The sequence below is a fragment of the Chromobacterium sp. LK1 genome (assembly GCF_001043555.1).
Taxonomy (GTDB): domain Bacteria; phylum Pseudomonadota; class Gammaproteobacteria; order Burkholderiales; family Chromobacteriaceae; genus Chromobacterium; species Chromobacterium aquaticum.
Map to the genome: position 1 here is coordinate 1 of NZ_LDUI01000018.1, position 55,882 is coordinate 55,882.

The window sequence follows — 55,882 nt, forward strand, 5'->3', positions numbered from 1 at the left end:
CTATCCATCCCGCCGACGCGCAGTAGATCGTAAACAGGTTCTTAGAAACCCGAGAGCACGATCTTGCCCTTGGCCCGGTTGCTCTCCAGCAAGGCATGGGCGCGTTTCAGATTGGCGGCGTCGATGCGGCCGAAGCGCTCCGCCACCGTGCTGCGCACCAGGCCGGCGTCCACCAGCTCGGCCAGCCGGTTCAGCAGGCGGTGCTGCTCGATCTGATCATCGGTGCCGAACAAGGAACGGGTGTACATGAACTCCCAGTGCAGCGACACGCTCTTGCGCTTCAGCTCGCGCACGTCCAAGGCCGCCGGGTCGTCGATCAGCGCCAGCTTGCCCTGCGGCGCGATGGCGGCGGCGATCTGCTTGAAGTGGGCGTCGGTCTGATTCAGGCTGGCCACGTAATCGACGCCGGGGTAGCCGATGCGCTTGAGCTCCTCGCTAAGCAGGAGGCGGTGGTCGATCACATGATGAGCGCCCAGCTCCTTGACCCAGGCCTGGGTTTCCGGCCGCGAGGCGGTACCGATCACGGTCAGGCCGGTCAACTGGCGCGCCAGCTGCACCAGGATGGAACCGACGCCGCCGGCCGCGCCCACCACCAGCAGGCTCTGGCCGCTGGGCGCATGGTTGTCCAGCACCCGCAGCCGGTCGAACAGCAGCTCCCAGGCGGTGATGGCGGTCAGCGGCAGGGCGGCGGCCTGCTCGAAATCCAGGCTGTGCGGCATGCGGCCGACGATGCGCTCGTCCACCGCGTGCAATTCGCTATTGGCGCCGGGGCGGTGCAGCGCGCCGGCGTACCACACCTTGTCGCCGGGCCGGAACAGGCTGACCTTGCCGCCCACCGCGCGCACCACGCCGGCGGCGTCCCAGCCCAGCACCTTGGCCTGGCCGGCTTCCGGCGCCGCGCCGGCGCGCACCTTGGTGTCCACCGGGTTCACCGAAATGGCTTTGACCTCCACCAGCAGGTCATGCTCGCCGATGGCGGGCTCGGGCAATTGCACATCCAGCAAGGACTCCGGGTGCTCGATCGGCAGGTTCTGGTAATAGGCGATGGCTTTCATCTTGGCAGGCTCCATGGGGTGGCGGGCCGATAGGGCCCGGTTTTGATGGTGCCCATGCTATTCCTGTTCGCCGCAGCGAAAAGCCAGCTAGAATTCGACTCAGTTTCAAAAATATTTTGAGAATCATGGTCAGAATCGAGGATGTGCAAGTCTTCATCCACGCCGCCGACCACGGCAGCTTGTCCGCCGCCGCGCGGCAGCTGGATCTGAGCCCGGCGGTGGCCAGCGCGGCGCTGAAGCGGCTGGAGCAGACGCTGGGCGCGCAATTGCTGGCGCGCTCCACCCGCAGCCTGCGGCTGACCCTGGCCGGGGAGCGCTATCTGGTTCATGCGCGCGCCGCGCTGGAGGCCTTGCAGGCCGGCGGCCAGGCCTTGGCGCAGCAAAGGCAGGCGCTGAGCGGCGAACTGTCGTTGTCGATGCCGTCGGATCTGGGCCGCAGCCGGCTGCGCGGCTGGCTGGACGCTTTCCTGGAGCGACACGCCGGCCTGAGCCTGCAATTGCGGATCAGCGACCGGGTGGCGGACTTGTACCGGCAGCCGGTGGACGTGGCCCTGCGCTACGGCGTGCCGGAAGACTCCAGCCTGGTGGCGCTGCCGCTGGCGCCGGACAACCGGCGGGTGTTGTGCGCGTCGCCGGACTATCTGGCGCGTCACGGCCGGCCGACATCGCCGCAGGAACTGCGCCGCCATCAATGCCTGCGGCTGGTATTGGGCGCGGCCTTGCATGAGCGCTGGGGTTTCAGCCAGGGCCCGCTGCGCGAGCAAGTGACGGTGAACGGCCGCCGCCAGAGCGACGATGGCGAGGTGGTGCGGCGCTGGGCGCTGGACGGGCTGGGCATCGCCTATAAATCGCGTTTGGACGTGTTGGACGATCTGCGCGCCGGCCGTCTGTTGCCGCTATTGGAGGATTGGCAGACCGAGGCGACGCCGCTGTATCTGGTGACGCCGCATCGGCTGATGTTGTCGCCGGCGGTGGTGGCCTTGCGCGAGTATTTGCAGGCGTGCCTGCGGGATTATCTGGCGGCGCCGTGAGGGCAGGCGCTACCCCCACGGCGCGGCGAACCCGGTGTGCTAGCTATTGCGCAAGCGGATGCGGCGGAAACGCGCCTCCAGATTGAAGCGTTGCTCCTGTGCCAGGTAAAGCTGGTGTTGGCTATCCACATGGCGATAGACCCGGACCCGGTCGGCGCCCAGCAGCAGCATCCATTCCAGGTAATTGAAGAAGCCCATCCACTGGCCGCGTCCATCGCGGTCGTCAAAGTCGATGTCGCGCGCGACGCGGCTGAGCAGGCCTTTGCCGACGTAGGCGCGGTTGTCCTTCAGCCATTGCAGTAGGTGGGCCGCGCATTCGCGGCCATAGGCGTGGTCGGTGGGCGCATGCTTGCTGGGGGCGGGCATGTGCCAGTAATGCGCATAGGTGCGGCCGGGGCAGAGGCGAACGAAGGGGAGCAGGGCTTCCTGTTGTTCCAGGGCGTTCAGTCTGTAGCGACGACGACGGGGGAAGGTTTGAGCGTGTTGCATGGTGTTTCTCCTGCTGTGACACAAGATAAACCACCTGCCGGGGAAGGCTGAGGTATTAGGCAGGCGCGTGGCAGGATTGGCGTACCGAGCTATGAAACCGGCGAGTGCATGGCACTCTCCCACCACACGCCTGCCAAGTTGGCATGGCCATGGGTGTACTGCCTGCGTAACAAGTACGCAGAATTTCATAGCAACGGGACGCCAATCCCGTGTGCCGCTTGTTTTGGCGGCAACGTGGGGATTGTTCCTGAGGGGACGCTTGGGGTCAAGGTGGGGTGGTTGCTTTGCTTGAGCGTGGCTTACTTGTTGAGTGATCTGGTTTTGAATCCGCTGCGCGGATGATGGTTTTCATTGCCGGGGCTGCCCGGCGGGCAGGAAGGGGAATTTGCTCGGCCAAATTCCCCTTCACCCCAAAGGCCGCCCTGCAAGCCTGGCCTACGGCTTCCCGCCGGCTCCCGTCAGGCCCGAGGCGCGGCTGAACTCGCAGCGCGCTAACGTCGCGCTGCTCGAACAAGCAGCCGCTTAAAACCTCGGGCCTGCCACCCGGCGGCAGGCTTGAAGGGACCAGGGGCGCGTCGGATACATGCTTTCTTTTAGGGAGCTAGGCTTATCCACAGACAAGAGCAATGGGGTCAAGTTATTCACAGAAACGACTCACTTCGCTAAACCACCTCTCTTATTCAAAAAAGACCACCTTGTGTAGCACCTAGGTGTCCCCTCGGGGCGCGCCGGAGAAAAAGGGGTCTGCAAGGTTTTAAGCGGCTGCTTTGTTTGAGCGATTTGACGTTAGCAAATCGCGAGTTCAGCCGCGCCTTGCAGGCCCCTTTTTCTTCGGGGTTTCGCGTCCTGGGGGACGAGGGGGGCTGGAAGGGGGCGGCGGCCCGCCCCCTCCCCGTTCGCCGGGCGGAACCGGCCCTAAATCAATATCCGCGAAGCGGATTCAACAGATTAATCATTAAAAAACGCTGCACCTGCCATATTCGGCTCAGCTAAGCGTTCACAGTCCTCCACTCAGCCGCCAGCGGTACGCGCCTGCCAGGCCGGATCACTGGCGAAACGCTCCACCAGAAAATCCAGCATCGCCCGCAAGGTGGCCGGCATCTGCCGGCGCGAAGCGTAAATACCGTAAATGCCCAACTCCTGCGGCTGATACTCCGGCAACAAAGCCACCAACTGACCGCTGGCGATCAGCGGTGCCGCGGAATACAAGGGCTGCAAGGCGATGCCCGCGCCGGCCGCGGTGGCGGACAACAACACCATGGATTCATTGGCGCTCAGATTGCCGCTGACCGGCACCGCCAACTGCTCGCCGTGACGCTGGAAACGCCACAAACTCTTGCCGAAATAGGAATAGGTCAGACAGTTGTGCAGCGACAAATCCTCCAGCCGCTTGGGCGCGCCGTGGGCGGCCAGGTAGGCGGGGGCGGCGCAGATCACCGACGCGCAGCTGGCCAGCGGCCGCGCGATCAGATTGGGGTCCAGCGCATTGGTGATGCGGATGGCCAGGTCGATTCTTTCTTCCACCAGATTGACCGCGCGGTTGCTGATCTGCAGATCGATGGCGGTTAGTGGGTAGCGGCGCAGAAACTCGGTCACCGCCGCCGCCAGCGCGTCCTGCGCCAGCGATTGCGCGCAGCTGATGCGCAACAGGCCCTGCGGCTGACCGGGGTCGGCGCTGTTGGCCGCCGGCATCTGCCCGGCGATTTCCAGCATCTGCCGGCAACGCGCCAGCGTTTCCTCGCCGGCCGGGGTCAGGCTCAGCCGCCGCGTGGTGCGATGCAGTAGCCGGGTGCCGGCCCATTCCTCCATTTCCGCCAAGTAACGGGTCACCATCGCCCGCGACATGTCCAGCGTGTCCGCCGCCGCGACCAGGCTGCCGCGTTCGGTGATGGTCACAAACACTTGCGCCGCGGTGATCCTATCCATGATTTGCTCGATTCATGCAACTAACCATTGCTTATTATCCGGTTTTTGATTCGAAAATAGCAATCTATGATTCACATCAGGCTTGCTACCAAGCCGACCGATCCCAATCACTTAAATGGAAACCATCATGATTCAACACCGCATCTCCGGCAGCTTTGTAGCAGGCGCCCTGTTGTTGTCCGCCACCTTCGCCCAAGCCGAGGCTTTGAAAGTCGACGTTTACAACCCCGGCGCCAAGAGCCTGTTCCCGGTGTCCTCGGAACTGGTCACCGGCAAGAGCGAGGCCGTGCTGATCGACGCCCAGTTCCAGCGCAACGACGCCGAAGCCCTGGTGGCCAAGGTCAAGGCCAGCGGCAAGAAGCTGACCACGGTGTTCATTTCCCATCCGGACCCGGACTTCTACTTTGGCCTGGACGTGATCAAGGCCGCTTTCCCGGACGTCAAGGTGCTGGCCACCGCGTCCACCATCGAGGCGATCAAGGCCAGCAAGGACGGCAAGATGGCTTACTGGGGCCCGATCCTGAAGGATAACGCACCCAAGACCGTGATCGTGCCGGAACCCATCCAGGGCGACACCCTGAAAGTGGATGGCCAGAAGTTGCAAGTGATGGGCCTGAAAGGCCCGACCCCGGACCGCACCTATATCTGGGCGCCGTCGATCAAGACCGCGATGGGCGGCGTGCTGACCTACGGCAATATGCATGTCTGGACCGCGGACAGCCAAACCGCCAAGGACCGCGCCGATTGGCAGAAGTCCTTGAAGAACCTGCAAGCGTTGAAGCCCAAGGTCGTGGTGCCTGGCCATTTCCTGAACAATGCGCCGCATACCCTGGCTTCGGTGAAGTTCACCAGCGATTACCTGAAGACGCTGGAAGCGGAACTGCCCAAGGCCAAGAATTCGGCCGAGCTGGTGACGGCGATGAAGCAGCGTTATCCGAAGCTGGACGGCGTGTCCGATCTGGAGCTGAGCGCCAAGGTGCTCAAGGGCGAGATGAAGTGGCCGCAATAAGGCTCTGAGGGCAGCCAGCGAAAGTCCTGATGCCGCGCGGCGCCGACTTGCCGCGCTCCATGTACTGCCGGCGTCGGCGCGCCTTGCCTCAGGATTCGTTTGCCGCCCTTGATGCTTGCTACGTCTGATGATTTGAATGTATGGCCGCCCGCGTCGCGGGCGGCGCAAGAAAGGAAACCGCTATGTCCGCTGCGACTTTGCACTATATTTTTGATCCGCTGTGCGGTTGGTGCTACGGCGCCGCGCCCTTGCTGGAGATTGCGCGCGCCGTGCCGGGCCTGGCGGTGGAATTTCACGGCGGCGGCATGATGGTGGGTGCCAATCGCCGCCAGGTCAGCCCGGAGTGGCGGCAGTTCGTGCTGCCGCACGACCGCCGCATCGCCGAGGTGTCCGGCCAGCCGTTTGGCGCCGCTTATTTCGATGGCCTGCTCAAGGATCACGGCGCGGTGATGGATTCCGCGCCGCCCACCACCGCGATGCTGGCGGCGGAGGAACTGGCCGGCCAGGGCCTGGCGCTGTTGCACCGCATTCAGCGCGCCCATTTCGTCGAAGGCCGCCGCATCGCCGACACCGAGGTGTTGACCGAGCTGGCCGCCGACATCGGTCTGGACGCGGCAGCGTTCGCCGCGGCTTTCCATCGTTTGGAAGGCGCGGCCACCAACGCTCACTTCCAGGACAGCCGCCGGCTGTTGGCGCAAGTGGGCGGCCAGGGCTTCCCCACGCTGGCGCTGGAGGAAAACGGCCAACTGACGGTGTTGGACCTGGGCGCCTACCTGGGCCGGCCGGACGCCTGGCGCGCCCGCTTGAGCCAGGCGTTGCCGACCGCGGCCGCGACGACGACGGAGGCGCTGGTCTGCGGGCCGGACAGCTGTGTGTTGCCGCAATGAAGGAAGGGCATGAGCAAACCGATTTTTGGATGGAACACCATGAACGTTAATCACACCCCCGGCCAGGGCCACCTGAGCAATGTGGACATCGTCCGCGCCACTTATGAAGGCGATTCCGAGGCCAATGGCCGCAATCTGTTGGCCGCGCTGGCGCCGGACGCGGAATGGACCGAAGCCGCCGGCTTCCCCTACGCCGGCACCTATGTCGGCGCGGAATCCATCGTCAAGAACGTGCACGAGCGGCTGGGCCGCGAGTGGGAAGGCTACCGCGCGGCGGTGGACAGCTTCTACGACGCCGGCGATCACGTGATCGCCCAGGGCTTCTACCACGGCGTTTACCGCGCAACCGGCAAGGGTTTCGTCGCTTCTTTCGCCCACATCTACACGTTGCGCGACGGCGAGATCGTCAAGTTCGTGCAGATCGTGGACAGCGCCAAGGTGCTGGAAGCGATGCGGGCCTGAGAGCCTGTTGACGATCTGCTGCGCGTCGGCGATACGGCGTTGCAACCGTTTTCGCCTTGTCTCGCCTTGGCTCGCGAGATCATGAACCGGTTCTGAGAACCGGGTTCGCCAATGAAAAACCGCCAGCCGGCAACGGGTGGCGGTTTTGTTTTGCGCCGGGAAAACTCAGGGGCTGATGGCGAAGAACACAAAGGACGCGAAGATCACCAGGTGGACGATGCCCTGCAGAATGGTGGTGCGGCCCACCGACAAGGACAGCGAGCTGGCCACCAGGGTCAGCACCAGGAAGATGGTTTCCTTGTTTTCCAGGCCCAGGATCAGCGGCTCTCCCATCGCCACGAAGATCATCGCCACGGTGGGAATGGTCAGGCCGATGGAGGCCAAGGCGGAACCCAGCGCCAGGTTGAGGCTGGTCTGCACCCGGTCGGCGCGCGCGGCGTTGGCGGCGGCCAGGCCTTCCGGCAGCAGCACCAGCGCGGCGATGATGATGCCCACCACCGCGGCCGGCGCGCCGGCGGCTTCCACGAAGCCTTCGATGGACGGCGACAGCAGCTTGGCCAGGCTGACCACGCCCACCAGGCAGACCAGCAGCAGCGCCAGGCTGATCAGGGTCACTTTGGCGGACGGCGGCGGCGCGTGTTCGTCCTCGCTATGGCTGCCTTCCACCAGGAAGTAGTCGCGGTGGCGTATGGTCTGCACGAAGACGAAGGCGCCGTACAGCACCAGCGACACCACGCCGGTGAAGGCCAGCTGCGAGGAGGACAGCAGCGGGCCGGGCTCGCTGGTGCCGTAGTTGGGCAGCACCAGCGCCAGCACCGAGATGGCGGCCAGCACGGTCAGCGCCGCCTTGGCGCCGCTGAGCTGGAAGTTTTGTTCGCGATGGCGCAAGCCGCCCAGCAGCAGGCAGATGCCGAGGATGCCGTTGCAGGTGATCATGATGGCGGAAAAGATGGTGTCGCGCGCCAGGGCCAGCTTGCTTTCGCCGCCGGCCAGCATGAAGGAGACGATCAGCGCCACTTCAATCACCGTCACCGCCAGCGCCAGGATCAGCGTTCCATAAGGCTCGCCCACTTTGTGGGCCACCACTTCGGCGTGGTGGACGGCGGCGAAGACGGTGCCGGCCAGCAGCACCGCCAACAGGGCGATGAACCAGGCGGAGGAAGAAAGTGAGGACGAGGCCAGGATTGCGCCCCAGGCGACAAGCGGGGCGGCGACGGTCCAGCGGGGAATGGTGGTCAGGGACATTGTTTTCCTTGTTATTGACGGGGTGGAGTCAAGCCGCGGCGTGGTTGCCAACAGACGGGTGTTATCACTATACGAATCGGCCCGCGATCCCGCGACCTCGAAACAAGACAAGGTGTGGGGGCGGCCGGGAGCCGGCGCGGGATGCGAGAGCAAGGAGGCGCGAGCGAGCGCGCGAAGGGTATAGACAATGGCAATTGGAACCGGTTCGCCAATGCCTAAAAAAAATGGCCGGAAATCCGGCCATTTTGTCGAGAACGGTATGGATCACGCCGCGGCTGGCGCGCCGGCCTCGTGTTTCAGCCGGCGCAGCGCGCCCCACAAGGCCCAGGCGGCGGCGGTGCCCAGCAAGAAATTGACCAGCGGCATCGCCAACCACACGCCGTCCAGCGCCAGCCACAGCGGCAGCAGCCACAAGGCCGGCAGCAGCAGCAGGGTCTTGCCCACGGTCAGCAGCAGCGCCGTCCGCGTCAGCGCCATCGCCTGCAGCGCGAGGATGCCCACGATCACCAATCCGTCGAAGGGCATGGCCAGCAGGTGCAGGCGCAGCGCGTGGCTGCCGGCGGCGATCAGCGCCTGGTCTTCGCTGTTGTACATGCGCACGATCAGGGTGGGGAACAGTTGCACCACCGCCAGCGCGGTCACGCCCAGCAGCAGGGTGACGCGCAGGCCGTAGCGCAGCGCCTCGCGGGTGCGCTCCGGCCGCCCGGCGCCGGTGGAGTGGCTGAGCAGCGGCTGCAGGCCCACCGCCAGCCCGTGCACCACCAGGGTGAACAGCGCTTCGCTGTAGCCGGCGGTGGCGTAGGCGGCCACGCTCAGGTCCGTGCCCCAGCGCAGCAGCTGGAAGTTGTGGGCGAACATCAGCAGCGCCAGGTTGAATTCCATCAGCAGGCTGGACAGGCCCAGCGCCAGGATGGGGCCGCAGTAGCGCCAGTCCAGCCGCAGATGCGCGAGCCGCAGCCGCAGCCGCGCGTGACGGGTGAAGAAATAGCCGAGTCCGGCCAGCATCACCACCGATTCGGACAGCAGCGTGGCCTGGGCCGAGCCGGCCAGGCCCAGCTTGAACACGCCGACGAACAGGTAGTTGAACACCACGTTGAGCAGCGATCCCACCACCATCAGCAGCGTGGCCAGCCGCGGGCGGCCGTCGTTGCGCAGCAGATAGGTGGCCACCATCTGGCCCATGGTGAACAGCGCGCCGCCCAGCATCCATTGCAGGTAGTTGCGCGCCTCGGTCATCACCGCGGGCTGTTGGTCGGCTTGCAGCCATTGCAGCAGGGTGTCCAGATAAGTGAGGCCCAGCAGCGGGATGGCCAGGCTGATCAAGGCCAGCAAGGCCAGCGCGGAAACCAGGGTGCCACGCGCGGCGGCGTAGTCGCCGCCGCCTTGCAGAATGGCGATGCGGGTGGCCGCGCCCATGCTCAGCATGGCGCCCAGGCCCACTTGCAGCATCACCAGCGGGTAGGCCAGCGAGATGGCCGCCAGGCCGTGGCTGCCGACGAAGTGGCCGACGAAGATGCCGTCGATGACCACGTAAAGGCCGGTGGCCAGCATGCCGGCCAGGGAGGGAATGGTGTATTGCCAGAACAGTTTGGACACCGGCAACGTGTCCAGATCGCGGTGGTTTGTCGTTGTGTGTGACATGGGTAGTGCCTAAGAAGAGTTTCAAAAGATCGAGGGACGCCAGGCCGGCGCGCCTTGCCTTGAGCGCGCCGAGTGTCGTCCGTTTAATTAATCAATCACGGTTGATTAATTAATCATTTGAGGTAGCATCTGGGGAAAAGTTCAGAGGCGGATATGGCCAGGAAAACCAAGGAAGAATCGCAAAAGACCCGGGACGCGATCCTGGACGGCGCGGAACGGGTGTTTCTGCGCCAGGGGGTGGCCAACGCCACCATGGCGCAGATCGCCGACGAGGCCGGGGTGTCGCGCGGCGCGGTTTACGGCCATTACGACAACAAAATGGAGGTGTGCCGGGCCATGGTGGACCGCGTGTTCGAACTGGACGCGCTGCGTTTCCCGGCGGAGCAGGCGTCGGCGGGCGACACCCTGGTGGCGGTGGGCATGTATTACCTGCGCCAGTTTCACGAGCCGGGGCCGGCGCAGCGGGTGACGGAGTTTCTGTATCACAAGTGCGAGCGCAACCGGGAGAACCGCGGCATTCTGCGCCGCCGCGAGCTGATGGACCGCGCCACCCTGCATTATGTGCGCCGCCAGCTGCGGCGCGCGATTGCCCAGGGCGAGCTGCCGCCTGAGACCGATGTGCGCATCGCCACCGAATTCCTGGTGCGTTTGTTCGAGGGCATGTACGGCATGCTGGACGGCGGCAAGGCGCCGTTCGCCGATTGCGAGCGCATTCTGCGCGCGGCCTGGTTGAGCGTGGCGACGGTGGCGGCCTGGCGCGCGGGCTAGCGCCGTTGGGACGAGGCGCGCAGCCGCAGCTGGCGCGGGCTGAGGCCCAGCATTTGCCGGCATAGCCGGGTCAGCGCGCTCTGGTCGGAAAAGCCGCAGCTGGCGGCGATGTCGGCCAGCGGCTGGCCGCTGTGCTGGATGGCGTGGCTGGCGGCTTCCATGCGGGTGCGGCGGATGAATTCGCCGACGCTGGCCTGAAACACCCGCTTCATGCGCCGGTCCAGCTGGCCGATGCTGAGGCCGGACAATTCGCACAGTTCTTCCAGCCGCAGCGGGCGATGGTATTGGGTCTGGATGTGATCGACGCAGGCGGCGAAGCGCTCGTCCAGCAGCCGTTCCCGCGTCAGCTCGGTCAGGTCCTTGGAGATGCAGACCAAGCCCATCAGCCGCCCGTCCGGGTGGTGCAGCGATTGTTTGTTGGTCAGGCACCAGCCGGGCGCGCGGTCGTGGTAGACGGTGAGGTCCAGCCGGTTGCGCATGGGCTGGGACTCGGCGAACACTTGCCGGTCCTGATCGCGATAGCGGTTGGCCATGGCGCTGGGAAACAGCTCATGCGCGGTCATGCCTTCCGCCTGCCATTTGTTGCGCAAGGCGCAGCGGCCGACGCAGCCCTCGCTCAACGCCAGGTAGCGGGATTGCAGGTCCTTGACCGAGAAGACCACATCGGGAAGCGGATCGAACAGCGACGCCATGGAGCGCATGGCGTTGAGGTCGCTGACGATGTAGGGATGAAGAAGCTGCATGGACGCGGCGCTTGTCCTTGAGCGGCGCCGGCGGGCCGGCGGTGGGTTTGTCTATCTAATCAATCTTCCTGTCATTCAATTGGCATTTCTTGAAAATAAAATGCATTACTTTCATGCGTTTTGCAAGTCCGCCGCGACGGGAGCCGCGGCGGAAGGCATGGGCGCGTTGGGCTGGTTCAAGGACTGGCGCTTGCGGGTGAACGCTTTGAACCGTGAGCAAAACCACGCAGAGAACCTGATCCAAGGCGCGCCGCCGCTGGCAGTACCCGTGGCACGACAGGGAGGCGCAGCTCAGGATCAGGGGTTTTGTTAACGGGTCTTAATCGTAGCTGGCGCTGACGCTGACATTGGCGAACGCCTGTCGCGCCTGCAGGGTCAGGTAGTACCAGCGGCCGGTCTGCGGCGCGGCGATGCTGACGCTTTCCTCGTTGCCGGCGCCGGCCGAGGCGTTGTCATAGCTGGCCGGCGTCGGGTAGCGGTCCAGCGCCACGTAGAGATCGACGTCGCCGCTGCCGCCGCTGGTCCACAGCTTGAGGTTGCGCGCGCCGGCCGGCAGCAGGATGGCGGCGTAGGCCGCGCCGGAGGTGGAAGCGGAAAGGCCGCCGATGGAGCAGTTCTTGCCCAGGTAGTTGGGCGAGGTTTCCTTGCACGGCGGCAGGCCGGGCTCGGACGGCAGCGGCGGCTGGCCGGCGGTGGTGGCGCTTTGCGCCCAGCTGGCGAACTCGGCGTCGTAGCGCTTGCCTATCAGGCGCATCTGGTCCATGTAGCCGTTGTAATCGCCGCTGCGGAAGCGGGTGAGGAAACCGTCCACATCGGCGCGATGGCGCTCCATCATGAAGCGGGTGGCCATATAGCCCCAACGATAGGCGCGGGTCACGTAGTCCGGCATGTCGTAGGTATTGCCGAAGATCTGGCTCAGCGCGTAGTTGCCGCTGCGGGCGGCGTCGATGGCCGGCTGGTTGCCGTTGCCCAGCGACAGGTATTCGGCCAGGCCTTCTATCCACCACACCGTGGGCTGGCGGGTGCTGGCGCCGAAGTCGCCGTACATGTCGAAGCGGCCGTCCAGGTAGTGGATGTATTCGTGCTCTAGGTTCCAGATCTTGAAGGTTGGGCGCAGCCAGGAGGCTTCGTGGGCGATGAAGCGCGCCTGGTTGCCGGCGGCGGCCGGATCGCCTTCCAGATACATGCCGCCGTTGTCGGTGCTGATGCCGTAGATCACCGACGCGTACTTGGCGTAGTTGTTGTAATCGTCGAACACCACCACTTCCAGCGAGGTGTTGTTGTCGTTGGCCACCGGCTGCTTACGGGTTTGCAGCATCTGGTGGAAGTAGGACTCTTCTTTTTGCAGCAGCGCGCAGGAGTTTTGCAGTTGTTCCTGGCTCATTTCCTGGGCGCGGATGCGGATGCTGGCGCTGCAGGTGTAGCGGTTGACCAGGATGGCGTCGGCGAGCCGGGTTTCGAAGTTGCAAGTGCCGTAGTCGGCGCAGCTGGCGGCATCGTAATACTTCACCGCTTCGGCGGCGGCCAGCCACAGTTCATTGTCGTTGCCGGTCATGCTGCTGGCGGCCAGGATGGCTTGCGCCTGCGGCTTGATCGCCGGTTTCAGCGCCGGGTATTGCATGAAGCGCAGCCCTTCGCGAGTGGCGTCGCCCAGCTGGAAGGCGCTCTCGGTGCCGAGCAGGGCGGCCTTGTTGGCTTGCGCGAAGCGGGTCAGCGCCGCCGAATAGCTGCCGTCGTTCTGCAGCAGCGGCGCGGCGTTGGCGCGGCCGTGGGCGTAGAAGAACACGGTCAGCGCGCCGGTGAAGCCCTGGCTGGCGGTGGTTTCGCGCAGCGCTTGGGCGGCGTTGGGCTGGGTGGCGTCATTGGTGTAGCGCTGCACGATGGCGCGCATGCTGGGCAGGTAGTAGGCCTCGTCCGCCATATTGGTGATCAGCTTCATCACTTCGCCGGCGGTGGTGGGCGCCTGGGCGTTGGCGGCGAACAGCGCGCTGCCATCGGCCAGCCGCTTGATGCCGGGGCGCAGCACGGTTTGCAGATTGGCGTCCGGCGCCGGCAGGGTGCCGCCGCTGGCCAGGTAGTAGCCGGCGCGCAGATAGAGGGTGAGGTTGACCAGGGCCATGGAGCCGGCGTTGTAGGCGGCGGCTTCCTGGGCGAAGCGTCCGGCGACGGCGTTGAGGTTGGCCGGGCTGTAGAGGGTGGCGGCCAGCTTGCTGTCCAGCGAGAACAGGCCGTAGGTGCAGGTGTAGTCGGGCAGGCCCACCAGGTAGTTGGCCAGCGCCGCGCCGCTGTAGCCGGCCATGACCTTCATGTCCTGGCATTGGGCGGTGGCGGCGTGGGCAATCAATTTGCTTTTGGGCTTGCCGATCACGGTCTTGGCGTCGGGCAGCCGGTAGCGGGATTGCGCGTCGCTTGGCGGACGTTGCTGCCATTGTCGCGGCGGCGGCGCCTGTTTCGGGCGCGCTTGCGCCTGGGCCTGGTGCGGCACTTTCTGCGCTTTGGGCGCGGCCAGCGCCGGCTGCGCGAGCAAGGCGGCGGCGAGGCTCAGGCATAGCGCGGCGAGAGGGAGCTTGGGCATTGTTGTCTCCAGTGGTCAGGGCGAGTCCCTGATGGCGGAGATCATGCCAATGGCAAGGCTGGATTTCTTGGCGAGGCTGCGCGTCGGCGCGCGCAGATTTGCCAAATCCGCAGGCGCGGCGGCGGTGGCTAGGAAAGGCGATGGCGCGCGGAGGATTGACGCCGGCGCCGAGGAGCTATATTATGCGCCTCTCTCTGGAGGGGTTCCCGAGCGGTCAAAGGGATCAGACTGTAAATCTGACGGCTCTGCCTTCGAAGGTTCGAATCCTTCTCCCTCCACCAGATTCAACAAAAAAGCCAGGCTATGCCTGGCTTTTTTGCGTTCCGCCGTGTCACAGGCCGAGATGGCGCGCATGGAAGCGCAGCTGTTCCTCGATCAGGCTGGAGACAAAGTAGTAGCTATGGTCGTACTCGGCGTGGCGGTACAGTTCCAGCGGATAGCCGCAGGCCTGGGCCGCTTGCTCCAGCGCTTCCGGCTGCAGCTGGGTGTCGAGGAAGCTGTCGGCCAGGCCCACGTCCACGCGTAGCGGCAGGCGCTGCGGCGCGGCGGCGAGCAGCAGGCTGGCATCCCATTCCTGCCAGGTGTCGCGGTCTTCGCCCAGATAGGCGGCGAAGGCCTTCTGGCCCCAGGGCGCGTTGAGCGGATGGCAGATCGGGCTGAACGCCGACACCGACGCATAGTCCTGCGGCCGTTTCAGCGCGCAGATCAGCGCGCCGTGGCCGCCCATGGAATGGCCGGCGATGGCGGGCTTGCCGGTCACTGGAAAGTGGGCGGCGATCAGCGCCGGCAACTCCTGGCTGACGTAGTCGTACATCCGGTAGTGACGATCCCAGGGCGCCTGGGTGGCGTTCAGGTAGAAGCCGGCGCCCTGGCCCAGGTCGAAGGCTTCGTCATCGGCCACTTCCGCGCCGCGCGGGCTGGTGTCCGGCGCGACGATGGCCAGGCCCAGCTCGGCGGCCACGCGCTGAGCGCCGGCCTTGTGCATGAAGTTCTCGTCGGTGCAGGTCAGGCCGGACAGCCAGTACAGCACCGGCACGCGCCGCTGCGGGCTGGCCTGCGGCGGCAGATAGACGGCGAAGCGCATGCGGCAGCCCAGCGTCGTCGAATCATGCAGATACTGCCGCTGCCAGCCGCCGAACGACTTGTTGGCGCTGATGTTTTCCAGGTTCACTCGGGTCTCCGGCTCAGTAATGGATCACGGAACGGATGCTCTTGCCCTCGTGCATCAGATCGAAGGCTTCGTTGACGCGCTCCAGCGGCATGGTGTGGGTGATGAAGTCGTCCAGGCGGAATTCGCCCTTCAGATAACGCTCCACGTAGTCCGGCAGCTCGCTGCGGCCGCGCACGCCGCCGAAGGCGGAGCCGCGCCATACCCGGCCGGTGACCAGTTGGAACGGACGGGTGGAGATTTCCTGCCCGGCGCCGGCCACGCCTATGATCACCGATTCGCCCCAGCCCTTGTGGCAGCATTCCAGCGCCGCGCGCATCACTTTGACATTGCCTATGCATTCGAAGGAGAAGTCGACGCCGCCGTCGGTCATCTCCACGATCACGTCCTGGATCGGCTTGTCGAAATCGTTGGGGTTGACGCAATCGCTGGCGCCCAGCTTTTTCGCCAGCTCGAACTTGCTGTCGTTGATGTCGATGCCGATGATGCGGCCGGCGCCGGCCATGCGCGCGCCGATGATGGCGGACAGGCCGATGCCGCCCAGGCCGAAGATGGCCACGCTGTCGCCGGCCTTGACCTTGGCGGTGTTGATCACCGCGCCCATGCCGGTGGTGACGCCGCAGCCCAGCAGGCACACTTCCTCCAGCGGCGCGGCCGGGTTGACCTTGGCCAGCGAGATTTCCGGCAGCACCGTGTATTCGGCGAAGGTGGAGGTGCCCATATAGTGGTAGATGGGCTTGCCGTCCTTGGAAAAGCGGGTGCTGCCATCCGGCATCAGGCCCTTGCCCTGGGTGGCGCGGATTTTCTGGCACAGATTGGTCTTGCCGGACAGACAGAATTTGCACTCGCGGCATTCCGGGGTGTACAGCGGGATCACATGATCGCCCACCGCCACGCTGCTGACGCCGGGGCCGACGGATTCGACGATGCCGCCGCCTTCATGGCCCAGGATGCAGGGGAACACGCCTTCCGGGTCTTCGCCGGACAGGGTGAAGGCATCGGTGTGGCACACGCCGGTGGCCACCATTTTCACCCGTACCTCGCCGGCGCGCGGCGGCTGCACTTCCACTTCTTCTATGCTCAGCGGCTGGCCCGCGGCCCAGGCCACGGCGGCCTTGCACTTGATGATGTCCTGGCTCATGAGCCCTCCTTGGTGTTGGATCGCCGTAGCGGGCCGAAGGCCGCGACGGCAAAACTTTGATTGTATTTCCCTCGTTTGAATAGATAATCGTCGCAATTGGTAAATGATTTTTTCCGAGGTGAAATAATGTTGGGTTGGGAAGGCATTTGCGAATTCGTCAGCGTGGCGGAGCAGGGCAGTTTCACCAAGGCGGCGCAGGCGCTGGGCATTTCCGTCGCCCAGGTCAGCCGCCAGGTCACGCAGCTGGAGCAGCGCTTGGGCGCCAAGCTGCTGTATCGCACCACGCGCCATCAGGCGCTGACCGAGATCGGCGCGTTGTATCTGCGCCACTGCCGCCAGCTGCTGGATTCGCTGGCCGAGGCGGAGCAGGCGATCTCGCGCCACCAGGCGCAGCCTCAGGGCAAGCTCAAGCTGACCGCGCCGCTGGCTTACGGCCAGAGCCATATCGCGCCGTTGCTGGTGCGCTTCCTGCAGCGTCATCCGCAGCTGGAAGCGACGCTGAACCTGTCCAATCAGGTGCTGGACCTGGTGCAGGACGGCTACGACCTGGCGATTCGCATCGGCCATCTGGAGGATTCCTCGCTGATGGCGCGGCGGCTGGCCTCGCGCCGCCATCATGTGTGCGCGGCGCCGGCCTATCTGGCGCTGCATGGCCGGCCGTTGGAACCGGCGGATCTGGAGCGCCACAGCTGCCTGTCGCTGGGGAGCGAGCACTGGCATCTGCTGGATGGCGGCCGGCGGCGGCAGGTGCGGGTCAAGGGCAGCCTGCGCTGCAATAGCGGCCACGCGCTGGCGCACGCGGCGCGGCAGGGGCTGGGCCTGGCGCAGTTGCCGGATTACTACGTCGCCGCCGGTCTGGCCAGCGGCGAGCTGGTCGAGGTGCTGGCCGATTACCGCGAGCCGGAAGAGGGCATTTGGGCGCTGACGCCGCAGAACCGTCAACTGTCGCCCAAGGTGCGTCTGCTGATGGACTTCCTGGCGGACTCCCTGACCGACGATCCGCTGGCTTTACCGGAATAGCAGGCCGCTTTCGCGGTTGCCAAGCCCGGGCGCAGTGGCAATAATCGCGCATTCGATTTTAGGCGGGAGCGTGGGCATGTTGGCGATAGGCGAATGCAGAGTGGAGCGGCTGGTGGTGCACCGGGTGGGCAATGCCTCGCGCGGCGAGGGCGCGCGTCTGTCCGAGCGGGCCAGCGCGGTGGACGAGGAAGTGTCTTCCTTGCTGCTGGGCGGCTATTTGAAGAACATCGTGTCGGACAAGCGCCAGCACCAGTTTTTCCATGAGTCCGATCTCAATCTCAATGAGATTTACCATTTCACCCGCCAGTTCTTCCGCGGCGAGCTGGATTTCCTCGAGGTGTCGCAGCGCATCGCCAAGCATTTGTACGCGCGTTCGCAGCATCCCAACATCAATGCCGGCGATTTGCTGGTGATCTTGTTTTCCGGTCTCAATGACGGCGACCGCGAACTGCGCGCGCTGGGGGTGTTCAAGTCCGAGATCCGCGATGATTTCCTCACCGTGGTGGAGTCCGGCGATGTGTTCGACATCAGCCACGCCTCGGGCATCAATCCGCGGCTGATCGACAAGGGCGCGCTGATCCTGGAGCACGGTCCCACGGTGTACGCGGTGGATCGACTCAGCCGCGAGGCCAAGTTCTGGCTGGAGGATTTCCTGAAGGCGATGCGGGTGCCGGACAAGGCCTCCAGCAGCAAGATGATGGCCAGCGTGGTGGAACAGCTGTCCGAGGAAATCGACGATCCCATGCAGCAGGCGCGCTTCAAGGACGAGTTTCTCAATCTGGTGAGCGGCGAGGAGGATGTATCGGCCAGGCAATTGGCCAGCGCCGCCGAGAAGTTCGTGCCGCGTGAACAGGTGGAGCAGGCGATGGGTTCCGCCGCCGAATCCTATGGCTTCGCGCTGGACGAAGAGGCGCGCTTGCCGGCCAAGGGGGTGGCGCGGCAACTGGAAAAAACCTTGTCCAAGTATGGTGTCGGCCACGGCATCAGCGTGTTGCTGCCTAGCGGCATTACTTTGAAGAATATCCAGTCGCAGAACGATGGCGAAGGCGAGCTGATGCTGACTTTGCGTCTGAACAAGCGAGATTGAGCGTCGCTGCTCACCCTGAGTCTTCTCGCCAGACAGGGGGCGTCGCCACCTGTCTGATGTCCACTTCCGTCCCTCCATTGTTCCGCATTTGAGAGTTGGCCGACCGCGCAGCGATGCCGCGGCGGGCCTGCTGTCAGACCCAGACCATCTAGCGGATAAATTTGTTGCTTCCCCTTTGTCTTGCTCAATGCTCCATCTGCGCTGGTGCGTCCTTTTTCCTGAGCGTTGCATATGGTGTTTGCTTATTTAATTCATTAATATTTACCAAAACATTAATATCTAAAATAAATTAAATGAGCATCAAAAGATGTATGCGATGTAATTTAAGACAAATCCTATTTGTGGTTTTGGGGACGCTTTTTACTATGGTCTGGTAAAGCCTAATTAAAGCAGCGCAATTAAGCTTGATTAAATACAGGGACGCGCTGGGCGAAAGTGGCGATGATGGGTCGCTGCGTTTACCAGTGGTTTTTATGGAAAGGTGGCTTTTTCCAAATAAATGACTGATGAAGCAATAAAAAATAAAAATCTCTTTGTCATGTGGTGCTGTGATGTGAATCAAGGCCTTGCCGGCGGCATGGTGCTGGCGGGAGGTCTGGCAGGGATTGTTGAACGATTCTTTAGATTCATTGACGCGATTCCAGCTTACGCGGCACTGTGATGCCACATTGTCATTTAAAAGCCAAACAAGGAACCCTGGCAATTAAGCTTATCTAATGCATGCTTTTGGGATGTTGAAAAACGACAGCGCGCAAATGCCATATTTGCGGATATCAGGCTGCCGGTATTCCAAAAGGTAGGGAATCGATGGAAAATCTTAACATTATGCTGGTGTCCGGGCCGCAGCGGGAAAGCGAACCGCTCCAGCGCCTGCTGTTGCAGGCCGGTATTCGCAATATCCGCTGTTGCGGCCATATTCGCGAGGCGGAACAGGAGCTGTTGCGCGAGCCGGTGGACTTGCTGATTTGCGATATCCAGATGCCCGATGGCGGCGGCGCCGAGCTGGTTGCGAAGGTGCATGCCGGCCTGCGCCGCGGCGAACTGGCGGATGCGCCGATGTTGCTGTGGCACAGCCGGGCCAGCAAGACTTTGCAGGAGTCCCATGTGAGGTTGGCGCGTGAGGCGGGTTTCAACTACGTCTGGGCGGCCAGCCTGCCCATGGATGCCGATGCCTGTTTGCGTTTGTTGCGCCAGGTGGTGCAGGCGCGCGCGGCCATGGCCGAGGCGGCCGGCGCCCATGGCGTGCCGGGGCGGCTGGGCACCCGTCCGTTCAGCGAGCAGGAGGTGATAGAGGCGCTGTGTTCCAAGGGCACGATCTCGATTGACCTGCAGCCCTTGGTGCGGCTGTGCGATGGCGCGGTGATAGGCGCCGAGGCGCTGGCGCGCTGTTCGCATCCGACCCGCGGCAATATCCGCCCCGCGGTGTTTTTGCCGGTGGTGAACAAGCTGGGTCTGGATTTGTTGTTGTTTTTCCATGTGCTGGGCGGGGTGATCGCCACGCAGCAGGCCTTGGCCGGGCAGGGTGTGCAATTGCCCATCGCCATCAACGCCTCGGCCGGCACGTTGGCATCGCCCAATATCGTCAGCGAGATCATGTCGCGCTGGGACCGCGCCAAGCTGTCGCGTTCCTTGCTGGTGATAGAGCTGACGGAAAACATTGAGCCTGAAATCGGCCTGGACCTGATGGTGGCGTTGAACCAGCTGCGCGCCAACGGTTTCGGCATCGCCTGCGACGACTACGGCATCGGCATTTCCTCGTTGAAGATGCTGTCCGACATGCCTTTCTCTTCCTTGAAGCTGGACCAGTTGTTCGTCGCCTCCATGCTGGAAAGCTCGCGGCACTATGAAATCGTCCGTTCCTCCATCCAACTGGGCAAGGAGTTGAAGCTGCAGGTGGTGGCGGAAGGGGTGGAGAGCTCAAGGCATATCAAGGCTTTGCGGGAGATGGGCTGCGAAGTGGGCCAGGGCTTCGGCCTGCATCGCCCGATGGCGCCGCAGCGCTACATCGAATTGTTGCAGCAGGAGCGAATGGCGTGGCATTGACGCGATGCCGGCGCGGCGCGCGCGGCGACAGCGGCTAGGGATGGTTGCGTCACGACACAGGCTTGCGGGGGAGGGGATATCCGGGAATGGTTTCCGCAAGTCGCGACGCTAACCATATTGAGCCAATTTTAATGAGAATGGCATGAAAAAAAGAATATCGCTGATGATCCTGGATGATCACGACGTGGTCAGGGTAGGGCTGGAGGCCAGCCTCAAGCGCTACCCGGAGTTCGAGATCATCGGCAGCTTCGCCCATAGCACCCAGCTGTTGTCGGTTTTCCGCGAACGCCTGCCGGACGTGCTGCTGATGGATTTCTCCCTGGGCAGCGACGAAGTGGACGGCCTGAACCTGATCCAGTCCATCAGCGTGCGTTATCCAGAGTGCAAGATCCTGGTGCTGTCGTCGGTGGACCTGGTCGGCACCATCAACTTGATGTTGCGCGCGGGCGCCAGAGGGTTTTTCAGCAAGGCGCAGCCGGTGGACGCGCTGGCTGGTGCGATCCGCAGCGTGCATGCTGGCCGGGTGTATCTGACCGCCAAAATGATGAGCGAGATGGACCTGCTGCTGTCGGGCGACTGTAAACGAGGGGACGGCAACACGCTGGACCCTTATTCGCGCTTGTCGCCGCGTGAGCGCGAAGTGGTGCGTTGCTGTCTGGACGGCATGAGCACCAGCCAGATCGCGGACAAATTCTCACGCAGCATCAAGACGGTCAGCACCCAGAAGAAGGCGGCGTTCCAGAAGCTGGGCATCAGCACTGACCGCGAGCTGTTTTTACTGCATTCCAAATTGGAGTAATGGTGCGACTTCTACACCTGAGCGTCTGGGTGTTGCTGCTGGGCTTGCTGTCCGGCTGCGGCGATCCGGTCGGCAAGACCTGGCTGACCCGTGAAGAGGCCGCATGGGCGCGGCAGCACCCGGTGGTGGATGTGTATGTGCTCAGGTCCAAGCCATTGCCGGAGCGCAAGAACAGCGGCGTGCCCTTCAAGGGCATGGAGGCGTATTTCCTGCAATATGTCGAGGCGCAGACCGGGCTGCGCTTCAATATCGTGCAGGCGCATTCGGTCCAGGAACTGATGGCGGCCACCCTGGGCGGGCGGGCGATGATGCTGGCCAGCATCAATCAGGACGCGATCGGCGATTTGAACCTGAACAAGCATTACTATTTCACTCAGCCGTACTCCTCGCAGCCCTTGATGGCGATCACCCGCCGCGATCATCCGGTGGTCTACGACTTCAACAATCTGCACGGCCAGAAGGTCGCCTTCATCTTCAACGACAATTCCCGTTCCTGGCTGCTGGGAGACAATGCCAGCCTGAAACTGGTGCCGGTGGAAACGCCGACGCAGGCGCTATTGGCCATTCAGGAGCGGCGCGCCGATGTCGGCCTGGTGCCGGAAACCTATGCCCGCTTCCTGCTGCGCCATCGTTTTCCCGAACTGACCAGTTCCGGCGCGCTGCCGGGCTATTACGCGATCTACCGCATGGGGGTCAGCAAGAGCCAGCCGCTGCTCTATGCCATTTTGCGGCGCAGCCTGGAGCGGATGTCGGCCGACGATGTCGACGCGGCCCGCTCCGCCTGGGAGGAGCAGGTGGCGGCGCGGCCGTCGGTCTACAATGTGTTCCGCAGCTATGCCGGCGAGGGCATCGTGCTGGTGCTGCTGTTCTTCGCGCTGCTGCTGGCGATACGCACCACCACCAAGCTGCTGCGCAAGGCGCGGATGGGCGAGGCGGCCAAGAGCGAGTTTCTGGCGGTGGTCAGCCATGAAATCCGCACGCCGATGAACGCCATCATCGCCGCCGGCGAGTTGCTGCAAACCATGCCGCTGGGCGAGCAGCAGCGCGAATTGGTGCTGCAGTCCAATCTGGCGGCCAACAGCATGCTGCAATTGCTCAACAATATTCTCAACGCCTCGCGGCTGGATGCCGGCCAGGAGCGGCTGGAACCGTTCTTCGTCGATGTCGGCGGCATTCTGGAAGGGCTGGTCAGACTGTATGCGCTGGCGGCCAAGATGAAGGGGCTGGAGCTGCATTACGTTTGCAATCTGCCGCCGCGGGCGCTATGCCTGGACCCTTCGCACCTGCAGCGGGTGTTGCACAATCTGATTTCCAATGCGATCAAGTTCACCGACCAGGGCGCGGTGACGCTGAAGGCGGATTTCCGCGAAGGCAAGCCGGGCGCCGAGCGTGGCTGGCTGGTGTGCCAAGTGATGGACACCGGCATCGGCGTGCCGCTGGCGGCGCAGAAAACCATTTTCGACGCTTTCGTGCAGGCGGATGCCGACATCAACCGCAAATTCGGCGGTTCCGGCCTGGGGTTGGCCATCTGCAAGCGCTTGGTGGAGCTGATGAGAGGACGCATCGCGCTGGACAGCGATGGTGTGTCCGGCGCCACCTTCACCATCACGCTGCCGGTGCAATTGGGGCAGGAACTGGCGCGGCGGGAGCCAGAGCCGCCGCTGGCGGAGCCGCCGCAAAAAGTGGGGCAGGGACAACTGGTGTTGGTGGTGGAGGATCACCCGGCCAATCAATTGATGATCTGCGAGCAGTTGCGGCAATTGGGCTGCGCCACCACGGTGGCCAGCACTGGACTGAGCAGCCTGTCCATCTTGAAGGGCAAGCCGGATATCCAGCTGATTCTGATGGATTGCAGCCTGCCGGATATCAACGGCTACGAGGCGGCGCGGCGGATACGCGCGCAGGAACGGGCGGAGGGCCGCGCGCTGGTGCCCATCGTGGCGATCTCGGCGGCCAATGACGATGCGCACAGGGAAAAGTGCATGAGCAGCGGCATGAACGGGGTGCTGGTCAAGCCATTGCGGATCAAGGACTTGCAGCAGATATTGTTTCTGTGGCTGCCGGACGCGCTACCGGCGGTGGCGGCGCAGCGTTCGGAGCAGTCGGAAGATTTATGGACGCTGTTCGTCGAGCACAACGAGCGGGATTACCACAAGGCGGTACTGGCGATTCAGAACACGCAATGGTCGTCCGCCAGCCAGCATCTGCATCGCATTTACGGCGCGGCCTTGACCATGCGCCAGCCGGAACTGGCCGAGCTGGCGCGAGGACTGGAGGACATGCTGCTGCAGGGCATCACCGAGGGGCTGGCCGAACGGATGGAACGACTGCGCGCGCTGCTGGACCGGCTGGCCGGCGGCTGAATTCAGGCCTGCAACGCCAGCGTGCCGCTGCGGCCGGGGATCTCGCCCATCACCACGCGGCCATTGGGCAGGGAGGCGGCGTCCAGGCTGCTGAACAGTTCTATGCAGCTGCACAGCTGATAGCCCTGGGCCTTCCAGCCCACCAATAGGTGTTCGAAGGTGTAGCCCAGGCGCAGGCCTTCCAGTTCGGCGTGCAGCGTGTAGACATGGCCGGTGGCGGGCTCGTCCTCGGTCAGTTCCAGAATGTGCTTGTGCACATTGTCGGCGGTGAGGCCGTCCAGGCCGATCAACTCGTCCAGCGTCGGCAGCGTGGTGGGCAGCTGCGGCACGCCCAAGGGCTGGCCGGCGGCGTCCACCGGCTGGAACGGGTGGCTGCCGCGGCCATCGGACGCGTAAAGCATGCCCAGTTCACGCTCATAGGCCAGCGCCGCGTCGTTGATCTGCCAGCCGGCCGCGCCGTGGGTGCGCGCCGGTTCGCCGAAGATCCGTTCGAAGCGTTCGGCCGCCTTGCGCATCTCGGCGCGGGTCCAGGCGGCGTCCTTGCCGGCGACGTAGTCCTGCCACTTGATGTGGTCCCAGGTGTGGATGCCGACCTCGAAGCCCTGCGCGCGCACTTCGCGCATCAGCTCGGCTTCGCGTTTGCCGATGTCCGGGCCGGGCAGCACGGTGCCGTACAGCAGGGTGCGGATGCCGTAGTGCTCCACCACCGAGGTGCGCGACACCTTGGACAGGAAGCCGGGGCGGAACACCCGCTTGATCGCGCGGCCGGTGTGGTCCGGACCCAGGCTGAACAAAAACGTGGCCTTGGCGTGATGCTGCTGCAGCATGTGCATCAGCCGCGGCACGCCGTCGCGGGTGCCGCGCCAGGTGTCGACGTCGATTTTAAGGGCGAGTTTTTTCATGGGGTATCTCTGAAACCGGCACCGGGCTTTCTATCTCGCCTGGCGCCGGGAGCCGCTTACTCGGACAGGTCGCGGCTGGCGGCCACTTGGTCGCGGTAGTAGTCGTAGATGCCGCGCAGCGCGTCGGCCATGGTCACGCTCGGCTTCCAGTCCAGGTCCGCCATGGTGTTGGCGATCTTGGGCACGCGGTTCTGCACGTCCTGATAACCCTTGCCGTAGTAAGCGCCGGAGGTGGTTTCCTCGATCTTCACCTTGTCGGCGTTCAGCTGGTATTCCGGGTAGACGCGGGCCAGGTCCAGCATCATCGCGGACAGTTCGCGGATGGAGTAGTTATTGGTCGGATTGCCGATGTTGTAGATCTGGCCGGAAGCCTTGCCGTCCTTGTTCTCGATGATCTTCATCAGCGCGCTGATGCCGTCGTCGACATAGGTGAACGCGCGTTTCTGATGGCCGCCGTCCACCAGCTTGATGGTTTCGCCGCGCACGATGTGGCCCAGGAACTGGGTGATCACGCGGCTGGAGCCTTCCTTCGGCGTGTTGATATTGTCCAGGCCGCCGCCGATCCAGTTGAACGGGCGGAACAGGGTGTAGTTCAGGCCTTCCTGCATGCCGTAGGCGTGGATCACGCGGTCCATCAGCTGCTTGGAGCAGGAGTAGATCCAGCGCGGCTTGTTGATCGGGCCGCAGATCAGCTCGGAGTTCTCCGGGTCGAACTCTTCGTCATGGCACATGCCGTAGACTTCCGAAGTGGACGGGAACACCAGGTGTTTCTTGTACTGCACGCACTGGCGCACGATGGGCAGGTTGGCTTCGAAGTCCAGCTCGAACACGCGCAGCGGATTGTTGACATAGGTGGATGGGGTGGCGATGGCCACCAGCGGCAGCACCACGTCGCACTTCTTCACGTGGTATTCGATCCACTCCTTGTTGATGGTGATGTCGCCTTCGAAGAAGTGGAAGCGCGGATGGTCTTTCCACTCGGCCACGCGGTCATCGTGCATGTCCATGCCGTAGATGTGCCAGTCGGTGGTTTCGATGATGCGCTTGGTCAGGTGGTGGCCGATGAAGCCGTTCACGCCCAGGATCAGTACTTTTTTCATTGAGATTTCCTTCATCGTCCCCTTGGGGGGACCTTGATTTGCATAAGTGTTTCGCGCGGCGAAGGGCGCCGCGGCCCTGTCACCGTCGTGTCAATTCAGCGCCAGCGGTTCCGCCAGTTGTTCCAGCGGCGCGCCGTCCAGCGTGGCGGATAATACTTTCAGGCAACCGCCGTCCACGGCTTCCAGCCACAAGGCGCCGTCATCGGCGCGCAGCCGCGCGCCTTGCAGCGCCTGGCCGTGGTTGCCGGCGCGCAGCGTTTTCCAGATCACCAGCCGGCCGCGCCCGGTGTCGGCGAAGGCGCCCGGGAACGGGTGGCTCAGCGCGCGCACGAAGTTGTGCAGCTGGGCGGCGCCGGCCAGCGGGTCGATGCGGCCGTCCTCCGGCTTGCGGCCGCCGAAATAGCCACCCAGGCTCAAGTCCTGCTGGCGGAATTCAGTTTGGCCGGCGAGCAGCGTCGGCAGGCTGCGCGCCAACACCATTTCCGCTGCCACGGTGACCTTGGCGAACACCTCGTCGGCATTATCGTCCGGCAGGATGGGCACCGCCATCTGATCGACGATGGGACCGTTGTCCGGTTTGACGTTCATCACGTGCAAGGTGGCGCCGGTTTCGGTTTCGCCGTGGATGATGGCCCAGTTTATCGGCACCCGGCCACGGTATTTGGGCAGCAGCGAGCCGTGCATATTGAAGGCGCCGCGCGCCGCGCACTCCAGCAGCGGGGCCTTCAGCATGTGGCGGTAGTAGAAGGAGAACAGGAAGTCCGGCCGCGCCGCCTGCACCCGGGCCAGCACTTCCGGCGTGTTCGGGTCGTCCGGGGTGATCACCGGGATACCATGGTCGCGGGCGACCTGCTCCACGCTGGCGAACCAGATGTTTTCCTTGGGATTGTCGCGGTGGGTGACCACCAGCGCCACCTCCACGCCGCCGCCGAGCAGCGCCTTCAGGCAGCGCACGCCGACATTGTGATAAGCGAACACCACGGCTTTCATGGCTTGTCCTTTTGCTCCAGCACCGCGCCGATCACATAGCGCGGCCTATCCCGCACTTCCTGGTAGATGCGGCCGATATATTCGCCGAGCAGGCCGATGCCGAACAGCGCGATGCCGATCAGCAGGAAGGCGATGGCGAACAGGGTGAACAGTCCGCCCACTTCCGGGCCGACGATGAGCCGGCGCAGCACCAGATAGACCACCAGCACGCCGGAGCCGGCGGAAACCAGCATGCCCAGCAGCGAGAACAACTGCAGCGGCACGATGGAGAAGCCGGTCATCAGATCGAAATTCAGGCGGATCAGGCTGTACAGCGAATACTTGGATTCGCCGGCGAAGCGTTCTTCATGGCCGACGGTGACTTCGGTCGGATTCTGCGCGAACTGGTAGGCCAGCGCCGGGATGAAGGTGTGCAGCTCGTTGCACTGATTGATGGTGTCGATGATGCGGCGGCTGTAGGCGCGCATCATGCAGCCCTGGTCGGTCATCTTGATGCGGGTCAGCTTCTCGCGCAGGTGGTTCATCGCGCGGCTGGCTAGGTGGCGCCACAGGCTGTCGTTGCGTTGGCGGCGGATGGAGCCGACGTAGTCGTGGCCCTTGTCCATTTCCGCCAGCAGCAGCTTGATGTCTTCCGGCGGGTTTTGCAGGTCGGCGTCCAGTGTCACCACCCGTTCGCCGCGGCTGTATTCGAAACCGGCGAGGATGGCGCGATGCTGGCCGAAGTTGCCGTTGAACAGCACCACCCGGGTCACGTCCGGGCGCTGGTCGAACTGCGCGGCGAGCATGGCCGGGCTCTTGTCGCGGCTGCCGTCGTTGACGAAGACGATTTCATAACACACGCCCAGCGCGTCCAGCGCCGGGTAGAGGCGGTCGAACAGCGCCGGCAGCACGTCCTGCTCGTTGTATACCGGGATGACGACGGAAAGATCGATTACGCTTTTCATAATGTTTTATACGCTCAGCACGGGCTTCAGCACGCCGCTCACGGCGGCGCACACGCGTTCCACCTCCTCGTCGGCCATGGCCGGGAACAGCGGCAGGGTGACGGTGCGGCGGCCGATGTCTTCCGCCACCGGGAAATCACCCGGTTGGAAGCCTATCTCGCGGAACAGGGTGAACAAATGCATGGCGGGGTAGTGCACGCCCACGCCTATGCCCAGGTCTTTCATCCGGGCGATGAATTCGCCGCGGTCAATGCTCATCCGATCCAGCGGCAGCAGCGGCTGGAACATATGCCAGTTGCTCTGGGACATGTCTTCCAGCGGCAGCTCGCAGCCCAGCGCGCGGTCGAAGTGGCGGAAATACCGCGCGGCCAGTGCGCGACGGCGGGCGTTGAAGCCCTCCAGCCGCGGCAGCTGGCCCAGGCCGATGGCGGCGGCGATGTCGGTCATATTGGACTTGCCGCCCAGCACGTCCACATCCATGCCGCCGTCGGCGTGGCGGGTCACGCCCTGTAGCCGAAGCTTCTCGAACAGACGGGCTTCGTCCTCGTCGTTCAGCACCAGGCAGCCGCCTTCGCCGCTGGTCATGTTCTTGTTGGCGTGGAAACTGAACGACACCAAATCGCCAAAGCTGCCGATGCGGCGGCCGCGCCAGTTGGCGCCCATGGACTGGGCTGCGTCCTCGATCACGCGCAGCCGATGGCGCTTGGCGATGTCGTACAGGCGGTCGCGGTCCACCGGCAGGCCGGCCAGGTCCACCGGGATGATGGCGCGGGTGCGCGGGGTGATCGCCGCTTCCACCAGGTTCAGGTCGATATTGCGGCTGGCGCGGTCGGCGTCGACGAACACCGGCTTGGCGCCGACTTTCAGAATCACGTTGGCGGTGGCCACCCAGCTCAGCGGGCAGGTGATCACCTCGTCGCCGGGGCCGACGCCGGCCACTTGCAGCGCCATTTCCAGCGCTGCGGTGGCGGAAGCCACCACCCGCACCGGACGGCCGCCGACATGGGCGGACAGTTCGGCTTCCAACTGACGGGACTTGGGACCAGTGGTGATCCAGCCGGAGCGCAGCACCTCGCCGACGGCGGCGATGGTGGCTTCGTCGATGTCCGGGCGGGTAAAGGGCAGGAAATCCATGAGAGCCTTTCTGACGTTAGCTGCGGGCGACCAGCACCACGCCGATGATGATGACGCCGATGCCGATCAGCTTCTGCGCGCTCAGCGCTTCGCCGAACAGCCAGTAGGCCAGCAGCGCGTTGACCACATAGCCGATGGACAGCATGGGATAGGCGACGCTGACCTCTACCCGCGACAGCGCCATGATCCACACCACCACGCTGACCACGTAGCAGGACAGGCCGCCGATGATGGGCAGATTGGTGGCCAGCGACCAGCCTATCGGCAGCGCGTTGGCGGCGGAAAAGTCGAAATGGCCGATCTGGCGCACGCCGGCTTTCAGGCACAGCTGGGCGGCGGCATTGAGCAAGACGCCGAGCAGGATCAGGCTGAATTCGATCAACTTCATAAAGAGTCCATTGGTTTTAGCAGTTTCAGGGCTTGGCCACCACCATGCGGCGCGGGTCCTGGTACACCACCCGCATCGGCAGGCGCAGCGCTTGCAGCTCCTGGTAGGTGGCGGGGTCGGTCATCGCCAGCGCGCGCGGCGCGGCGTTCCAGGCAGCGACGAATTGTTCCAGCCGCGGCATCCAGCGCTGCGGTTCCTGGCCTTCGCCGAATTCGAACTCGTCGACGAACTGCACCAGGGTGACCGGCCGGCCCAGGTAGAAGGGGAAGGTCTGGTCGTAGTAACGCACCGAGAACACCGGCGTGTCCGCGCGCAGATAAGGCTGAATCTGGGCCACGATCTCCTTGCTGCCCTTCAGCTTGCCGTAGCTGTCATGGCCGGCGGCGGCGATGCTGACGGCGAGCAGGCTGCCGAAGGCCAGCCAGCTCAGCGCGGCCAGCTTGCGCTCGCGGCCCAGCAGGCGCCAGGCGGCGACGGCGCAGCCCAGGAACAGCAGCGCCGCGACGGCGACGAAATGGGCGAAGCCGTGCAGCACCGGCAGCGGCGTGTCCTCGGAGGCGAAGCGGTCGACGAAGGGATACACGGCCAGCGCCGCCAGCCACAGCAGCAGCGCCGGCAGCAGGTGCTTTTTCAGCGCGGCGGCGGGCATGCGCTGCAGCGTGGGCGCCAGCTGCAGCGCCAGCGCCGGGAACATCGGCAGGATGTAGGACGGCAGCTTGGAGCTGGACTTGCTGAAGAAGGCGAAGATGAAGACCGACCAGATCAGCAACAGGCGGCCGACGCGCAGTCGCGCGCCCGGCTCGCGCCAGCCGTCGCGGCACAGCGCCGGCAGCAGGCTGGTCCAGGGCAGCAGGCCCAGCAGCAGATAGGGCACGAAATACCACGGCGCGCCGGTGCGCTTGTGCTCGGTGGTGAGGAAACGTTCCAGGTGCTCGCGGATGAAGAAGAAATGGGCGAAATCGGGGTTGCGCTGCGACACCAGGATGAACCACGGCGCGGTCAGCAGCAGGAACAAGGCCAGCCCGCTCAGCCAGTGCATGCGCTTCCAGAACGTCCATTGCCAGTTCAGCAGGCTGTACAGCACCAGGGTGGCGCCGGGAATCAGCAGGCCGATCAAGCCCTTGCTCAGCGTGGCGGCGGCCATCGCCGCCCAGGTCACCCACATCCAGTTGCGGCTTGCGCGCGCGTCGGCGCCGTCATGCTGCGCCAGCAGGAAGCCGCACAGCGCCACGGTCAGGAAGAAGCTGACCCCCATGTCCAGCGCCAGGAAGTGGCTGTTGGCGATGATCCAGGCGCAGCTGCCGGCGGCCAGCGCCGCGTAGCGACCGGCATCGACGCCCCACAGCCGGCGCGCGGTGAAGCCGCACATCGCCACCGTCAAGAAACCGGTCAGGCCCGGCCAGAAGCGGGCGGCGAACTCGTTGACGCCGAAGGCGGCGAAGCTCAGCGCGCCCATCCAGTATTGCAGCGCCGGTTTTTCGAAATACAGCAGACCGTTCAGGCGCGGGGTGATCCAGTCGCCGCTATGCAACATGAACAGCGATAGCGTGGCGTAGCGGCCCTCGTCGGCGTGTATCAGCCCGCGGTAGCCGAGCGAGCCAAACCAGATGGCGGCGAACAATAGCCACAGCGCCGTTTCCACACGGAAACGGGCGGCAAGGCCGGGGCGGCCGGCCGAGGAAAGGGGTTGGCTCATGCGGAACGGATTTTGTGTGAATGATTATGAATGGCTGCGCAAGGATACCCGATTTCGCGGTCCTTGTGATTGGCCGGGCCGCTGCGCCGGCTCAGGCCAGCCAGTCGCGCGGCGTCAGGAAGCGTTCGCTCAGCGCCGCTTCCGGGCTGCCCGGTTCCGGCTGGTAATCGTACTCCCAGCGCGCCAACGGAGGCATCGACATCAGGATGGATTCGGTGCGGCCGCCGGATTGCAGGCCGAACAGGGTGCCGCGGTCCCAGACCAGGTTGAATTCGACATAGCGGCCGCGGCGATAGAGCTGGAACTGGCGCTCGCGGTGTCCCCAGCTGTCGTGCCGGCGGCGCTCGACGATGGGCAGATAGGCATCGGTGAAGCCGTTGCCCACCGCCTGCATGAAGCGGAAACAGGAATCGAAGCCCCAGGCGTTCAGATCGTCGAAGAACAGGCCGCCGATGCCGCGCGCCTCGTTGCGGTGCTTCAGGAAAAAGTACTCGTCGCACCAGCGCTTGTAGTCCGGGTAGACCTGTTCGCCAAAAGGCTGGCACAAGTCGCGGGCCACGCGGTGCCAGTGCACCGCGTCGGCCTCCACCGGATAGAAGGGCGTCAGGTCGAAGCCGCCGCCGAACCACCACACCGGGGCCTCGCCGTCCTTCTCCGCGATGAAGAAGCGGACATTGGCGTGGCTGGTGGGGATGTGCGGGTTCTCCGGATGGATCACCAGCGATACGCCCATGGCCTGGAAGCCGCGGCCGGCCAGTTCCGGCCGATGGGCGGTGGCGGAAGCGGGCAGCGTATCGCCATAAACATGGGAGAAGTTGACGCCGGCCTGCTCGAACAGCGCGCCCTTGGCCAGCACCCGGCTGCGTCCCCCGCCGCCGCCCGGCCGCTGCCAGGCGTCCTCGACGAAGCGCGCGCCGCCGTCGGCCTGCTCCAGCGCCGCGCAGATGCGGTCCTGCAGGTCCAAGAGGAAGGCTTTGACATCGTTGACGCGCGGCTGGCTCATCGCAGTATCCTGAAGGCTTGAAATGGGCTGCATTGTAGCAGACGGCGCGGCGCGCGCCTGTGCGCCGCGGCCGGTTTGAACACGGGAGATACGGATAATGATTGAGCTCTACACCTGGGGCACGCCCAATGGGCGCAAGATTTCCATCATGCTGGAAGAATTGGCGCTGCCTTACGCCGTGCATACGGTGGATATCGGCAAGGACGAGCAATTCGCGGCGGACTTTCTGGCGATCAGCCCCAATAACAAGATTCCGGCCATCGTCGACCCGGACGGCCCGGATGGACGGCCGCTGGCGCTGTTCGAATCCGGCGCCATCCTGCAATACCTGGCGGAGAAGCATGGCCGCCTGCTGCCGGCGGCGGGCGCGGCGCGCTACGAGGCGCTGCAATGGCTGATGTTCCAGATGGGCGGTTTCGGGCCTATGCTGGGCCAGGCCCACCATTTCCTGCGCTATGCGCCGGAAACCGTTCCTTACGCGCAGAAGCGCTACCACGATGAGGCCTTGCGCCTGTACGGCGTGCTGAACCGGCGCCTGGACGGGCGGGATTACGTTGCCGGCGAGTACGGCATCGCCGATATCGCGCTTTACCCATGGACGGCGCGTCATGATTGGCATCAGGTGGACCTGTCGGTGTTTCCCCGGGTGCGGGACTGGTTCCAGCGAGTGGGCGAGCGGCCGGCGGTGCGGCGCGGCATGGCGGTGCCGACGGCTTGAAACGCAAAACCAGCCGCGGACGCAAGGGCCGCGGCTGGCGAGCGCTGGCAAGGGGTGGGATCAGAAGTGGTAGCTGATGCCGGCCTTCAGCACGCTGGTGCCGGAAGTCTTGATCACGCTTTGTCCGCCAGGCAGCTGGAAGTCATTGCCGGCGATGTATTCGTATTCGCCACGCAGCGACAGATTTTTGTGCAGCTGATACTGCGCGCCGAAACCAAGACCCAAGCGGGTGTCGTTGAAAGTTTGGCTGGCAAAGCGGTCGATCTTGAGCTTGGTGTGCACATTGTTCAGGCTGGCCTTGCCGAAAACTTCCAAATCCTGGGTCACCGGCAGAATGCCCAATACGGCGATGCGTTCGGCCGTGGTGGCGACGGAGCCGCTGCCTGTGCTGCCCATGAAGGAGCCATTGGCCTTGGATTTGCCGAAGTCCGCATAAGACAGCTCGGTGGCCAGGTATTGATTGAAGCGGTAACCGGCGCCCAGTTCCCAGACCGTGCCGGCGGCCTTGGCGTCTTTCAGCATGATGTTTCGATTGCCGGACTCAGGCTTGGAGAAGTTGTAACCGGTGTTGCCGAAGACGTAGAGGCCCGGATCGGCGGCGTGTGCGGACAGAGCTGCCAGGCTCAGCACGGAAGCGGTAATCAGTTTTTTCATTTTTTGCGACTGTTTACTTTGTTGATAACTGCGTTATTGTGCGAATAAGAAGCAAATCGGTCTGTTGAGCTTGTAAACGCTCTTTGTGTGATCGATGGAGGTCTTGTGTAACGATATGTAACCGCGCAGGGTGGGCAGGTGAAAGAAAAGATGCCCGCCGGAGCCGGCGGGCATGCAAAGTCACACAAAGGGAAAAGAGAACGAAACCGTTGCAAGACCGGCGGGGGGCCGATCCGGCTCGTGCAAACAGTTTGCTTCAGCCGGCCCTGGCGTTCCATTGTCGCTGTGTTCTGGCTTGATGACGGTTGATGACGAGACGGCCAGGAAGTTTGCGCGGCTGTTAAATCCAATGTTTAGTTGTGATTGCTTGCAACTTTAAATGAGCGAGCAGACAAGAAAAAAGGCAAGCGGAAAGCTTGCCTTGATGGAGCGGGGCGTGGTTCAGGCGGCGGCGAACATGCCCCAGCCGCTTTGCTCGGTGCTGGCGGCCGGCGTTTGGGCGCGGTGATTGAAGAACTTCAGGCTGCGCTTGAGTACCTCGCCGCGCTCATTGTCCACCATCACCATGTGATAGCTGTTGGACAGCGGCATGAAGTCTACGCTGCCGCCCAGATAGCGTTGCAGATAATGGGCGGAGCGTGGGCTGGTGATATCGTCCTCGTCGGCGTGCACGATCAGCGTAGGGCAGGTGATCTGTTCCAGCCGCGGCATCAGCTGGCGGCGCAGCCCGTCCACCTGGCGGATGCAGGCCAGCGGAATATAGGCGTAATGGAAGCGCTCGCCGCGTTCGAAGCGCTGTTGGATCGCCTTGCGGATACGGGCGTTCTTGATGCCGAACGGTTCGACTTCCGGCACGCGCATCTTCTTGGCCAGGCCGGGAATGCGGTAAACGATGTGGCGCGCCCAGGTCAGCTTGGGCAGGCTCCAGCCATCCAGGAACAGCGGCGGCGCGTACAAGGCGAGGCCGTCCTGATGATTTTCCAGCCGCGCCACTTCCAGCGCCACCAGGCCGCCCAGGCAAACGCCGGCAAGATGCACCACCTTGTGGCGGGTTTTCAGTTCCAGGTATTCCTTGCGTATGGTTTCCACCCAGTCCTGCCAGCGGACGGACAGCAGATCTTCCGGCTCGCCGCCATGTCCCGGCAATAGCGGGGTGTGGGTGACGATGTCCGCCTCTTCCAGTGTGCGTCCAAGCGCGCCGAGGTCGTATGCGCTGCCGCCCAGACCGTGTACCAGCAGGGCGGCCGGTCGTGAAGAAACCATGGGAAATACCCGAATCCAAGTTGAGATGCTGGCATTATCCCGGCGCGGCGGCCTCGGGTCTGTTGGCTTCCTGTCCCCGCTTTGTGACGGAGCGTGACCCAATTCAGATTGCTTAACAAACTGCGGCTTTACTTTTCGCCGGCGCGGACAGGCCCGTGCCGGCTCTCCTTAGCGCCGCTAACAACACCTCGCAGAGAACCTGAGCCAAGGCGCGCCGACGCAGGCAGTACCCGTAGTACGACAAGGAGGCGCAACGCAGGATCAGGGGTTTTGTTAGCGGGTCTTATTATTGCTGCGGTTGCATGATGCGCAGGGTAAAGCGCGCGCCGCCCAGTTCGCTGGCGGCTATGCTGACCTGGCCGCCGTGGTGCTCGGTGATCAGCTTGACGAAGGATAGGCCCAGGCCGTAGCCGCCGGTGGCGCGGTCGCGGCTGCGGTCCAGCCGCAGAAAGGGTTCGAACACCTTGTCGCGCTCGGCTTCGGGAATGCCGCAGCCGTCGTCGTCGACATGGATCAGCAGTTGGCCGGAGGGACTGTGGCACACCGTCAGCCTGACCTTGGCGTTGGCGTATTTGAAGGCGTTGAGCAGCAGGTTGCGGCTGGCCACATACATCAGCTTGCGGTCGAAGGCGCCGTTGCCCAGCACGCAATCCAGTTCCAGCGCGATATTGGCCGGCTTCAACGGCGTCACCAGGTCGATCAGGTCGTCGAACCAGTCGTACAGGTCCACGGTTTCCCAATGCAGCGGCACTTCGTTGCGGTTGAGCTTGGCGAACTCCATGCTGGTGTTGAACAGCTCCTCCAACTCCTGCATATCGCGCTCCATGCCCTCGCGATAGCGCTTCCATTCCAGCTCGTCCTCTTCCTCCTCCAGCATGGTCAGGCCGAAGCGCAGCCGCGCGATGGGAGTGCGGATTTCGTGGGCGATGGCGTGGGACAGCGCCTGGCGCGTTTCCATCTGCCGCTCCAGCCGCGCCGCCATGCTGTTGAAGGCGCGCGACAAGGGCGCCAGCAGCCGGCTCTTGGAGGGCTGGGCGCGGGCGCTGAAATCGCCGTCGGCGAAAATCTCCGCCTTGCGGCGCACTTCCAGCAAGTCCTTCCACAGCGGACGCAGGCTGAAATAGATCAGCGTGCCCAGCGTGGAGCCGGTCAGCAATATCCAGAGCAGCAGGATTTCCATGTCCTCGCTGATCCAGCTGCTATTGCTGGGCGGCGCTTCCAGCGGGCCGAGCAGCAGCAGCCGCGGATCGCGCGGCAAGGGCACGTAGAGCAGCTGGTCGTCGAAATCCAGATAAGGGCGGCCGTCTTGCAGCGCGGCATGGCCTTCCGGATCGAAATCGTCGGGAGGATGGGCGATCAGCTTGACCGGATAGCTGAAGGCGCGGGCGATGTCGGCGAGTTTGCGGTCCCAATCCTGGTGTGGCGTCTGTTCCAACTGTTGGCGGATCAGGCTCACGGTGCCGTTCATGAATTGCAGCTTGCTGTCGCGGTCGCTGTTTTCGTACAGCTTGGTGACCATGAAGCCGAAGCCGATGATGATGATCAGCTCCGCCAGCATGGTGGCGAAGAAATAACGGGCGAACAGGGTGCCCAGCGACGGCTTGAGCCAGCCGCGAAGACGACGCGCGCTCATGCCTTATTCCCAGTCGCTGCGCGAGAACAGATAGCCTTTGCCGCGCACGGTCTTGATCCGGGCCGGCGCGTCGGGGTTGTCGCCCAGCTTGCGGCGCAGCCGTGAAATGCGCGCGTCTATCGAGCGGTCCAGGCCGTCAAAGCCGATGCCGCGCAGCTCGCTCATGATGTCGTCGCGGGACAGCACTTGGCCGGCGTGGGAGGACAGCAGCCACAGCAGGTCGAATTCGGCGGTGGTCAGGTCGATCAAGTCCCCGCTCAGCGTCGCCTCGCGCGTGGCCTGGCTGATGCAGAACTGGCCGAAGGTAAAGCTATCGTCGCCGCCGTTGTCGCCATCGGCCTGGGCGCCGGGGCCGCCGCGGCGCAGCAGCGCGCGCACCCGCGCCAGCAGGCGGCGCGGCTCCACCGGCTTGGCCAGATAATCGTCGGCGCCCAGCTCCAGGCCCAGGATTTCGTCCACGTCTTCGTCGCGCGCGGTCATCATCAACACCCGGCCGTTATAGCGCGGGCGGATCTCGCGGCAGACGTCGAAGCCTTCCTTGCCCGGCAGCATGATGTCCAGAATCACCAAGTCCGGCTTCTCTTCCAGAATGATGGCCGGCGCCGTGTCGCCGCGGCCGTGCTGGGTGATGCGATAGCCGTGCTTGGTCAGGTAGGCGCCTATCAATTCGGCTAGTCTCACATCGTCTTCGACAATGAGAATATGAGGGGTATCGCTGGGCATGTCTTCGAAAGGGTTTGGCCTTGAGTCCTAAAATAGTAGCACGCGGCCATCCGGCGCGACTTTAGTGTTATCGTGACTGCCATTTGTCATAATCAATTTTGAGGGTTTTTGAAATCATTGCCCATGGCTTGATCTTCCGGCGCTATCTATCCAGAATCGATCAGGCAAAAAAAATCCGCGCGCGCAGGCCTTGGCCGGCGGGACGCGGGGAATTAAAAACGGGATAAAGAGAACAGGAACTTGGCATATGCAACAGATTAAAGAATGGGCCGCCTGGCTGGCCGTCGCGCTGGCGGGGGCGGCGGCCTTCGCCGTCGTGGCGCTGAACCGGGGCGAACCGGTCAACGCGGTGTGGCTGATCGTGGCGGCGGTGTCGGTCTACGCCATCGCCTATCGTTTCTATGGCCGCTTCATCGCCAACAAAGTGCTGGAGCTGGACGCGCGCCGATTGACGCCGGCGGAAAAGTACAATGACGGCCTGGATTATGTGCCCACCAATAAATGGGTGTTGTTCGGCCACCACTTCGCCGCCATCGCCGGTGCCGGCCCGTTGGTGGGCCCGGTGCTGGCCGCGCAGATGGGTTATCTGCCGGGCACGCTGTGGATCTTGGTCGGCGTGATGCTGGCCGGCGCGGTGCAGGACTTCCTGATCCTGTTCCTGTCGGTGCGCCGCGACGGCAAGTCGCTGGGCGAGATCATTCGCACCGAACTGGGCGCCATCCCAGGCGTCATCGCCTCCATCGGCATCCTGATGATCATGGTGATCCTGCTGGCGGTGCTGGCGCTGGTGGTGGTCAAGGCGCTGACCGGCAGCCCGTGGGGCACTTTCACCATCGCCGCCACGATACCGATCGCGTTGTTCATGGGCATCTATACTCGCTTCATCCGTCCGGGCAAGATCGGTGAAATCTCGGTCATCGGCTTCATTCTGCTGATGCTGGCCATCGTCTACGGCGGCGACATCGCCAAGAGCGAAACCCTGGCGCCGCTGTTCACCCTGAGCGGCACCACGCTGGCCTGGACCTTGATCGGCTACGGTTTCATCGCCTCGGTGCTGCCGGTGTGGCTGCTGCTGGCTCCGCGCGACTATCTGTCCACCTTCCTGAAAATCGGCACCATCGTCGGCCTGGCCATCGGCATCGTGATCGTGGCGCCGAATCTGCACATGCCGGCGGTGACCAAGTTCGTCGACGGTAGCGGCCCGGTGTTCGCCGGCAATCTGTTCCCCTTCCTGTTCATCACCATCGCCTGCGGCGCGGTGTCCGGTTTTCATGCGCTGGTGTCTTCCGGCACAACGCCCAAGATGCTGGAAAACGAAACCCATGCCCGCGTGATCGGCTACGGCTCCATGTTGGTGGAAAGCTTCGTCGCCATCATGGCGCTGATCGCCGCCTGCGTGCTGGACCCGGGCGTCTACTTCGCGATGAACAGCCCGGCGGCGGTGATAGGCAAGACCGCGGAAGAAGCCGCCCAGGTGATTTCCAGCTGGGGTTTCGTCATCACGCCGGACATGCTGACCCAAATGGCCAAGGATGTGGGCGAGAGCACCATCCTGTCGCGCGCCGGCGGCGCACCGACGCTGGCGGTGGGCATGGCCCACATCCTGTCCAATGTGATCGGCGGGCCGGGAATGATGGCCTTCTGGTATCACTTCGCCATCCTGTTCGAAGCCTTGTTCATCCTGACCACCATCGACGCCGGCACCCGCGTGCTGCGCTTCATGATCCAGGACCTGCTGGGTCTGGTGGTCAAACCGATGGCCAATACCGAATCCTGGACCGCCAACTTGGTGGCCACCGGGCTGGCGGTGGCCGGCTGGGGCTATTTCCTGTACCAGGGCGTGGTGGATCCGCTGGGCGGCATCAACACCTTGTGGCCGCTGTTCGGCATCGCCAACCAGATGCTGGCCGGCATCGCGCTGATCCTGGCCACGGCGGTACTGATCAAGATGCAAAAGACCCGCTATATCTGGGTTACCGCCGTGCCCACGCTGTGGTTGCTGGTGGTGACGCTGACCGCCGGTTGGCAGAAACTGTTCCATGCCAGCCCCAAGATCAGCTTCCTGGCTCACGCCGACAAATTCTCCGCCGCCGCGGCCAAGGGCGAGGTATTGGCGCCAGCCAAGAATATGGCGCAAATGCAGCAAATCATCTTCAATGATTATGTGGACGCCACCTTGACGGCGCTGTTCATGGCGGTGGTGATCGCCATGCTGGTGTTCTCCGTCAATGTGATCCGCAAATCGCTGGCGGTGAAATGGGCCACCGCCAAAGAGGTGCCGGCGGTATTCCGCCAGGAGGGCGCGTGATGGGAAAACTATGGGCGCAATGGGCGAAAACCGCCCGGCTGATGGTGGGGGTCAAGGATTACGACGCCTATGTCGCCAGCCGCCGCCGTTTCGATCCCAAGGCGGAAGTGATGAGCCGCGAGGCCTTCTTCCGCCGCTGCCAGGATGAGCGTTATGGCGGCAAGAGCATGAAAAAGTGTCCGTGCTGACTTTGCATTAAATCCCCACCGCCCGGGCATCCGCCGGGCGGTGTTTTTTTAGCCTCAAGCCAGAATCAGCAACAGGCCCGAGATGACGAGCAATCCCATGCCCGCCGATAACAGCATGGCGCTGGACACCTGAGTTTCATAACTTTGGTAGCGGGACGCCAGAATGAAAACATTGACGGCCACCGGAAGCGCGGCCATCAGAACGGCGATCTTGACGCTGAAAGGGTCAAGTCCAAAACCGTACCGGCAGGATATAAATACGAGGCCCGGCAGCACGGCCACTTTCAGGACGGCCAGAAAAATAGAGTCGGCTTGGGCCAGGCCCGTGATTGGATGGATGGCCAGCGCGGCGCCCAGGGCGACCAGCGCAAGCGGTCCGGTTGCATCGGTCATTTGCCTGGCGAAGATGTGCAGGGCGCTGGGTAGGCTCAGTCCGGCGACGATGAAAACAGCGGCGAGAAGCACCGCTAGGATCAAAGGGTTTCGGATGATGCCTTTGGCTATCGCGATCAATAGTGGCCAGCTTCCTGGTTGAGCATGATCGGTCCGTGGGCCGGTCATCTCCATCAGCAAACTGCCTCCCGCCAAAATGACAAGGTTGTCTGCCGTTGTAATCATTACCGCGGGCAGCACGGCGGCGTCTCCAAATGTCATCACCATCAATGGCAAGCCCATGTAACCGACGACGCCGGAAATGGCGGTTAAGCCTCGCAGCCCGGCGATGCGCAGGTCACCTCCCCAAAACAGACGGCCAATAGCGGCGGCAATTAAAAATACCATTAGGCAAGCCAGGTAATAAGCATTGAGCAAATTCCAATTAATGCCGGCCTGATAGTCTGCGCCGAGTGTCTTCATGAAGATAAAACAGGGCAGGAACAGCCAAAATACGACGCCGACCAAACCCCTGACGGTCTCCTTTCCAATGATGCCCGCTCGAACTATCCCATACCCGCATAGAATCATTGCAAACAGGGGGAGTACGACAGTGATGATTTTTTCCATGGCTCAAATTTCGTTTTCGACCAGTAGCTGATGTGCGAAGGTCGCTATTTTTTTAGGAGAATAGGTGCTTGATCGGTAGTAATCATGCAGCTGTAATCTCAAGTTTTTGTATTTGGCCTCTGTTTCGGCAGCATCCTTTAGCATTTTTACCTTAATCAATTCAATGAGGTGCAGCCATTTTTGGTTCGAAATGTTGTTTAAATTTAACGAAGGACAATGCTCTTTTAAAGCTTGCCTGATTGTGCTGGGGTGTAGTCCAACAAGATTGACGAAGTAAGATTTTTCATCTTGGGTTTCCAGGAAATCAGGGATGTTTAGCACTCCATAGTTCGAGTCGGTTTCGAATATTCCACTGACAGATCGGTATATGTTGGGTGATTGCAAGAATATTTCTTCACAAACCTGTGCCGAATGAACGACCTTTTTTAAGTCAATGTCATGGTTTCCTAGTTTGATATTGTTGTTTAGGCAGAGTTTGATTACTTGTTCTATTGGTGCAATTCCTGACCGGTTTCCAAAGCCGGCCAATGAGCCTTCTATCATCTGAAACCCAGATTGGATGGATTGCATGGCGTTTGCCACGGCCAGTCCGTTATCATTGTGCGCGTGAAGACAGAAAATAGTTTCAGGGTAATCATTGACTAATTTGGAGCAAAGCCATTGCGTGATGTGGGGCTGTAATGAACCAAGTGAATCGTTGATGCGTATGATGGCCACTCCTAAAGATATTGCCCAGTCGATTTGTCGGCAAATAGCTTCATAAGCATGGTTGGATACACCCGCTCTGAAGTTGTTTAGAATGCTGGCTTTGAATCTTTTTGCTCCAATGCTTTTAAATGCCGTAAGTGCTTTTTCAAATTCATTCTCATCTTTTCGATAGGAGATCATCCCAAAGCTGAAAATGGTGTTCTCTATGTCCTCAATGTTTTTTGCTCTGAGGCTGAAGTAATGATGTGCTGTACTCCAGCAGTTCATCAGAACAATGAAAGTGACTTGAGTGTCCGGCGGTAGCATGCCTTGCCGTTTGTCTTGGTGCACCCTGTCCCAGACCAAGGGTTCTTCGGGGCCGCAACCAATGACGAACTCCCTAATCCCTGCGTCTGCCAGGCTGTACAGGACTTTCATTTTAGAATCTAGGGAGATTGGGAAAGCGGTTCGTTCAATGCCTTCTCTTAAAGTTTCATCCACAAGGTAGGGAACCGAGAAGTTTTCATATCTTAGCTGAGGAAGAATTGCGGTGTGCACTGGTATGCTCCTTGTATCTTAATTGAGAGCATCCCCGTTGATGGTTTTTATTGAGTTTGAGTTAGTGTCCTAGGTTGATCTTCTATAGTCAACGGTATTTTTATCATTAGTCTCTTGTTTTTATTAGGTAATATTATTGATCTGAAATTTTATGTTTTTGAATGATAGGCATTGGGTTTTTGTTGTGATTTTTTTGATTGGGAAGCAGTAAAGTTGATTGATTTAAAGAAATTGGGGCATGGATTTATTGCATGCTTGTACTTTTGGACAGGGAGAGGGCCGAGAACACGGGAGTTGAGTGAAGTTTAGGTAAACGGTGGGGTGCAGGAGTGGGCGCACGGCTTGCTTGAACTGGAAAACCCCGGTTCGCGATGCTGGTGCGGGCGAATCGGGGTTGAACAGGGCTGGAAGCGTTGAGGTTTGCTTAATGCAGCAAATGACTGACGCCGAAGTTGATCAGGCCGCCGCCGACGATCAGCCAGCCAAACAGGATGGACGCCAGCAACATCGGTTTGGCGCCGGCCTGACGGATGGCGGAGAAATGGGTGGTGATGCCCAACGCGCCCATCGCGGCGGCCAGCAGCAGATTGTCCAGGGAGACGATGGCGTTGACCCATGCGGCCGGCAGCAGATTGAAGGAGTTGAAGGCGGCCACGCCCAGGAAGGCGACGGCGAACCAGGGGATAGCGATGCGGCCCTTCTGCTGACGGCTGCCGTGCGGCTTGGCGGCCAGCCAGCTGGACAGGGCGATCAGGAAGGGCGCCAACATCATCACCCGTATCATCTTGGTGATCACCGCGGTGGTCATCGCCGCCTCGCTGACCGATTTGCCGGCGGCAACCGCCTGCGCCACTTCATGGATGGTGGAGCCGGCGAACACGCCGTAGCTGAACTCGGAAATGCCCAGATGGCTGGTCCACTGATACAGCATCGGCCACAGGAACATCGCCACGGTGCCGAACACCACCACGGTGGCGACGGCCACCGCCACTTTTTCCGCATGCGCCTTGATCACCGGCTCGGTGGCGAGAATTGCGGCCGCGCCGCAGATGGAGCTGCCGGCGCCGATCAGGATCACGCTCTGCTCATCCATGCCCAGGTATTTGCGGCCGATGCGGAAGGCCAGCAGAAAGGTGGAGCACAGCACCAGGGTGTCGATCAACACGCCGGCGAAGCCGACGGCGGCGATGTCCTGAAAGGTCAGCTTGAAACCGAACAGGATGATGCCCAGGCGCAACAGCTTCTGTTTGGAGAACTGGATGCCGTGATGGCTGGTCTGGGCAACGAAACGGTAAACGCTGTTGCCGATCAGCATGCCGCCGATGATGGCGATGGTCAGCGCGGAGAAACCCAGGTGTTTCATCGCCGGCAGTTCCGCGGCGTACAAGGCCGCGATGGCGAGCGCAATGGCCAACGCCAGGCCCGGCAAGATTTGGCGAAGGTTTGTCATAAGTAAATGCCTGTTTGGTCTATGGCGGATGAGGCTAACGATACCCGTCTAGTTTTCAGTAGAGAAACGGATAAAATGGATATATATCAGTAGCAAAATCGATATAAGGAGAGGGCATGTCCTTGAAGCTGACCCTGCGCGAGCTGGAGGTCTTCGTCGCGGTGGCAGAATATGGCACCGTGACCCAGGCGGCCCAGCAGGTGGCGCTGACCCAGTCCGCCGCCAGCCAGGCGCTGGACAAGCTGGAAACCGGTCTCGATGTGCGCCTGTTCGACCGCATCGGCAAACGCCTGAGCCTGAACGAGCATGGCCGGCTGCTGTGGCCCAAGGCGCGGGCGATGCTGGACGCGGCCCAGGATATGCAGAGCCTGTTCAACGCCGGCGCGATGTCCTTGAAGATAGGCGCCAGCAGCACGGTAGCCAATTATCTGCTGCCGCAGCAGCTGGCGGCCTTCCGCGCCGCTTGGCCGTTGGCGCGGCTGGAACTGGACGTGGCCAATACCCGCGACATCGTCGACGCGGTGGCGGCGCTGCGGGTGGACTTCGGTTTCATCGAAGGGCCTTGCCATCACCCGGAACTGATCGCCCAACCCTGGCGCCAGGACGAGCTGGTGGTGTTCGCCGCCGCGGATCACCCGCTGGCGCGGAGCGAGGCGGCGCGCCAGGATTTGGCGCAAGCCGAGTGGATTCTGCGCGAAGCCGGCTCCGGCACGCGCGAGGAGGTGGACCGCCTGCTACTGCCGCATCTGGCCATGCTCAATGTCAGCATGGAGCTGGGTCACTCGGAAGCGATCAAGCACGCGGTGGCGGCAGGCCTGGGCGTCAGTTGCCTGTCGCGGCGAGTGGTGGCCGACCTGCTGCAGTCCGGCGCGGTGGCGGAAGTGCGCGCCGGCTTGCCGACGCTGACGCGCACGCTGTATCAGGTGCAACACCGCGACAAGACGCTGACCCGCGGCATGGCGGCGTTCCAAAACATGACAATGGCGGCGCTGCTGGCATGAGCGCGTAAAGAGAAGCGCCGCCGGCCAAGGCCGACGGCGCGGGGAGCGAACCCGAAAGCCGGGCCGCGCTCTATTGGACTTACGCGCGTGATTGCGTGATCGGGTCCAGGGTGGTGAACAGCTTCTGCGCCTCTGCGTTCAAGGCTTCTACGCCTGTGCCGCCGCGGCCATTGGCGGCCACCACCACGCCGGACACCGCGTTGACCGCGCTCATGAACGCGCCTTCCAGCCAGCCGCCCAAGTGGCTGTAGCTGTCGGAGGCGAGGAAGAAGCGGGTTGGCAGCGTCTCGTCCAGCGCATGGGTGTGGAAGCGGAAGCAGAAATTGCTGTGCTGGTGATCACCGGGCATGTCGATCTTGAAGCCGCCGGCGCTGCCGTGCGTGCTCCAGTCGAAGGACAGGCGGTTGGCCGGTTCCACTTTCTGCAAGATCTCATAGAACCACCAGGGCTGATAGCTGTTACTCCCTGCGGCTTTGACATTGTGATCGGCGCGGCTGATCAAGCGCTGGAACATTGGCTTGCCGTCGTCGGCTTCGCCCGCGGCCGGGTTCAACGGCCATTCGCCAAAGTCGCGCTGCTGGCGAGTGGTGTCGTCATCCCAGGTATAACTCGCCAGGAAGCTGGAGTATTTATCCTCCATGCCAGCGATAGGGCTGGGCACGATGTAGCTGGCGGCCAAGCCGCCATCGGAGATCACGGCCTTGATCGGCTCATCATTAAAGGTGGGCAGGTCGCTTTCGTACTTATTATCGAAGGTGCCGAATACCTTGGCCGAGCGCGTCATGCGCAGCATGCTGACCGCGCTGATGGCGCGAGCGTTGAAGGCTGTTTCCTTGTTGTCCAACAGCAAGGGTGGCAATACATTTCTCAGAAGTTGGGTGCCCAAGCCCAGCGCATGATCGCCGACACGGCGAACACTATAAGATGGAGCGACGCCGGCGCGGTTGATCAGCGGCAGCAATTGCTCATGCGGCAACGCCAGGATCACATAGTCAAATTGCTCGGTGCTTATCTTGGTCTCGTTTTCTGGGTAATAGGCAATGACTGCTGAATAATCGTCCAGCAGCTGATTCAGCACATCACAGACGCGCGCTTGCTTCAGGGTCAAGCGCGTGCCCAGCGTGTCCTTCGCCTTGTGATAGAGGCCGGCGAGGAACTGGACATTCTCCGTCACCGGCAGGGTGTACTCATTGGAGTAGTCCCACAGGATCAAGCGCATCATTTCGACGATGGACTGAGAGAACAGCGATTTGAAACCGCCGGTGCCAAAGCCGAAGCGGCCGAACAACTCGAAGTAATAGTTGATACGCTCGCGCTCAGTGTTCAAGCCAGGCAAGTCGGGCAGCTCGGCGATATGGCTGGCGAGGATGGCGCGCACCGCCGCGCCCAGCGTCATGCCGTCATTGTCGATGGCGAATTGTTTCCAGTCTTGATCGATCCCGGCCAAGGTTTCAGTGCTGGTGTCTTTCGCTTTCAGCAGCGGGATGACGTCCAGCGGCGCGCGTTCACCGATCCACAATAAGGGTTCGACACCATTGCCCAACAGATAGCGAATCACCAGATCCTTGACCTGCCTGGTCGGAGCGTCTGGATTGGCCCAAGTTTCGCCCTTGTAACGCTCGACCTGATCACCGAATACGAATTCGGTGGCCACCTTGCCTGGATTGGGGAAGACCTTGACCTTGCCGTCGGAGCCGAACACATCCTGCGCGTACTGCCAGGTCAGGCCGGCAATTTCCGGGAAGCGCATCGCGCCGATTTCGTAAACGGTCTGGTCCTCGCCCTGCTCGCTCTTGGCCCGCGCGGCGAAGACGCGGCCGGCGCGCAGGCCCTCGATGTCGATATCGCGAGGATTCTGATGATGGACCACATGCTTGGCATCCGGCTCGAACACGGTGACGGAATGATTGCCTTCCAGCTTCGACAGCTCGTACAAGGCGGCAATGCCGGCCGCGCCCATGCCGACAATGGCGATCTTTAGGTTTTGGTTAAGTGGCAAGGTGCCGATGGCCTGTTGCCCTTCCACTATCCTCGGATACGCGATTTGCGCGGAATCGGGGTGGCGGTAATGCAGGCCGCTGTCGATCAAGTCGCCGATGGTGTCGGCCTGATCGGTGGAGGCCAGGTCGCGGATAACGGTAATCGCCATGAATAACTCCTGATTGAAGGTGGAAAACACGGCCGGCGAACCGGCCGCACTGCTGCGGTCAACGCGTGTGCGACGGGCTTGAGCGTCTGCTTCAGTAAACCCGCGCTGCTGCGATGGCCATGCTGGTTTGGTCGGAGCTTGGGCGCAGCGGGCAATTGCCGTGCCTTTTCCTGATGGGGTCTTGCTCCGACTTAACGGTGTTCAAGGCATTGAATGCCTGCTCACGGTGTATTCCGGGCTGTCTGTGAAACCAGTCTTTTTTCGATTCTCATTCAATAAGGCAGAGCGGTATTTATCGTGGATTGGTGTTTGCCGAGTTATTGATTGCCGTTTCTCAAATCAATATCGGACTGACGGAAATATGAATCCATATGCCCTGGCCTGCTCATCGCTTTGAATGGCGGCAATTGTTTAGATTTGCGTCGCTGCCGACAAGGGAAAGTCCAATTTTGGATTTTGGCTTGTCAGCTTTGGGGCGCGCGCAGAGCATAGCGCTGCCATGCCGGTTTTATTGGCGGGCTTTGAGATTTCTTTGATGATTTATGTCGCCGGGTTTTTGAAGGGAGTCGTGGATATGTATTTTGAGCAGGCGCTGGAAAGGGTATTGAAACATGAGGGCGGGTATAGCCATCATCCGCAAGATCCGGGGGGAGAAACCCGCTGGGGAATTAGCGCTGCGGTGGCGCGGCGCCATGGTTATCGTGGTGCAATGCAGGATCTGGAGCTGGAATTGGCCAAGCGGATTTACCGGCAGGACTACTGGCAGCCGCTGGCCTGTGCCGAACTGCCGCCAGGTCTGGCTTTCCAATTGTTCGACGCTGGTGTCAATCATGGTCCGGGGACGGCGATGCGTGTGCTGCAACAATGCGCGGGCGTAGCCGTGGATGGATTATGGGGGCCGCTAACCCGCGCGGCGGTATTGGCTGAGCCGGCGTTTGAGCTGATGATCATGATGAATGTGGCGCGAATGGAGCGCTATATTGCGCTGCCCGGTTTTGTGCATTTTGGCCGCGGTTGGATAGCGCGACTGGTGCAGAATATGCGTTACGCGCGGGAGGATGCATGCTTGAATTATTAAGCACCGTAGCTCCGTGGATCGCTACCGCATTAAGCGGTCCCTTGCGACAATTGGCAATGGACGCCGCGAGCGATGCCTTGGGTTTGACGGAAAAAACCGATAAAGCCCTGAACAAGGCCTGCGCCAATTTGAATGCCGAGCAGATTCAATCAATGCGGCGTGCCGATCAGGAGTTTGCATTGAAATTGAAACAGCTGGGCTTTGAAAATCACCAACAATTAATCGGCAGCTTGCTGAGCGACAGAGAGGCCGCCCGTAAGCGTGAGATTTCAATACGAGATAAAACGCCGCGTAATCTGGCTTATATCTTGATCGGTGGGTCCATGGCGATAGGTGGTTTGCTGTTGTTTGGGGAGTTGAAATTGGATAGCACCTTGGCTGGGGTGGTGTTGGGCTATTTATTCAACGAATCCGGGGCGGCATCGGCCTATTATTTTGGCGAGCGCCGGCAGACGCGTGAATAGCGGGAAGCGATCTAAATACACCGAGTGAGGCGCTGTGTGGGATTGAGTATGTATCTTTAGTGCCTGCTCCATGTCTCGTTCTTGATCGCGGGGTCGTGAGCAGGCGTCTTGGGCACGGGTTTGGCGGCGCGGGAAGCGGGTCTCTGTCGTGCAGCAGGGACCGTCCACCGCGAAGCGACTAAGAACCTGTTCAAAGTCTGCTGCGCTTCGTGAGGCGTAGCACGGTGAGTACGAGCTCAAAATGCTCATGTACCACGAGTACATTCGGCTTTTTCGCTCGTTTTCGCCTTGTCTCGCTCTTGCTCGCGAGACTTTGAACAGGCTCCCAGAGGTGGCAAGCAGTATTTTGCTGTCTATATTTAATTTATGAAGTAAATTACGAAAATCCGGACCTTGACCAGTGAGGGAACGGTTGAGGGGCGCGAGCCTTGAAATAACACGCATTCATGGGCTTGCGCCATGGTTTGGGGGAGTGAAGAAAATGAGCTTGCTAGTTGCAGGCAGCAAGGCCTTGCTGCCTGGCTGTTGGAGAAAGCCGCCAGTAGAGGCTACCCAGTATCTATTGGCCCAAGTAAAAAAAAACGGGAAAGCCAAAACGGCTAAGCCGGGAGACAAAATCATCCATGTGGATTATGTGAAATTGATTGCGGTGGAGCGTGGCGCCTGGGAAACCTGTTTGGGCGAGTCGATGATAGAGTCGCATGTTCCCGGCGGCAGAATCATCGGCCTGGACAATTACTTTGCGACCAGCCCCATGCCGGTCACGGTATGGCATAAGGCCTTGGTGCCTTCGCTGTACTACGAATGCAGCCAGCAGCAATTGGCGAGTTTTCGCGCCGATGCCGATTTCCTGCGCGCAGGGGCCGAGTACCTGACCTGGGTTTATCAATGCGCGATCAGCGCGCGGCATATGCTGACGTCCAATAATGCCTACGGCAAGGTCCGCTTCGCCATCGAATGGCTGTCCTCGGCGGCGGATGCGTATCGGCAAAGCTATACCCTGGTGTCCTTCATCTGCAGCCGCACCAATCTGTCGCGCTCACGAGTGCTGGATATCCTGAAGGAGTTGAAGCAGGGCGGCTATATCGAGGTCGATAACGGTTATTTCGTCCGGCTGTGCCGGGACTTGCCGGATGGTTATTAGTGTTGCCACGGAATCGGCTCAAAGCTGCGCGGGCAAGCGGGGCAAGGCGAAAACCGCCGAGCAGGCGCAAGTGCGAGGAGGTCATGAGCGTTTCGCCGCCTGACTCGGCGCATGCTTGCGCCTAGCGCCGCGGATATCGTGCCGGCTCCGCTCAGCGCCGGCCATCGCCGGCCCCCAGGCCGGTCAGCGCGCGGATGTATTGCGCCGGGAAGCGGCTGCGTTCCAGCCTTCCCCGAGCGCTACGGTCGCAGACCGAAAACAGCCAGGCGCAGGCGAAAGCCGCGCTCATTGAAAACAAGGCCGGATTGGCGTAGGGGAAGACCGGCCGTGGATGGCCGAGAATATCCACCCATACCGCCGGTCCCAGCGCCAGCAGCGCGATGGCGGTCACCAGACCGGCCAGGCTGCCGGCCACAGCGCCGAGGGTGGTGAGCCGGGACCAGAACATCGCCAGAAACAGCACTGGAAAATTCACAGAGGCGGCAATCGCCAGCACCAGGCCGGACAGGAAGGCGATGTTCTGCTTTTCAAACAACAGCCCCAGCAAGATGGCCAGCAGTCCTATCACTAGTGTCGCCAGCCGCGACACCCGCATTTCCTCTGCATTGCTTACCTTGCCCTGGCGCAGCGCCACCGCGTACAAGTCGTGCGACACCGCCGACGCGGCTGACAACGCCAGGCCGGCCACCACGGCGAGAATGGTGGCAAAAGCCACCGCCGACACCAGGCCGAGGAACAGGTTGCCGCCCACCGCTTGGGCCAGATGCACCGCCACCATATTGGCGCCGCCGACAATACCGCCGCCTTCGTCGCGAAAGCTGGCATCGCCGCCGACGATGAGGATGGCACCAAAGCCCACTAGGATCAGCAGCAAATAGAAATAGCCGATGAAGCCGGTGGCGTAGAACACCGATTGGCGCGCGGCGCGGGCGTCGGCCACGGTGAAGAAGCGCATCAGCACATGCGGCAGGCCCGCGGTGCCGAACATCATGCCCAGTCCTAGCGAGACGGCGTCCACCGGATTGGACACCAGGCCGCCCGGTGCCAGAATCGCCTGACCGCGGAGCTCGGCAGCTGCGGCGAACATCGCTTCGCTGCTGTAGTCGAAGCGGCGCCAGACCATGAAGGCCATGAAACTAGTGGCCGACAGCAGCAGCACGGCCTTGATGATCTGCACCCAAGTGGTGGCCAGCATGCCGCCGAACATCACGTACAACACCATCAGCGCGCCGACGATGATGACGGCGCTCAGATAGCTGGCGCCGAATAGCAGCTCGATCAGCTTGCCGGCGCCCACCATCTGTGCCACCAGATAGAGCAGCGCCACCGTCAGCGTGCCGCAGGCGGCGGTGATGCGCACCGGCGTCTGACTCAGCCGGTAAGACACGACGTCCGCGAAGGTGAAGCGGCCCAAATTGCGTAGCCGTTCCGCAATCAGGAACATGATGATGGGCCAGCCAGCCAACACCCCCAGCGCATAGATCAGGCCGTCGTAGCCCTTGCTGAACATCATTGCTGAGATGCCGAGGAAGGACGCGGCGGAGATCATGTCGCCGGCGATGGCCAGGCCATTCTGCAACGGGCTGACGCCTCCGCCGGCGGTGTAGAAGTCGGAGGCGGAACGGGTACGGCGCGCGGCCCAGCCGGTGATGAACAGGGTGAGGGTCACGAACAGCAGGAACATCAGAATGGCGTTCCAGTTCAAGGGGCGCTGCGCGCCAGCCTGTGCCCAGGCCGGGGCGCCCAAGGTCAGCGCCGGAATGGCGAGGAGGATTCTCATGGTTGGCACTCCCGCAGGACTTTATCGTTCAGCGGATCCAGCCGTCTGTTGGCTTGGCGCACGTAGATCCCGGTCAGCGCGAACGCGGCCAGGATGATGGCGATGCCAACCGGCATGCCCAAGGTAGTGACGCCGGCGCCTACGGGTCGGGCCAGCCACTGCGGCGAGAAGGCCAACACCAGGATGAAGCCGTAATAGAGCAGCAGCATGATGGCTGTCAGGCTCCAGCCCAGGCGGGCTTTGTGGCGGGCCAGTTGTTGAAAGGCAGGGTGGTTCAGAATCGCTTGCTGTTGTTGTGGCGTCATGACACGGCTCCGTAAGAGTGCGTTTACGATCTTGCGAACTAAGACGAGACAAGGCAAAAGCGGCTGAGAAAACGGAATGGTCCGGTGGCGCATGAACCTTTCGAAGCCGGTTTCAACGCCGCGCCGCCGTTGCGCGGCAGATGGTAAATACGCGCTTCACGATGGCGGGCGACGCCCCGGCCATAGCCGGGGCCGGGGGTCAGGCAAAACTGCGGGTTTGCGCCACGCGGAAGCGGTTGGCGACGAAAGCGCTGTCGGACAGGCTGGCGTTAGCCGCCGGGTTGCCGCCACTGCCGTGGAAGTCGCTGAAGGCCGCGGACTGGTTGACCATCACCGCGCCGGTGAAGTTGAGCGCCAGCGACACGCAGGCGTTTTCCGCTGCCTGTCGGGCCAGTTCCCGGACCTGCTGGTCCGTGCTGTAGACCGAGAAGCTTAGGGCGCCGTGGCGGCGCATGACGTCTTCCGCCTGACGCAGCGCCGAGGCGCTGTCCGGTGTCTGGATCAGGAAGCTGATCGGCCCGAAGTGTTCCTGCTCGTAAACCGCGCGGTCTTCTATCGATAGCTGACGCAGCAACGGGGTATGCACCGCGGCTTCCGGATAGTGGGGGTGGCTCAGCCTCCGGCTGTCCAGCGCCGGCAGGCCCAGTGCGCGTGCCGCCTCCAGCCTTTGCAGCACGCCGGGATTCTGGATAGCGCCCAGCAGTTCCACCGCCTTGGCCGGTTCGGCGCACAGCGCCTCCAGCGCCGCGCACAAGCCCTCCACCGTTTGTTGGTAGGACAACTGGCCTTCAGGTGTGTGGATGCCGTCGGCGGGGATGAAGATGTTCTGAGGCGCGGTGCACATCTGGCCGCTGTATAGCGCCAGCGACAGCGCTAGGTTGCGGCACAGGCCGGGGAAGTCGGTGGTGGAGTCCAGCACCACGCAGTTGACGCCGGCTTTTTCGGTGTAGACCTGAGCGTGTCGGCACTGACTCTCCAGCCACTCGCCGTGCGCGCTGCTGCCGGTGAAGTCGATCAGCTTTACCTCCGGCCGTTGCGCCAGCAGGCGGGCCAGCGGCTCGCCGTGCTGATTCGCAGCCAGCAGCACGGTATTGGGGTCGAAGCCGGCTTCGGCCAACACCTCGCGGGCAATGCTCACCGTCAAGGCCAGCGGCAGCACCGCGCCGGGATGCGGCTTGACGATGACGCTGTTGCCGGTGGCCAGGCTGGCGAATAACCCCGGATAGCCGTTCCAGGTGGGAAAGGTGCTGCAGCCTATCACCAAGCCTATGCCGCGCGGGATCACCTTCCAGTTTTTCTCCAACACCAGCGGCTCGTGCTTGCCCTGAGGTTTGCTCCAGCGGCAGTGACCGGGGATGGCTGCCATCTCGCGCCAAGCGTAGGCCACCGCTTCCAGCGCGCGGTCCTGCGCATGAGGGCCTCCGGCCTGGAACGCCATCATGAAGGCCTGACCGGTGGTGTGCATCACCGCATGGGCGATTTCAAAGCTGCGCCGGTTCAGGCGCTGGATGATTTCCAGGCAGACACCCACCCAGGCATGCGGGCCGGCTTGGCGCCACGATTGCAGTGCCGCGGCGGAGGCGTTCAGCAAGGCATCGGCGTCGTGACGCGGGTAGCGGATGCGCAGCGCGCCGCGATAGGGCGAGCGCTCGCTGCCCACCCAGCCCTGGCTGGGCGGCAGGCCATCCAACTGGAAATCTTGTTGCAATAAAGCCTCAAACGCGGTCAGCCCATCGGCCGGCGCGCTTTCGCCATAGCTCTTGGGACTGGGCATTTCCGGATGCGGCGACCAGTACTGGCGCTCGCGCAAGGCCTGCAGGGCCTGATCCAGGATGGCTTGATGTTGCAGGAACAGAGGGTGGGACATGGGCGTTCTCCTCGAGCGGAGGGTGAGGGGAGCCGGCCTGTTTCATGCCACAGCGGCGGGCCGGACCATGGCAGCGACGGTGTTGGTCGCGCTGTCGTTGATGCAGGTCAGCTTATAATTGATTTTCCGGTCGGTCAATGATAGCGTTTGCCACAGTAGCGGTTTGGCCTGCATCACCATGGCCGCATCCCAAAAAGGGGCAAGCATGCAGACAGCGGAAACAAGCATCGAATTGAAACTGGAAGTCGGCGTAGCAACCTTGACGTTGAACCGGCCGGAGCGTCTGAACAGCTTCAATCCCGCCATGCATCGGGCGCTGGCGGCGGAACTGGACCGCCTGCGCGACGATGCTGAGGTCCGGGTGCTGGTGTTGACCGGCGCCGGCCGCGCGTTCTGTGCCGGCCAGGACCTGAGCGACCGGGCGGTGACGCCCGGCCAGCAGGCGGCGGACCTGGGTGAATCGATTGAGCGTTATTACGCGCCGCTGGTGCGGCGGCTGCGCGACATGCCCAAGCCGGTGATCGCCGCGGTCAACGGTGTGGCGGCCGGCGCCGGCGCGAACCTCGCCTTGGCTTGCGATCTGGTGATCGCCGCGCGCTCGGCGCGCTTCGTGCAGGCCTTCAGCAAAATAGGCCTGTTACCGGATTCCGGTGGCAGCTACTGGCTGCCGCGCTTGTTGGGGCAAGCGCGCGCCTTGGGGCTGGCGCTGCTGGCCGAACCCCTGTCGGCCGAACAGGCGGCGCAATGGGGGCTGATCTGGCGCTGCGTCGACGATGCGGTGTTCCCGGCCGAGGTCCAGCGACTGGCCGCGGAGCTGGCCGCCGGGCCGACGCTGGCCTATGCGCGCATCAAGCAGGCCTTGCAGGCGGCGGAGCGCAACAGCCTGGAACAGCAACTGCTGCTGGAGCGCGACTTGCAGCGTGAACTGGGCTGCAGCGCCGATTACCGCGAAGGCGTCGCCGCCTTCCTCGCCAAGCGCCAGCCGCAATTTCAGGGGCAATGACATGAGGCTGACACGAGACAGTCGCGTGGCGGTGATGGGCGCCGGCGCGATGGGGCGCGGCATCGCCGCGGTGGCGGCGGCGGCAGGGCATCAAGTGTATCTCTACGATCAGGACGCGGCGGCGGCCGCCGCCGCGCCGGATGCGATCGCCGCCGACTGGGCCGGCCTGGTGCGGGCCGGCAAGTGGACGCCGGAACGGCTGGACGCCGCGCGCCGCCGGCTGCGGCCGGTGGCGCAGTTGTCCGAACTGGCCGACGCGGCCTTAGCGATCGAGGCCATTGTCGAGCGGCTGGACGCAAAGCAGGAGCTGTTGCGGCGGCTGGAGGAGGTGCTGCCGGCCGAGGCGGTGCTGGCTTCCAATACCTCGTCCCTGTCGATCACCGCGCTGGCGGCTGGCTTGCGCCATCCGCAGCGGATGCTGGGCCTGCATTTCTTCAATCCGGCCACGCGGATGAAGCTGGTGGAAGTGGTGAGCGGGTTGTCGACCGCGCCGTTATTGGCGGACAGCCTGTGCGCGCTGATGCGAGACTGGGGCAAGACGCCGGTGGCGACCGCGTCCACGCCCGGCTTCATCGTCAACCGGGTGGCAAGGCCGTTCTACGCCGAAGCATTGCGGCTGCTGCAGGAGCGCGCTTGCGCGCCGGCCACGCTGGACGCCTTGCTGCGCGAGGCCGGCGGCTTCGCGCTGGGGCCGCTGGAGCTGATGGACCTGATCGGCCACGACGTGAATTTCGCGGTCACGCAGTCGGTATATCAGGCGATGCAGCAAGACTCGCGCTTCCGGCCATCGCCGTTGCAGCAGGAACTGCTGGCGGCAGGCAGGCTGGGCCGCAAGAGCGGCCATGGTTTCTACGATTACAGCCAGGCTAAGCCAACACCGGAGGCCGTACCGCCGCAAGACCCGCCCGCCGCCGTGCGCGTGCGCGGCGGGCTGGGCGTGGCCGAACCGCTGCTGGCGCGGCTGCAGGCCGGCGGCGTGCGCGTGGAGCGCGATCCGGGGCCGGCGCAAGGCTGGCTGGAATGGGAGAGTTTGCGGCTGGCGCTGTCGGATGGCCGCAGCGCGACCCGCCGCGCGGCCGACAGCGGCCACGCCGGCTGGGCGGTGTTTGATCTGGCTTTGGATTACGCCAGCGTGCGGCGGTTGGCTCTGGCGGTGGCGGACCAGGCCGCGCCGGAAGTGGCAGCGCGGGCGGAGGGCGTGTTACAGGCGGCCGGCCTGCTGGTGTCGCGGATGGATGACGCCGCCGGCATGGCGGTGCTGCGCACCGTGGCGATGCTGGCGAACGAGGCGGCCGACGCGGTGGGGCAGGGCGTGGCCATGGCGGACAGCGTGGACCTGGCCATGCGTTTGGGTACCGCTTATCCCTGCGGGCCGCTGGCCTGGGCGGACCGCCTCGGCAACGATTTCGTCGCGCAGACGCTGGATGCCTTGTACGCGCATTACGGCGATGAGCGCTACCGGGTGTCGCCGCTGCTGCGGCGACTGGCCTTGTCCGGAGGACGTTTCCATGACTGAGCACGAGCTTGCCTGCCGCCAGGCCGAGCAAAGCGCGTTGGCGCTGCTGAGCCGCGACCGCGCATCGGCCAGTCTGGGCATGGAGCTGTTGGACGTGGGACCGGGCCGCGCGCGGCTGCGCATGCGGGTGCGCGACGATATGCTGAACGGCTTTCTGCTGTGTCACGGCGGGCTGCTGTGCGCGCTGGCGGACACCGCCTTCGCCATCGCCTGCAATTCCTGGGGGCCGCAGGCCGTCGGCGCCGCCATCAGCATGGATTATCTGCGGCCGGCCCGCGGCGGCGACTGCGTGACCGCGGCGGCCGAATGCCTGCACCAAGGCGGGCGGCAAGGCCTTTACGAGGTGAGGCTGAGCAATCAGCGCGACGAAACCCTGGCCTTGCTGCGTGGCCGCTCACACCGGATTGGCGCGTGCGCCGTCTCGGATGATTAAGCAAGAGGAGGTTTTATTGGATCAGCCGGCAAGAGTGGCTAGCAAGAGCCGGTTTTGCGGCCAAGGCAGGTCGGCGCAACGCCGTATCAGGAGCGTTGTCAGCCGCTCTAAACAGGAAATGGCCGCAGAGCCAGCCCCCTATCACACAGGAGAAGCACCATGCCCGCCCCCCGCCCGTCGTCCAGCGAACTGGACGCGATGGAAACCGCCAGCCGCGATGAGTTGTCCGCCTTACAACTGCGGCGCTTGCGCTGGTCTTTGCAGCATACCTACGACAATGTCGGCCACTTCCGCGCCAAGTGCGAACAGCGCGGGGTCCATCCCGAGCAGTTGCGGCGGCTTGAGGATT

General features: G+C 62.9%; 52 protein-coding genes and 1 tRNA gene (1 of these 53 cut by a window edge). 24 read left to right on the forward strand and 29 right to left on the reverse strand.

Features of this window, described 5'->3' with window-relative positions; all coding sequences use genetic code 11:
- Nucleotides 1–41 precede the first annotated feature (41 nt).
- Complete coding sequence (locus tag VI26_RS08590) at nt 42–1,055, reverse strand: zinc-binding alcohol dehydrogenase family protein (RefSeq protein WP_048409645.1); 1,014 nt, start codon at nt 1,053–1,055, stop codon at nt 42–44.
- A 125-nt stretch (nt 1,056–1,180) separates the two neighbouring features.
- Between VI26_RS08590 and VI26_RS08595 the strand changes: the two genes are divergently transcribed.
- Nucleotides 1,181–2,086 carry a LysR family transcriptional regulator gene (locus VI26_RS08595; RefSeq protein WP_048409337.1) on the forward strand — a complete coding sequence of 302 codons (906 nt, stop codon included), beginning with the start codon at nt 1,181–1,183 and terminating at the stop codon, nt 2,084–2,086.
- 39 nt (nt 2,087–2,125) lie between these two features.
- On the opposite strand, the gene VI26_RS08600 is transcribed toward VI26_RS08595, so the two are convergent.
- Together VI26_RS08600 and VI26_RS08605 are read right to left on the reverse strand one after the other, a co-directional pair.
- A complete protein-coding gene (locus VI26_RS08600) occupies nt 2,126–2,575 on the reverse strand; it encodes a hypothetical protein (protein WP_048409338.1) in 450 nt (149 codons plus the stop codon).
- Nucleotides 2,576–3,586: 1,011 nt separating this feature from the next.
- Complete coding sequence (locus VI26_RS08605; RefSeq protein WP_048409339.1) at nt 3,587–4,501, reverse strand: LysR family transcriptional regulator; 915 nt, start codon at nt 4,499–4,501, stop codon at nt 3,587–3,589.
- Nucleotides 4,502–4,628: 127 nt separating this feature from the next.
- On the opposite strand from VI26_RS08605, the gene VI26_RS08610 reads away from it, so the two are divergent.
- The 3 genes from VI26_RS08610 (at nt 4,629) to VI26_RS08620 (ending at nt 6,859) form a co-directional block, all read left to right on the forward strand.
- Nucleotides 4,629–5,510: an MBL fold metallo-hydrolase gene (locus tag VI26_RS08610; protein WP_048409340.1), complete on the forward strand. Its 882-nt coding sequence runs from the start codon at nt 4,629–4,631 to the stop codon at nt 5,508–5,510.
- Between the two features lie 182 nt (nt 5,511–5,692).
- Nucleotides 5,693–6,397 (forward strand): DsbA family protein, encoded by a 705-nt coding sequence (locus tag VI26_RS08615; RefSeq protein ID WP_048409341.1) that lies wholly within the window; start codon nt 5,693–5,695, stop codon nt 6,395–6,397.
- Between the two features lie 39 nt (nt 6,398–6,436).
- Nucleotides 6,437–6,859 (forward strand): nuclear transport factor 2 family protein, encoded by a 423-nt coding sequence (locus VI26_RS08620; RefSeq protein WP_048409646.1) that lies wholly within the window; start codon nt 6,437–6,439, stop codon nt 6,857–6,859.
- A gap of 165 nt (nt 6,860–7,024) precedes the next feature.
- On the opposite strand, the gene VI26_RS08625 is transcribed toward VI26_RS08620, so the two are convergent.
- Together VI26_RS08625 and VI26_RS08630 are read right to left on the reverse strand one after the other, a co-directional pair.
- The gene (locus tag VI26_RS08625) at nt 7,025–8,104 is read right to left on the reverse strand and encodes a calcium:proton antiporter (protein ID WP_048409342.1); all 1,080 of its coding nucleotides are present in this window, start codon (nt 8,102–8,104) and stop codon (nt 7,025–7,027) included.
- Between the two features lie 264 nt (nt 8,105–8,368).
- Nucleotides 8,369–9,745: an MATE family efflux transporter gene (locus tag VI26_RS08630; protein WP_048409343.1), complete on the reverse strand. Its 1,377-nt coding sequence runs from the start codon at nt 9,743–9,745 to the stop codon at nt 8,369–8,371.
- A gap of 153 nt (nt 9,746–9,898) precedes the next feature.
- Here VI26_RS08630 and VI26_RS08635 point away from each other — a divergent pair, with 153 nt between their 5' ends.
- Nucleotides 9,899–10,513, forward strand: a complete 615-nt coding sequence (locus tag VI26_RS08635) for a TetR family transcriptional regulator (RefSeq protein WP_048409344.1) — start codon at nt 9,899–9,901, stop codon at nt 10,511–10,513.
- Here the strand turns inward: VI26_RS08635 and VI26_RS08640 are convergent.
- Nucleotides 10,510–11,256 carry an AraC family transcriptional regulator gene (locus VI26_RS08640; RefSeq protein WP_048409345.1) on the reverse strand — a complete coding sequence of 249 codons (747 nt, stop codon included), beginning with the start codon at nt 11,254–11,256 and terminating at the stop codon, nt 10,510–10,512. The two genes, VI26_RS08635 and VI26_RS08640, sit on opposite strands and share 4 nt — an antisense overlap.
- Between VI26_RS08640 and VI26_RS08645 the strand changes: the two genes are divergently transcribed.
- Nucleotides 11,255–11,569, forward strand: coding sequence for a hypothetical protein (locus VI26_RS08645; protein WP_048409346.1), 315 nt, complete (start codon nt 11,255–11,257; stop codon nt 11,567–11,569). The genes VI26_RS08640 and VI26_RS08645 overlap by 2 nt on opposite strands.
- A gap of 6 nt (nt 11,570–11,575) precedes the next feature.
- Here the strand turns inward: VI26_RS08645 and VI26_RS08650 are convergent, their stop codons facing one another.
- Nucleotides 11,576–13,831: a M9 family metallopeptidase gene (locus VI26_RS08650; protein ID WP_053074327.1), complete on the reverse strand. Its 2,256-nt coding sequence runs from the start codon at nt 13,829–13,831 to the stop codon at nt 11,576–11,578.
- A 196-nt stretch (nt 13,832–14,027) separates the two neighbouring features.
- Between VI26_RS08650 and VI26_RS08655 the strand changes: the two genes are divergently transcribed.
- Nucleotides 14,028–14,112, forward strand: a tRNA-Tyr gene (locus VI26_RS08655).
- Nucleotides 14,113–14,162: 50 nt separating this feature from the next.
- Here VI26_RS08655 and fghA read toward each other — a convergent pair.
- Both fghA and VI26_RS08665 read right to left on the reverse strand, forming a co-directional pair.
- Nucleotides 14,163–14,996, reverse strand: coding sequence for an S-formylglutathione hydrolase (fghA, locus tag VI26_RS08660; RefSeq protein ID WP_197081434.1), 834 nt, complete (start codon nt 14,994–14,996; stop codon nt 14,163–14,165).
- 19 nt (nt 14,997–15,015) lie between these two features.
- Nucleotides 15,016–16,128, reverse strand: a complete 1,113-nt coding sequence (locus VI26_RS08665; protein WP_369799201.1) for an S-(hydroxymethyl)glutathione dehydrogenase/class III alcohol dehydrogenase — start codon at nt 16,126–16,128, stop codon at nt 15,016–15,018.
- A 138-nt stretch (nt 16,129–16,266) separates the two neighbouring features.
- Between VI26_RS08665 and VI26_RS08670 the strand changes: the two genes are divergently transcribed.
- The 6 genes from VI26_RS08670 to VI26_RS08690 all read left to right on the forward strand — a co-directional run bounded on the left by VI26_RS08670 (nt 16,267) and on the right by VI26_RS08690 (nt 23,452).
- Complete coding sequence (locus tag VI26_RS08670; RefSeq protein ID WP_048409349.1) at nt 16,267–17,160, forward strand: LysR family transcriptional regulator; 894 nt, start codon at nt 16,267–16,269, stop codon at nt 17,158–17,160.
- Between the two features lie 76 nt (nt 17,161–17,236).
- Nucleotides 17,237–18,247: a nucleoid-associated protein gene (locus VI26_RS08675; RefSeq protein ID WP_231460825.1), complete on the forward strand. Its 1,011-nt coding sequence runs from the start codon at nt 17,237–17,239 to the stop codon at nt 18,245–18,247.
- A 499-nt stretch (nt 18,248–18,746) separates the two neighbouring features.
- Complete coding sequence (locus VI26_RS24470; RefSeq protein WP_156183814.1) at nt 18,747–18,908, forward strand: hypothetical protein; 162 nt, start codon at nt 18,747–18,749, stop codon at nt 18,906–18,908.
- A gap of 146 nt (nt 18,909–19,054) precedes the next feature.
- Entirely contained in the window at nt 19,055–20,290 is a 1,236-nt protein-coding gene (locus VI26_RS08680) for an EAL domain-containing protein (RefSeq protein ID WP_082150964.1), read from the forward strand.
- Between the two features lie 142 nt (nt 20,291–20,432).
- Complete coding sequence (locus tag VI26_RS08685; protein WP_053074328.1) at nt 20,433–21,089, forward strand: response regulator transcription factor; 657 nt, start codon at nt 20,433–20,435, stop codon at nt 21,087–21,089.
- A gap of 2 nt (nt 21,090–21,091) precedes the next feature.
- Nucleotides 21,092–23,452, forward strand: coding sequence for an ATP-binding protein (locus tag VI26_RS08690; protein WP_197081426.1), 2,361 nt, complete (start codon nt 21,092–21,094; stop codon nt 23,450–23,452).
- Between the two features lie 2 nt (nt 23,453–23,454).
- Here the strand turns inward: VI26_RS08690 and VI26_RS08695 are convergent, their stop codons facing one another.
- The 8 genes from VI26_RS08695 to hemF all read right to left on the reverse strand — a co-directional run bounded on the left by VI26_RS08695 (nt 23,455) and on the right by hemF (nt 31,609).
- The gene (locus tag VI26_RS08695) at nt 23,455–24,354 is read right to left on the reverse strand and encodes a 4-deoxy-4-formamido-L-arabinose-phosphoundecaprenol deformylase (protein WP_048409352.1); all 900 of its coding nucleotides are present in this window, start codon (nt 24,352–24,354) and stop codon (nt 23,455–23,457) included.
- Between the two features lie 56 nt (nt 24,355–24,410).
- Nucleotides 24,411–25,454: a bifunctional UDP-4-keto-pentose/UDP-xylose synthase gene (locus VI26_RS08700; protein ID WP_048409353.1), complete on the reverse strand. Its 1,044-nt coding sequence runs from the start codon at nt 25,452–25,454 to the stop codon at nt 24,411–24,413.
- Nucleotides 25,455–25,544: 90 nt separating this feature from the next.
- Nucleotides 25,545–26,444 (reverse strand): formyltransferase, encoded by a 900-nt coding sequence (locus VI26_RS08705; protein ID WP_048409354.1) that lies wholly within the window; start codon nt 26,442–26,444, stop codon nt 25,545–25,547.
- The gene (locus VI26_RS08710) at nt 26,441–27,388 is read right to left on the reverse strand and encodes a glycosyltransferase (RefSeq protein WP_048409355.1); all 948 of its coding nucleotides are present in this window, start codon (nt 27,386–27,388) and stop codon (nt 26,441–26,443) included. Before VI26_RS08710 ends, VI26_RS08705 begins: the two co-directional genes overlap by 4 nt.
- A 6-nt stretch (nt 27,389–27,394) precedes the next feature.
- Nucleotides 27,395–28,522, reverse strand: coding sequence for a DegT/DnrJ/EryC1/StrS aminotransferase family protein (locus VI26_RS08715; protein ID WP_048409356.1), 1,128 nt, complete (start codon nt 28,520–28,522; stop codon nt 27,395–27,397).
- A 16-nt stretch (nt 28,523–28,538) separates the two neighbouring features.
- A complete protein-coding gene (locus VI26_RS08720) occupies nt 28,539–28,910 on the reverse strand; it encodes an SMR family transporter (RefSeq protein WP_048409357.1) in 372 nt (123 codons plus the stop codon).
- 25 nt (nt 28,911–28,935) lie between these two features.
- On the reverse strand, nt 28,936–30,606 hold the full coding sequence (locus VI26_RS08725) for a glycosyltransferase family 39 protein (RefSeq protein WP_048409358.1): 1,671 nt from the start codon (nt 30,604–30,606) through the stop codon (nt 28,936–28,938).
- Nucleotides 30,607–30,697: 91 nt separating this feature from the next.
- A complete protein-coding gene (gene hemF, locus VI26_RS08730) occupies nt 30,698–31,609 on the reverse strand; it encodes an oxygen-dependent coproporphyrinogen oxidase (RefSeq protein WP_048409359.1) in 912 nt (303 codons plus the stop codon).
- A gap of 97 nt (nt 31,610–31,706) precedes the next feature.
- Between hemF and VI26_RS08735 the strand changes: the two genes are divergently transcribed.
- Nucleotides 31,707–32,327: a glutathione S-transferase family protein gene (locus VI26_RS08735; RefSeq protein WP_048409360.1), complete on the forward strand. Its 621-nt coding sequence runs from the start codon at nt 31,707–31,709 to the stop codon at nt 32,325–32,327.
- Between the two features lie 60 nt (nt 32,328–32,387).
- On the opposite strand, the gene VI26_RS23210 is transcribed toward VI26_RS08735, so the two are convergent.
- From VI26_RS23210 to VI26_RS08755, 4 genes are all read right to left on the reverse strand, one after another.
- Nucleotides 32,388–32,981: an outer membrane beta-barrel protein gene (locus tag VI26_RS23210; RefSeq protein ID WP_053074330.1), complete on the reverse strand. Its 594-nt coding sequence runs from the start codon at nt 32,979–32,981 to the stop codon at nt 32,388–32,390.
- A gap of 441 nt (nt 32,982–33,422) precedes the next feature.
- On the reverse strand, nt 33,423–34,244 hold the full coding sequence (locus VI26_RS08745; RefSeq protein WP_048409361.1) for a carboxylesterase: 822 nt from the start codon (nt 34,242–34,244) through the stop codon (nt 33,423–33,425).
- A gap of 286 nt (nt 34,245–34,530) precedes the next feature.
- Complete coding sequence (locus tag VI26_RS08750; RefSeq protein WP_048409362.1) at nt 34,531–35,877, reverse strand: ATP-binding protein; 1,347 nt, start codon at nt 35,875–35,877, stop codon at nt 34,531–34,533.
- 3 nt (nt 35,878–35,880) lie between these two features.
- Nucleotides 35,881–36,600 carry a response regulator gene (locus tag VI26_RS08755; protein WP_048409363.1) on the reverse strand — a complete coding sequence of 240 codons (720 nt, stop codon included), beginning with the start codon at nt 36,598–36,600 and terminating at the stop codon, nt 35,881–35,883.
- Between the two features lie 247 nt (nt 36,601–36,847).
- Here VI26_RS08755 and VI26_RS08760 point away from each other — a divergent pair, with 247 nt between their 5' ends.
- Complete coding sequence (locus VI26_RS08760) at nt 36,848–38,908, forward strand: carbon starvation CstA family protein (RefSeq protein WP_048409364.1); 2,061 nt, start codon at nt 36,848–36,850, stop codon at nt 38,906–38,908.
- The gene (locus VI26_RS08765; protein ID WP_053074331.1) at nt 38,908–39,096 is read left to right on the forward strand and encodes a YbdD/YjiX family protein; all 189 of its coding nucleotides are present in this window, start codon (nt 38,908–38,910) and stop codon (nt 39,094–39,096) included. Before VI26_RS08760 ends, VI26_RS08765 begins: the two co-directional genes overlap by 1 nt.
- Before the next feature lie 54 nt (nt 39,097–39,150).
- On the opposite strand, the gene VI26_RS08770 is transcribed toward VI26_RS08765, so the two are convergent.
- The 3 genes from VI26_RS08770 to VI26_RS08775 form a co-directional block, all read right to left on the reverse strand.
- The gene (locus VI26_RS08770) at nt 39,151–40,098 is read right to left on the reverse strand and encodes an AEC family transporter (protein ID WP_048409366.1); all 948 of its coding nucleotides are present in this window, start codon (nt 40,096–40,098) and stop codon (nt 39,151–39,153) included.
- Between the two features lie 3 nt (nt 40,099–40,101).
- A complete protein-coding gene (locus VI26_RS23800; RefSeq protein WP_082150965.1) occupies nt 40,102–41,343 on the reverse strand; it encodes a pyruvate carboxyltransferase in 1,242 nt (413 codons plus the stop codon).
- 424 nt (nt 41,344–41,767) lie between these two features.
- A complete protein-coding gene (locus tag VI26_RS08775; protein WP_048409367.1) occupies nt 41,768–42,793 on the reverse strand; it encodes a YeiH family putative sulfate export transporter in 1,026 nt (341 codons plus the stop codon).
- A gap of 116 nt (nt 42,794–42,909) precedes the next feature.
- Between VI26_RS08775 and VI26_RS08780 the strand changes: the two genes are divergently transcribed.
- Entirely contained in the window at nt 42,910–43,794 is an 885-nt protein-coding gene (locus VI26_RS08780) for a LysR family transcriptional regulator (protein WP_082150966.1), read from the forward strand.
- Between the two features lie 79 nt (nt 43,795–43,873).
- Here VI26_RS08780 and VI26_RS08785 read toward each other — a convergent pair whose 3' ends face one another.
- Nucleotides 43,874–45,943, reverse strand: a complete 2,070-nt coding sequence (locus VI26_RS08785; RefSeq protein ID WP_048409368.1) for a hypothetical protein — start codon at nt 45,941–45,943, stop codon at nt 43,874–43,876.
- A gap of 499 nt (nt 45,944–46,442) precedes the next feature.
- Between VI26_RS08785 and VI26_RS08790 the strand changes: the two genes are divergently transcribed.
- From VI26_RS08790 to VI26_RS23215, 3 genes are all read left to right on the forward strand, one after another.
- The gene (locus VI26_RS08790) at nt 46,443–47,021 is read left to right on the forward strand and encodes a glycoside hydrolase family 108 protein (RefSeq protein WP_197081427.1); all 579 of its coding nucleotides are present in this window, start codon (nt 46,443–46,445) and stop codon (nt 47,019–47,021) included.
- Entirely contained in the window at nt 47,006–47,485 is a 480-nt protein-coding gene (locus VI26_RS08795) for a hypothetical protein (protein WP_048409369.1), read from the forward strand. The genes VI26_RS08790 and VI26_RS08795 overlap by 16 nt, the downstream gene beginning before the upstream one ends.
- A 634-nt stretch (nt 47,486–48,119) precedes the next feature.
- Complete coding sequence (locus tag VI26_RS23215) at nt 48,120–48,629, forward strand: helix-turn-helix domain-containing protein (RefSeq protein WP_197081428.1); 510 nt, start codon at nt 48,120–48,122, stop codon at nt 48,627–48,629.
- A 151-nt stretch (nt 48,630–48,780) separates the two neighbouring features.
- Here the strand turns inward: VI26_RS23215 and VI26_RS08805 are convergent, their stop codons facing one another.
- The 4 genes from VI26_RS08805 to VI26_RS24475 all read right to left on the reverse strand — a co-directional run bounded on the left by VI26_RS08805 (nt 48,781) and on the right by VI26_RS24475 (nt 52,761).
- Nucleotides 48,781–50,409: a cation/acetate symporter gene (locus VI26_RS08805; protein ID WP_082150968.1), complete on the reverse strand. Its 1,629-nt coding sequence runs from the start codon at nt 50,407–50,409 to the stop codon at nt 48,781–48,783.
- Nucleotides 50,406–50,714 (reverse strand): DUF485 domain-containing protein, encoded by a 309-nt coding sequence (locus tag VI26_RS08810; protein WP_048409370.1) that lies wholly within the window; start codon nt 50,712–50,714, stop codon nt 50,406–50,408. The genes VI26_RS08805 and VI26_RS08810 overlap by 4 nt, the downstream gene beginning before the upstream one ends.
- Before the next feature lie 199 nt (nt 50,715–50,913).
- Nucleotides 50,914–52,581 (reverse strand): phenylacetic acid degradation protein PaaN, encoded by a 1,668-nt coding sequence (gene paaN, locus VI26_RS08815; RefSeq protein WP_048409371.1) that lies wholly within the window; start codon nt 52,579–52,581, stop codon nt 50,914–50,916.
- Nucleotides 52,582–52,623: 42 nt separating this feature from the next.
- Nucleotides 52,624–52,761 (reverse strand): hypothetical protein, encoded by a 138-nt coding sequence (locus tag VI26_RS24475; protein ID WP_156183816.1) that lies wholly within the window; start codon nt 52,759–52,761, stop codon nt 52,624–52,626.
- A gap of 25 nt (nt 52,762–52,786) precedes the next feature.
- On the opposite strand from VI26_RS24475, the gene paaG reads away from it, so the two are divergent.
- From paaG to paaK, 4 genes are all read left to right on the forward strand, one after another.
- The gene (paaG, locus tag VI26_RS08820; RefSeq protein ID WP_048409655.1) at nt 52,787–53,584 is read left to right on the forward strand and encodes a 2-(1,2-epoxy-1,2-dihydrophenyl)acetyl-CoA isomerase PaaG; all 798 of its coding nucleotides are present in this window, start codon (nt 52,787–52,789) and stop codon (nt 53,582–53,584) included.
- 1 nt (nt 53,585) lies between these two features.
- Complete coding sequence (gene paaH / locus VI26_RS08825) at nt 53,586–55,100, forward strand: 3-hydroxyacyl-CoA dehydrogenase PaaH (protein ID WP_048409372.1); 1,515 nt, start codon at nt 53,586–53,588, stop codon at nt 55,098–55,100.
- Complete coding sequence (gene paaI, locus VI26_RS08830) at nt 55,093–55,533, forward strand: hydroxyphenylacetyl-CoA thioesterase PaaI (RefSeq protein ID WP_048409373.1); 441 nt, start codon at nt 55,093–55,095, stop codon at nt 55,531–55,533. Before paaH ends, paaI begins: the two co-directional genes overlap by 8 nt.
- Before the next feature lie 159 nt (nt 55,534–55,692).
- Nucleotides 55,693–55,882, forward strand: partial view of a phenylacetate--CoA ligase PaaK gene (gene paaK, locus VI26_RS08835; RefSeq protein ID WP_048409374.1) — the 5' portion only. It continues 1,121 nt past the right edge of the window; only the first 190 of its 1,311 coding nucleotides appear in the window; it begins with the start codon at nt 55,693–55,695; the stop codon falls past the right edge of the window.

Excerpts from the sequence above, each read along its gene's own strand:
- VI26_RS24470 (WP_156183814.1), top strand. The coding sequence starts at position 18,747 with ATGACTGATGAAGCAATAAAAAATAAAAATCTCTTTGTCATGTGGTGC.
- VI26_RS08745 (WP_048409361.1), bottom strand. The coding sequence starts at position 34,244 with ATGGTTTCTTCACGACCGGCCGCCCTGCTGGTACACGGTCTGGGCGGC.
- VI26_RS08735 (WP_048409360.1), top strand. The coding sequence starts at position 31,707 with ATGATTGAGCTCTACACCTGGGGCACGCCCAATGGGCGCAAGATTTCC.
- VI26_RS08695 (WP_048409352.1), bottom strand. The coding sequence starts at position 24,354 with ATGAAAAAACTCGCCCTTAAAATCGACGTCGACACCTGGCGCGGCACC.
- VI26_RS08685 (WP_053074328.1), top strand. The coding sequence starts at position 20,433 with ATGAAAAAAAGAATATCGCTGATGATCCTGGATGATCACGACGTGGTC.
- VI26_RS08775 (WP_048409367.1), bottom strand. The coding sequence starts at position 42,793 with ATGACAAACCTTCGCCAAATCTTGCCGGGCCTGGCGTTGGCCATTGCG.
- VI26_RS08675 (WP_231460825.1), top strand. The coding sequence starts at position 17,237 with ATGTTGGCGATAGGCGAATGCAGAGTGGAGCGGCTGGTGGTGCACCGG.
- VI26_RS08765 (WP_053074331.1), top strand. The coding sequence starts at position 38,908 with ATGGGAAAACTATGGGCGCAATGGGCGAAAACCGCCCGGCTGATGGTG.
- VI26_RS08780 (WP_082150966.1), top strand. The coding sequence starts at position 42,910 with ATGTCCTTGAAGCTGACCCTGCGCGAGCTGGAGGTCTTCGTCGCGGTG.
- VI26_RS08610 (WP_048409340.1), top strand. The coding sequence starts at position 4,629 with ATGATTCAACACCGCATCTCCGGCAGCTTTGTAGCAGGCGCCCTGTTG.
- paaG (WP_048409655.1), top strand. The coding sequence starts at position 52,787 with ATGCAGACAGCGGAAACAAGCATCGAATTGAAACTGGAAGTCGGCGTA.
- VI26_RS08680 (WP_082150964.1), top strand. The coding sequence starts at position 19,055 with ATGGAAAATCTTAACATTATGCTGGTGTCCGGGCCGCAGCGGGAAAGC.
- VI26_RS08630 (WP_048409343.1), bottom strand. The coding sequence starts at position 9,745 with ATGTCACACACAACGACAAACCACCGCGATCTGGACACGTTGCCGGTG.
- VI26_RS08750 (WP_048409362.1), bottom strand. The coding sequence starts at position 35,877 with ATGAGCGCGCGTCGTCTTCGCGGCTGGCTCAAGCCGTCGCTGGGCACC.
- VI26_RS08670 (WP_048409349.1), top strand. The coding sequence starts at position 16,267 with ATGTTGGGTTGGGAAGGCATTTGCGAATTCGTCAGCGTGGCGGAGCAG.
- hemF (WP_048409359.1), bottom strand. The coding sequence starts at position 31,609 with ATGAGCCAGCCGCGCGTCAACGATGTCAAAGCCTTCCTCTTGGACCTG.
- VI26_RS08725 (WP_048409358.1), bottom strand. The coding sequence starts at position 30,606 with ATGAGCCAACCCCTTTCCTCGGCCGGCCGCCCCGGCCTTGCCGCCCGT.
- VI26_RS08770 (WP_048409366.1), bottom strand. The coding sequence starts at position 40,098 with ATGGAAAAAATCATCACTGTCGTACTCCCCCTGTTTGCAATGATTCTA.
- VI26_RS08640 (WP_048409345.1), bottom strand. The coding sequence starts at position 11,256 with ATGCAGCTTCTTCATCCCTACATCGTCAGCGACCTCAACGCCATGCGC.
- VI26_RS08620 (WP_048409646.1), top strand. The coding sequence starts at position 6,437 with ATGAACGTTAATCACACCCCCGGCCAGGGCCACCTGAGCAATGTGGAC.
- VI26_RS24475 (WP_156183816.1), bottom strand. The coding sequence starts at position 52,761 with ATGGTGATGCAGGCCAAACCGCTACTGTGGCAAACGCTATCATTGACC.
- VI26_RS08805 (WP_082150968.1), bottom strand. The coding sequence starts at position 50,409 with ATGAGAATCCTCCTCGCCATTCCGGCGCTGACCTTGGGCGCCCCGGCC.
- VI26_RS08635 (WP_048409344.1), top strand. The coding sequence starts at position 9,899 with ATGGCCAGGAAAACCAAGGAAGAATCGCAAAAGACCCGGGACGCGATC.
- VI26_RS08760 (WP_048409364.1), top strand. The coding sequence starts at position 36,848 with ATGCAACAGATTAAAGAATGGGCCGCCTGGCTGGCCGTCGCGCTGGCG.
- VI26_RS08795 (WP_048409369.1), top strand. The coding sequence starts at position 47,006 with ATGCTTGAATTATTAAGCACCGTAGCTCCGTGGATCGCTACCGCATTA.
- VI26_RS08650 (WP_053074327.1), bottom strand. The coding sequence starts at position 13,831 with ATGCCCAAGCTCCCTCTCGCCGCGCTATGCCTGAGCCTCGCCGCCGCC.
- VI26_RS08710 (WP_048409355.1), bottom strand. The coding sequence starts at position 27,388 with ATGAAAAGCGTAATCGATCTTTCCGTCGTCATCCCGGTATACAACGAG.
- paaI (WP_048409373.1), top strand. The coding sequence starts at position 55,093 with ATGACTGAGCACGAGCTTGCCTGCCGCCAGGCCGAGCAAAGCGCGTTG.
- VI26_RS08785 (WP_048409368.1), bottom strand. The coding sequence starts at position 45,943 with ATGGCGATTACCGTTATCCGCGACCTGGCCTCCACCGATCAGGCCGAC.
- VI26_RS08595 (WP_048409337.1), top strand. The coding sequence starts at position 1,181 with ATGGTCAGAATCGAGGATGTGCAAGTCTTCATCCACGCCGCCGACCAC.
- paaN (WP_048409371.1), bottom strand. The coding sequence starts at position 52,581 with ATGTCCCACCCTCTGTTCCTGCAACATCAAGCCATCCTGGATCAGGCC.
- VI26_RS08755 (WP_048409363.1), bottom strand. The coding sequence starts at position 36,600 with ATGCCCAGCGATACCCCTCATATTCTCATTGTCGAAGACGATGTGAGA.
- VI26_RS08625 (WP_048409342.1), bottom strand. The coding sequence starts at position 8,104 with ATGTCCCTGACCACCATTCCCCGCTGGACCGTCGCCGCCCCGCTTGTC.
- VI26_RS08615 (WP_048409341.1), top strand. The coding sequence starts at position 5,693 with ATGTCCGCTGCGACTTTGCACTATATTTTTGATCCGCTGTGCGGTTGG.
- VI26_RS08790 (WP_197081427.1), top strand. The coding sequence starts at position 46,443 with ATGCCGGTTTTATTGGCGGGCTTTGAGATTTCTTTGATGATTTATGTC.
- paaH (WP_048409372.1), top strand. The coding sequence starts at position 53,586 with ATGAGGCTGACACGAGACAGTCGCGTGGCGGTGATGGGCGCCGGCGCG.
- VI26_RS08600 (WP_048409338.1), bottom strand. The coding sequence starts at position 2,575 with ATGCAACACGCTCAAACCTTCCCCCGTCGTCGTCGCTACAGACTGAAC.
- VI26_RS23210 (WP_053074330.1), bottom strand. The coding sequence starts at position 32,981 with ATGAAAAAACTGATTACCGCTTCCGTGCTGAGCCTGGCAGCTCTGTCC.
- VI26_RS08605 (WP_048409339.1), bottom strand. The coding sequence starts at position 4,501 with ATGGATAGGATCACCGCGGCGCAAGTGTTTGTGACCATCACCGAACGC.
- VI26_RS08810 (WP_048409370.1), bottom strand. The coding sequence starts at position 50,714 with ATGACGCCACAACAACAGCAAGCGATTCTGAACCACCCTGCCTTTCAA.
- VI26_RS08590 (WP_048409645.1), bottom strand. The coding sequence starts at position 1,055 with ATGAAAGCCATCGCCTATTACCAGAACCTGCCGATCGAGCACCCGGAG.
- VI26_RS08720 (WP_048409357.1), bottom strand. The coding sequence starts at position 28,910 with ATGAAGTTGATCGAATTCAGCCTGATCCTGCTCGGCGTCTTGCTCAAT.
- VI26_RS08645 (WP_048409346.1), top strand. The coding sequence starts at position 11,255 with ATGGACGCGGCGCTTGTCCTTGAGCGGCGCCGGCGGGCCGGCGGTGGG.
- VI26_RS08705 (WP_048409354.1), bottom strand. The coding sequence starts at position 26,444 with ATGAAAGCCGTGGTGTTCGCTTATCACAATGTCGGCGTGCGCTGCCTG.
- VI26_RS08700 (WP_048409353.1), bottom strand. The coding sequence starts at position 25,454 with ATGAAAAAAGTACTGATCCTGGGCGTGAACGGCTTCATCGGCCACCAC.
- VI26_RS08715 (WP_048409356.1), bottom strand. The coding sequence starts at position 28,522 with ATGGATTTCCTGCCCTTTACCCGCCCGGACATCGACGAAGCCACCATC.